Annotated in this window: 47 protein-coding genes, 3 tRNA genes and 3 rRNA genes (2 of these 53 cut by a window edge); 32 read left to right on the forward strand and 21 right to left on the reverse strand. The window is 41.2% G+C overall.

From position 1 onward, the window contains the following. The 3 genes from ubiD to FLM47_RS00585 all read right to left on the reverse strand — a co-directional run. Positions 1–380, reverse strand: the start of a protein-coding gene (ubiD, locus tag FLM47_RS00575; RefSeq protein ID WP_010392659.1) for a 4-hydroxy-3-polyprenylbenzoate decarboxylase. Its footprint begins 1,087 nt before the window's first position; only the first 380 of its 1,467 coding nucleotides appear in the window; the start codon lies at positions 378–380; its stop codon lies off the left edge, out of view. A 71-nt stretch (positions 381–451) separates the two neighbouring features. Next, positions 452–2,482 (reverse strand): methyl-accepting chemotaxis protein, encoded by a 2,031-nt coding sequence (locus FLM47_RS00580; RefSeq protein WP_178954546.1) that lies wholly within the window; start codon positions 2,480–2,482, stop codon positions 452–454. A 67-nt stretch (positions 2,483–2,549) separates the two neighbouring features. Beyond that, complete coding sequence (locus FLM47_RS00585; protein ID WP_138605415.1) at positions 2,550–2,828, reverse strand: MliC family protein; 279 nt, start codon at positions 2,826–2,828, stop codon at positions 2,550–2,552. Between the two features lie 117 nt (positions 2,829–2,945). Between FLM47_RS00585 and FLM47_RS00590 the strand changes: the two genes are divergently transcribed. Continuing rightward, complete coding sequence (locus tag FLM47_RS00590) at positions 2,946–3,848, forward strand: DUF808 domain-containing protein (protein ID WP_178954548.1); 903 nt, start codon at positions 2,946–2,948, stop codon at positions 3,846–3,848. Positions 3,849–3,869: 21 nt separating this feature from the next. Here the strand turns inward: FLM47_RS00590 and FLM47_RS00595 are convergent, their stop codons facing one another. Continuing rightward, entirely contained in the window at positions 3,870–4,811 is a 942-nt protein-coding gene (locus tag FLM47_RS00595; RefSeq protein WP_178954550.1) for a tetratricopeptide repeat protein, read from the reverse strand. Positions 4,812–4,946: 135 nt separating this feature from the next. Beyond that, positions 4,947–7,022 carry a TonB-dependent siderophore receptor gene (locus FLM47_RS00600; RefSeq protein WP_178954552.1) on the reverse strand — a complete coding sequence of 692 codons (2,076 nt, stop codon included), beginning with the start codon at positions 7,020–7,022 and terminating at the stop codon, positions 4,947–4,949. A gap of 193 nt (positions 7,023–7,215) precedes the next feature. Here FLM47_RS00600 and dbpA point away from each other — a divergent pair, with 193 nt between their 5' ends. Continuing rightward, positions 7,216–8,604: an ATP-dependent RNA helicase DbpA gene (dbpA, locus tag FLM47_RS00605; RefSeq protein ID WP_178954554.1), complete on the forward strand. Its 1,389-nt coding sequence runs from the start codon at positions 7,216–7,218 to the stop codon at positions 8,602–8,604. 8 nt (positions 8,605–8,612) lie between these two features. On the opposite strand, the gene FLM47_RS00610 is transcribed toward dbpA, so the two are convergent. After that, positions 8,613–9,194 (reverse strand): DNA-J related domain-containing protein, encoded by a 582-nt coding sequence (locus FLM47_RS00610; RefSeq protein ID WP_138571049.1) that lies wholly within the window; start codon positions 9,192–9,194, stop codon positions 8,613–8,615. Between the two features lie 170 nt (positions 9,195–9,364). Here FLM47_RS00610 and FLM47_RS00615 point away from each other — a divergent pair, with 170 nt between their 5' ends. Beyond that, the gene (locus tag FLM47_RS00615; protein ID WP_178954556.1) at positions 9,365–12,187 is read left to right on the forward strand and encodes a tetratricopeptide repeat protein; all 2,823 of its coding nucleotides are present in this window, start codon (positions 9,365–9,367) and stop codon (positions 12,185–12,187) included. Positions 12,188–12,467: 280 nt separating this feature from the next. On the opposite strand, the gene rho is transcribed toward FLM47_RS00615, so the two are convergent. Together rho and trxA are read right to left on the reverse strand one after the other, a co-directional pair. Then, positions 12,468–13,727 carry a transcription termination factor Rho gene (gene rho, locus FLM47_RS00620; RefSeq protein ID WP_010392671.1) on the reverse strand — a complete coding sequence of 420 codons (1,260 nt, stop codon included), beginning with the start codon at positions 13,725–13,727 and terminating at the stop codon, positions 12,468–12,470. Between the two features lie 188 nt (positions 13,728–13,915). After that, positions 13,916–14,242, reverse strand: a complete 327-nt coding sequence (gene trxA, locus FLM47_RS00625) for a thioredoxin TrxA (protein WP_008109071.1) — start codon at positions 14,240–14,242, stop codon at positions 13,916–13,918. 91 nt (positions 14,243–14,333) lie between these two features. Between trxA and rhlB the strand changes: the two genes are divergently transcribed. From rhlB to rrf, 5 genes are all read left to right on the forward strand, one after another. Further along, complete coding sequence (rhlB, locus tag FLM47_RS00630) at positions 14,334–15,611, forward strand: ATP-dependent RNA helicase RhlB (RefSeq protein WP_138605404.1); 1,278 nt, start codon at positions 14,334–14,336, stop codon at positions 15,609–15,611. 45 nt (positions 15,612–15,656) lie between these two features. Continuing rightward, positions 15,657–17,150, forward strand: a complete 1,494-nt coding sequence (gene gppA, locus FLM47_RS00635; protein WP_178954558.1) for a guanosine-5'-triphosphate,3'-diphosphate diphosphatase — start codon at positions 15,657–15,659, stop codon at positions 17,148–17,150. A gap of 529 nt (positions 17,151–17,679) precedes the next feature. Then, positions 17,680–19,213, forward strand: a 16S ribosomal RNA gene (locus FLM47_RS00640). A 285-nt stretch (positions 19,214–19,498) separates the two neighbouring features. After that, positions 19,499–22,383: ribosomal RNA gene (locus FLM47_RS00645) — 23S ribosomal RNA — on the forward strand. A 138-nt stretch (positions 22,384–22,521) separates the two neighbouring features. Beyond that, positions 22,522–22,636, forward strand: a 5S ribosomal RNA gene (gene rrf, locus FLM47_RS00650). Together the 16S, 23S and 5S rRNA genes form the textbook arrangement of a ribosomal RNA operon. Before the next feature lie 234 nt (positions 22,637–22,870). On the opposite strand, the gene FLM47_RS00655 is transcribed toward rrf, so the two are convergent. The 4 genes from FLM47_RS00655 to uvrD are packed head-to-tail and all read right to left on the reverse strand — an operon-like array spanning position 22,871 to position 29,111. Continuing rightward, on the reverse strand, positions 22,871–23,728 hold the full coding sequence (locus FLM47_RS00655) for a chemotaxis protein (protein WP_178954560.1): 858 nt from the start codon (positions 23,726–23,728) through the stop codon (positions 22,871–22,873). A gap of 56 nt (positions 23,729–23,784) precedes the next feature. Continuing rightward, a complete protein-coding gene (locus FLM47_RS00660) occupies positions 23,785–24,909 on the reverse strand; it encodes an ABC transporter substrate-binding protein (RefSeq protein ID WP_178954562.1) in 1,125 nt (374 codons plus the stop codon). Continuing rightward, positions 24,878–26,968, reverse strand: a complete 2,091-nt coding sequence (locus tag FLM47_RS00665) for a GNAT family N-acetyltransferase (protein ID WP_178954564.1) — start codon at positions 26,966–26,968, stop codon at positions 24,878–24,880. Before FLM47_RS00665 ends, FLM47_RS00660 begins: the two co-directional genes overlap by 32 nt. After that, on the reverse strand, positions 26,946–29,111 hold the full coding sequence (gene uvrD / locus FLM47_RS00670; RefSeq protein WP_008108265.1) for a DNA helicase II: 2,166 nt from the start codon (positions 29,109–29,111) through the stop codon (positions 26,946–26,948). The genes FLM47_RS00665 and uvrD overlap by 23 nt, the downstream gene beginning before the upstream one ends. A 315-nt stretch (positions 29,112–29,426) precedes the next feature. Here uvrD and FLM47_RS00675 point away from each other — a divergent pair, with 315 nt between their 5' ends. The 3 genes from FLM47_RS00675 to FLM47_RS00685 all read left to right on the forward strand — a co-directional run bounded on the left by FLM47_RS00675 (position 29,427) and on the right by FLM47_RS00685 (position 31,010). Further along, positions 29,427–29,651, forward strand: coding sequence for a hypothetical protein (locus FLM47_RS00675; RefSeq protein WP_054202800.1), 225 nt, complete (start codon positions 29,427–29,429; stop codon positions 29,649–29,651). A 311-nt stretch (positions 29,652–29,962) separates the two neighbouring features. Continuing rightward, the gene (locus tag FLM47_RS00680; RefSeq protein WP_008108271.1) at positions 29,963–30,331 is read left to right on the forward strand and encodes a YacL family protein; all 369 of its coding nucleotides are present in this window, start codon (positions 29,963–29,965) and stop codon (positions 30,329–30,331) included. A 52-nt stretch (positions 30,332–30,383) separates the two neighbouring features. Then, complete coding sequence (locus tag FLM47_RS00685; protein ID WP_178954566.1) at positions 30,384–31,010, forward strand: dUTP diphosphatase; 627 nt, start codon at positions 30,384–30,386, stop codon at positions 31,008–31,010. 28 nt (positions 31,011–31,038) lie between these two features. Here FLM47_RS00685 and yrfG read toward each other — a convergent pair whose 3' ends face one another. Further along, positions 31,039–31,686 (reverse strand): GMP/IMP nucleotidase, encoded by a 648-nt coding sequence (yrfG, locus tag FLM47_RS00690; RefSeq protein WP_178954567.1) that lies wholly within the window; start codon positions 31,684–31,686, stop codon positions 31,039–31,041. A gap of 264 nt (positions 31,687–31,950) precedes the next feature. Here yrfG and nudE point away from each other — a divergent pair, with 264 nt between their 5' ends. From nudE to FLM47_RS00725, 7 genes are all read left to right on the forward strand, one after another. After that, positions 31,951–32,523 (forward strand): ADP compounds hydrolase NudE, encoded by a 573-nt coding sequence (gene nudE / locus FLM47_RS00695; protein WP_008108276.1) that lies wholly within the window; start codon positions 31,951–31,953, stop codon positions 32,521–32,523. Beyond that, positions 32,516–33,313, forward strand: coding sequence for a 3'(2'),5'-bisphosphate nucleotidase CysQ (gene cysQ / locus FLM47_RS00700; protein WP_008108277.1), 798 nt, complete (start codon positions 32,516–32,518; stop codon positions 33,311–33,313). Before nudE ends, cysQ begins: the two co-directional genes overlap by 8 nt. Positions 33,314–33,454: 141 nt before the next feature. Continuing rightward, a tRNA-Met gene (locus FLM47_RS00705) sits at positions 33,455–33,531 on the forward strand. An 81-nt stretch (positions 33,532–33,612) separates the two neighbouring features. After that, positions 33,613–33,689 (forward strand) — tRNA-Met (locus FLM47_RS00710). Between the two features lie 67 nt (positions 33,690–33,756). Beyond that, positions 33,757–33,833: transfer RNA gene (locus FLM47_RS00715), tRNA-Met, on the forward strand. A 622-nt stretch (positions 33,834–34,455) separates the two neighbouring features. Next, a complete protein-coding gene (locus FLM47_RS00720; protein WP_008108278.1) occupies positions 34,456–35,070 on the forward strand; it encodes a trimeric intracellular cation channel family protein in 615 nt (204 codons plus the stop codon). 300 nt (positions 35,071–35,370) lie between these two features. Continuing rightward, positions 35,371–36,882 (forward strand): YifB family Mg chelatase-like AAA ATPase, encoded by a 1,512-nt coding sequence (locus FLM47_RS00725; protein ID WP_178954569.1) that lies wholly within the window; start codon positions 35,371–35,373, stop codon positions 36,880–36,882. Between the two features lie 4 nt (positions 36,883–36,886). On the opposite strand, the gene FLM47_RS00730 is transcribed toward FLM47_RS00725, so the two are convergent. Continuing rightward, the gene (locus tag FLM47_RS00730; RefSeq protein ID WP_138605934.1) at positions 36,887–37,591 is read right to left on the reverse strand and encodes a response regulator transcription factor; all 705 of its coding nucleotides are present in this window, start codon (positions 37,589–37,591) and stop codon (positions 36,887–36,889) included. 167 nt (positions 37,592–37,758) lie between these two features. Continuing rightward, entirely contained in the window at positions 37,759–40,251 is a 2,493-nt protein-coding gene (locus FLM47_RS00735) for a S9 family peptidase (protein ID WP_178954571.1), read from the reverse strand. A 97-nt stretch (positions 40,252–40,348) separates the two neighbouring features. Between FLM47_RS00735 and FLM47_RS00740 the strand changes: the two genes are divergently transcribed. Next, the gene (locus FLM47_RS00740; protein WP_138605937.1) at positions 40,349–41,416 is read left to right on the forward strand and encodes a CNNM domain-containing protein; all 1,068 of its coding nucleotides are present in this window, start codon (positions 40,349–40,351) and stop codon (positions 41,414–41,416) included. A gap of 40 nt (positions 41,417–41,456) precedes the next feature. On the opposite strand, the gene FLM47_RS00745 is transcribed toward FLM47_RS00740, so the two are convergent. Continuing rightward, positions 41,457–42,671, reverse strand: a complete 1,215-nt coding sequence (locus tag FLM47_RS00745) for an EAL domain-containing protein (RefSeq protein ID WP_178954573.1) — start codon at positions 42,669–42,671, stop codon at positions 41,457–41,459. Between the two features lie 178 nt (positions 42,672–42,849). Here FLM47_RS00745 and FLM47_RS00750 point away from each other — a divergent pair, with 178 nt between their 5' ends. Next, positions 42,850–43,866 carry a metalloprotease gene (locus tag FLM47_RS00750; protein ID WP_178954574.1) on the forward strand — a complete coding sequence of 339 codons (1,017 nt, stop codon included), beginning with the start codon at positions 42,850–42,852 and terminating at the stop codon, positions 43,864–43,866. Between the two features lie 39 nt (positions 43,867–43,905). On the opposite strand, the gene FLM47_RS00755 is transcribed toward FLM47_RS00750, so the two are convergent. Continuing rightward, a complete protein-coding gene (locus FLM47_RS00755; RefSeq protein ID WP_138605941.1) occupies positions 43,906–45,216 on the reverse strand; it encodes a short-chain fatty acid transporter in 1,311 nt (436 codons plus the stop codon). A 168-nt stretch (positions 45,217–45,384) separates the two neighbouring features. Next, positions 45,385–46,332 (reverse strand): chemotaxis protein CheV, encoded by a 948-nt coding sequence (locus tag FLM47_RS00760; RefSeq protein ID WP_178954576.1) that lies wholly within the window; start codon positions 46,330–46,332, stop codon positions 45,385–45,387. 165 nt (positions 46,333–46,497) lie between these two features. Here FLM47_RS00760 and FLM47_RS00765 point away from each other — a divergent pair, with 165 nt between their 5' ends. Continuing rightward, positions 46,498–47,565 (forward strand): potassium channel family protein, encoded by a 1,068-nt coding sequence (locus FLM47_RS00765; RefSeq protein WP_109875670.1) that lies wholly within the window; start codon positions 46,498–46,500, stop codon positions 47,563–47,565. Continuing rightward, on the forward strand, positions 47,565–47,756 hold the full coding sequence (locus tag FLM47_RS00770) for a hypothetical protein (RefSeq protein WP_178954578.1): 192 nt from the start codon (positions 47,565–47,567) through the stop codon (positions 47,754–47,756). The genes FLM47_RS00765 and FLM47_RS00770 overlap by 1 nt, the downstream gene beginning before the upstream one ends. A gap of 21 nt (positions 47,757–47,777) precedes the next feature. On the opposite strand, the gene FLM47_RS00775 is transcribed toward FLM47_RS00770, so the two are convergent. Together FLM47_RS00775 and FLM47_RS00780 are read right to left on the reverse strand one after the other, a co-directional pair. Then, positions 47,778–48,809 (reverse strand): cytosolic protein, encoded by a 1,032-nt coding sequence (locus FLM47_RS00775; RefSeq protein WP_178954580.1) that lies wholly within the window; start codon positions 48,807–48,809, stop codon positions 47,778–47,780. Positions 48,810–48,932: 123 nt separating this feature from the next. Beyond that, complete coding sequence (locus tag FLM47_RS00780; RefSeq protein ID WP_178954582.1) at positions 48,933–49,391, reverse strand: EVE domain-containing protein; 459 nt, start codon at positions 49,389–49,391, stop codon at positions 48,933–48,935. Positions 49,392–49,474: 83 nt separating this feature from the next. Between FLM47_RS00780 and tesB the strand changes: the two genes are divergently transcribed. Further along, positions 49,475–50,332, forward strand: coding sequence for an acyl-CoA thioesterase II (tesB, locus tag FLM47_RS00785; RefSeq protein ID WP_010391943.1), 858 nt, complete (start codon positions 49,475–49,477; stop codon positions 50,330–50,332). A gap of 47 nt (positions 50,333–50,379) precedes the next feature. On the opposite strand, the gene plsB is transcribed toward tesB, so the two are convergent. Further along, positions 50,380–52,818, reverse strand: coding sequence for a glycerol-3-phosphate 1-O-acyltransferase PlsB (gene plsB / locus FLM47_RS00790; protein WP_178954584.1), 2,439 nt, complete (start codon positions 52,816–52,818; stop codon positions 50,380–50,382). A 427-nt stretch (positions 52,819–53,245) separates the two neighbouring features. Between plsB and rpsJ the strand changes: the two genes are divergently transcribed. The 9 genes in view from rpsJ to rplP are tightly spaced (at most 27 nt apart) and all read left to right on the forward strand, a layout consistent with a single transcriptional unit that may run on beyond the window. Beyond that, the gene (rpsJ, locus tag FLM47_RS00795) at positions 53,246–53,557 is read left to right on the forward strand and encodes a 30S ribosomal protein S10 (protein ID WP_002957900.1); all 312 of its coding nucleotides are present in this window, start codon (positions 53,246–53,248) and stop codon (positions 53,555–53,557) included. Positions 53,558–53,584: 27 nt separating this feature from the next. Beyond that, positions 53,585–54,220 (forward strand): 50S ribosomal protein L3, encoded by a 636-nt coding sequence (gene rplC, locus FLM47_RS00800; protein WP_138605949.1) that lies wholly within the window; start codon positions 53,585–53,587, stop codon positions 54,218–54,220. Between the two features lie 17 nt (positions 54,221–54,237). Further along, positions 54,238–54,843, forward strand: a complete 606-nt coding sequence (gene rplD, locus FLM47_RS00805; RefSeq protein WP_008108340.1) for a 50S ribosomal protein L4 — start codon at positions 54,238–54,240, stop codon at positions 54,841–54,843. Then, positions 54,840–55,142 (forward strand): 50S ribosomal protein L23, encoded by a 303-nt coding sequence (rplW, locus tag FLM47_RS00810; RefSeq protein ID WP_008108343.1) that lies wholly within the window; start codon positions 54,840–54,842, stop codon positions 55,140–55,142. The genes rplD and rplW overlap by 4 nt, the downstream gene beginning before the upstream one ends. Before the next feature lie 17 nt (positions 55,143–55,159). Next, positions 55,160–55,984, forward strand: coding sequence for a 50S ribosomal protein L2 (gene rplB, locus FLM47_RS00815; protein WP_007376192.1), 825 nt, complete (start codon positions 55,160–55,162; stop codon positions 55,982–55,984). Positions 55,985–55,999: 15 nt separating this feature from the next. Then, on the forward strand, positions 56,000–56,278 hold the full coding sequence (gene rpsS, locus FLM47_RS00820; protein ID WP_004588689.1) for a 30S ribosomal protein S19: 279 nt from the start codon (positions 56,000–56,002) through the stop codon (positions 56,276–56,278). A 13-nt stretch (positions 56,279–56,291) separates the two neighbouring features. Further along, the gene (gene rplV, locus FLM47_RS00825; RefSeq protein WP_004588690.1) at positions 56,292–56,624 is read left to right on the forward strand and encodes a 50S ribosomal protein L22; all 333 of its coding nucleotides are present in this window, start codon (positions 56,292–56,294) and stop codon (positions 56,622–56,624) included. Positions 56,625–56,636: 12 nt separating this feature from the next. Further along, the gene (rpsC, locus tag FLM47_RS00830; RefSeq protein WP_008108350.1) at positions 56,637–57,338 is read left to right on the forward strand and encodes a 30S ribosomal protein S3; all 702 of its coding nucleotides are present in this window, start codon (positions 56,637–56,639) and stop codon (positions 57,336–57,338) included. 12 nt (positions 57,339–57,350) lie between these two features. Then, positions 57,351–57,671: the 5' portion of a 50S ribosomal protein L16 gene (gene rplP, locus FLM47_RS00835; RefSeq protein ID WP_008108352.1), read on the forward strand. The gene runs 93 nt beyond the window's last position; only the first 321 of its 414 coding nucleotides appear in the window; it begins with the start codon at positions 57,351–57,353; the stop codon falls past the right edge of the window.

Raw genomic sequence — 57,671 nt, forward strand, 5'->3', positions numbered from 1 at the left:
CAGGGGGCTTTTTTAACTTCTTTAGCCGGCATATTAAGTACTTGCTTGAATACCGGAATTTGTCCGAGCGCTTCTTTAATGCCTTTTGGCGGCTCAGGCTCTTTTAGAAATGCGAGTAATTTTCCAACTTCACGTAATTCACTCACATCTTCTTGGCCCATACCCATAGCTACACGCTTTGGGGTACCAAACAAGTTAGCTAAAACGGGAATGTCGTACCCTTTAGGGTTTTCAAATAATAAAGCAGGGCCTTCGGCACGCAGTGTGCGGTCAGCAATTTCGGTCATCTCAAGATACGGGTCGATTTCTTGGCTGATGCGTTTTAACTCGCCTCGTTTCTCAAGTAAATCGATAAAATCGCGCAGATCTTTGTATTTCATTGTGGGCCGTTACTTAGCAAAAAGTTAAAAGTATTATACCCAGTTCATACAAGCCAAGTCATTAGCTGCGCTTAAAACTTAAAGCGCTCTACTGCACCTTTTAACGAGTGTGCAAGTTGGTTAACGTCTTCACTTTCGCTTGCTAGGGTCGTTGCATTGTTGGCATTTAAGGTAGCCTGCTCGGTTACCTTAGCCATTATTTGTTGAATATCGGTGCTGTTTGCCAGTTGTTCATGTGAGGCACTCGCAATCTCTTTACTCATAGCATTAACCGATACCAGCGTGCTCTTAATACGCTCAACAGCACTATTTAGTTCAGTACTGTTTTCAACGCAATGCTTAGCTTGCTGTTGCCCATCATTTATTTCAGTTTGAGTGGTTTGAGTATGCTGCTGTAGAGTGTTAATCATGGTGGTAATTTCGCTTGTAGAGCTTTGTGTGCGAGCTGCAAGCGAGCGTACTTCATCTGCTACTACGGCAAATCCGCGGCCATGCTCACCAGCACGTGCAGCTTCAATTGCGGCATTAAGTGCCAGTAAATTAGTTTGCTCTGCAATACTGCTAATGGTATCAACAATGGCACCAATTAGTTGCGTATACTGGGCTAGTTCTTCTGTACTGCTTACTGCTTTATCTAAGCGATTTAAAAGTGCTTCAATGCTTTGGCTATTATTATTTGCAATGTCGTTAACGTCATTGGCAAATTGCGAGGCATTAGTAATTTCATTAGAGGTGCTTTGCGCTTGTTCGTATACGGCTTGAGAACTTTGCAACATTTGCTGTGCTAATGAGGTTGCTTGTGCACTACGTTCTAGCTGTTGCTTAGCAACAATAGTCATTTGCTGGCCTTTTTCGCTGGTTTGAATAGCTGAATTATCGAGTTCGTAAGCGTCGTTACTAATGGCTTTTATTAAGTGAGTTAAATCATCACAAAGCTTATTAGTGTTGTGCATCAGCGTACCAAATTCATCTTTACTATGAGGATTGCTACGCTGAGAAAAGTCACCTGAGGCTATGCGAGCAAGTTCTTTATTCACCTTTTTAAGCGGTTTTAGCATGGCGTTAGTAGTAAATACTGAAATAATAATCAGCAAAGTAATTAATACAAACGCAATAATAATCACTAAGCTAGAGCCAGTATTAATTGCTGATTTAGCGCTCTCTTGTAGAAAGTTAAAGCGCGTGTCAGCAAGTTTATTAAGCTCAATCAATTGATTTTCAATACTAATAAAGGCGTTTTGAAAGCTTTCAAAACGCTGATCAACTTTGTCTTTATTATTGAGCACAGTATTTTGCAAGGCATACAACCCATCAGGATTATTTAATAGGCTGCTTAAATCATCAAATGCTGTAATAAGCTCATTTGTGTTGAGTTTATTAGCAATTGGGGTGGCTTGTTGCTCTAAGTAACTAAGATTAGATTTAATATTGTCGAGTAAAAAAGAGGTGTCTTGTTGATGATCGTTTATATTTTCTGAAGTGGTTATTTGCCCAATCCCTTTAACGTTATTATTTAAAGTAAATAATAAATCATCAACACGAGTCGCAGTGCCAAATACCGCATCTAAAAGTGATTGTTGGTTACTCTCCACGTTTATGAGCTCTATATCAAGCAAGCGGTTGCTGAGCTCACGAAGCTGTTCATTGAACGTAATTGTTAGTGCTGCGGCTGAGCTTTGCGCCTTAAAACGTTGCTCTTTTGCTGCAAGCATTTGGTTGCTTATTGTATTTAGCTGGGCAAAGTCTTTGTTAATAGCTTTAAGTAATGTTTGCATGCCTTGCTGCTGGGCAACTTGTGTTTTTAGTGTTTCTAATTTACTAAAAAACTGCGTTTGTTCAGCGTGTGCCTGTTTTTTATTTTGCAGTAGTAAATTAAGTTTAGTTTGGCTATAAGCAATGGCATTAAATTTAGTAATAGAAAGGAGTGATAAACGAAGGTCTTTACTTGCTTGTTGTACAGGCACTGCCAACGTTTCTATACGCGTGTTAGTGGTACTAATTTGATTGAGCGACCAGTAAAAAAATATGCAGCTGGTTAGTATCAACAAGCCAATGGCTGAAAAGGCTAAAATTATTTTGTGTTTTATAGCGAGAGATTGCATAACTTTATCAACAATATTAAGACTTTTGTTAGTGTAGCAAGTTTTTTAATGCGATGTTAGCTATTGGTTAATTGTTGCTGCATTGGTATTTTTTGCCGTTAATTATTAGCATTGCTTGTTCTCCTTTACTCCAAAATAACACCTCTTGATTAATGTATTTACTGCCTGAAGCACTCACCTCATGATTCAATATGTAATCATGGTCATAAAAGCTCAGCTTTGCTTGCTTGTTGCTAATAATATCAAGTTTTGCAGGTGCGTTATCGCAAACATAGTTATTTGTAACTGGCTGCTTATTGCATGCAGTCAAAGCTATTAGAGCAATAATAACGATAGCGTGTTTCATTGGCTGTGCCTTCTTGAGTCCCTTGTTTAATTAAGAGCTTAACAAAGCTAAATTAACCGTTGGTGAAAATATAGCTTTACGTTATGTTTAAGATCTTATTTTTAGTTAGGAAATTTCATGGCTGGCACCAACCTTTTAACATTATTGGATGATATAACGACTTTGCTGGATGATATTGCGACCATGAGTAAAGTTGCGACAAAGAAAACAGCCGGAGTACTTGGTGATGATTTGGCGCTTAATGCTCAGCAAGTTACTGGGGTTACTGCTGATAGGGAGCTGCCCGTTGTATGGGCAGTGGCAAAGGGGTCGTTTTTAAATAAAGCCATATTAGTCCCTGCTGCGTTATTAATTAGTGTGTGGTTGCCTTGGCTAATTACCCCACTTTTAATGATAGGTGGCTTATTTTTATGTTTTGAAGGCGCAGAAAAAATATTTTTATCTCATCATGCAGAAGCAACAGAAGGTGCTGAAAATTTAGATCTGGCAGAGTATGAAAAACAAAAAGTTAAAGGCGCCATTCGTACTGATTTTATTCTTTCCGCTGAAATTATTGTTATTACATTAGGCACGGTCGCAGGGGCGACATTAATCAATCAGGCGCTGGTATTGAGTGTGATTGCCATCATTATGACGATTGGTGTTTATGGACTGGTAGCAGGGATTGTAAAGCTTGATGATGCAGGTTTATATTTACTTAATCAATCCAAACTCTCCGCAAGTAAGTTTAAAGAATTACTCGGTAAAGCCTTATTAGCTGCAGCCCCACGGTTAATGCAGTTTTTAGCCTTTGCGGGCACGGTGGCGATGTTTTTAGTGGGTGGTGGAATTTTAGTACACGCAATTGAGCTTTTGCATCATACCCAAGTGGATGTAACTCATTATGCGCAGTCGGTTGCTGGTAGCACAGGAGAAATACTAGCCCCTTTAGTATTTGACGGACTGTTAGGAATAGGTGCTGGTTTGGTTATTGTGATTGCGCATGTCGCTTATACTAAGTTATTTAAAGCAAATAAGTAGCGGTGGTAACGCTACTTTATTTTATTCGCACTGAGTTGTTTTGCATAGTTGCTCAAGTTCGTATATAGCTTTGCTATTACCTTGAGCAATGGCTTTTTTATACCAATAAATCGCCTGCTGAATGTTCTTTTTTGTACCTTGTCCATCACGATACATCTGAGCAAGATTTAGTTGACCCCATTGTGAGCCTGAGTTTGCTGCTAGGTTAAAGCTTTCAAGCGCTTCGTTATATTGCTTATCTTTATAGTAAATAATCCCTTGCTGATTATTTTCATCAAGTTTTAAGCCTTTATAAAGAGGTTTAGGTTTAGGTGGAAACATCACAAACCCGCCATAAAGTGAATATGCTTGTGGGCGTAGCACGTCAAATATAATGTCATCTTCGTATAAACGTTTTATCTCATTACGAGGCAGGGTAATAGTTTGAGAAGAAAAGTAATCTCTTTGTACCAATAAACTTGCACGCATCGCTGTGGTAATGGCACTAGTGCGCTTATAGCTGTAATTACTCACCTGAAACGTTATAAATTGCTCATCAAAGCTGAGTACTTGCGCAACTTTTAAATTAGTGAGTGTCCATGGTTCGTGAGTGAATTTATCGGCTTTGACTAAATAGGTATCATAAGCTTTTGGGGAGGTTAAATAGCTTTGTTTTAGTGCTTCAGTGTTGAGGTGCTTTTGATAAAAAAATAACGCCCCCCATAGTAATAAAATTAATCCAATACAGTATTTTGGTAGGCTAAGCTTCTCAAACAGAGGTAACGTCTTAATATTGATAGCCTCACTATGTCCGCATTGATAGCACTCGCGTTTATAACTTAACTTTATCGGAAATATAGGAAAAATGGTAAAGCGTAAAAAGCGGCTTTGATTAACTAAGTGATAGCTGTTGCTGTTGCAGCCAGGGCAGCACTGAACGTGTGTAAAATGAGGAAATGACTGACCAGTATTGAAAAGCAACATAATAAGGCTCCTTGTTAATTTACAACTTTAGAGCAAGTGATAAATTAGTAAAGCAGCAAACTGTAAGTAATTATGTCATAAAGGATTGGTTTATAAAGCCCATACTTTTTGATATGGGCTATATAAAGAATGAGCTTAGAAGCTAAATTGTGCGGCTAAACGCACACTTGTGCCTTCACCTACGGTAACGTTATTTAAACCGCCACCGGCTAGGTAGTTTTTATCGAATAAGTTCTCAATGTTTAAACGTAAGTTAATATCTTTGTTACTTAAGTTAAGCTTGTAGGTTGCGCCAATATCAACACGAGTATAACCCTCTTTTGTTACGGTGTTAGCATTATCAGCAAAACGTTCACCCTCATAAAAAGCACCGGCATTCAAAGCAACAGCGTCATTGAGTTCATAACGTGTCCATAAAGAGGCAGACCATTTTGGTGCATCAGTTGGGCGTTTGCCCTCTAATTCTTCATCACGCTCATAGTTAGCATCTAAATACATGGTTGATGCCATAACAAATAAACGGTCAGTTGCAGCACCTTGAGCTGCAAGCTCAAAGCCTTTATGGCGTTGCTCACCTGCCTGCGTGGTGATGCTCGTTATATCACCGATAGGGTTAACCAGCTCTTCGCTCACTAAGGTGCCTGTTTTGCTAATATCAAATAAGGCACCGCTAAGCATTAATCGTTCATCAAACAGTTGCCATTTTACCCCAATTTCCTTTTGCTCAGAGGTAATAGCATCGAGCTTCATACCGTTATTAACATCTTTTTCATTTACTAATGTTTCGTTTTGCGGCTCAAATCCTTCTGAGTAACTTGCATAAACAGTTGCAGAGGCATGAGGGTGGTAAAGTACGCCGACCTTAGGTACGAACGATTCGTTATTGCTGTTTTCTCTACTTTGTTTATCGTAACGACCACCTAGCGATACTTGCCATTCTGGTGAGAATGAAATTAAATCTTGGATATAAATCCCGTAATAGTCGTAAGCAGACGAGCTAATAGTGTCATCTGATTTGTAACTAATATTAGGGCGATTAGGCTCATTTTGACCGGCAGAAAAATTAATCGTATCAGCAGATGTGCGTAATTGGCCGTAGTAATAATCCAGTGAGTTAGCACCTACAAGTAATTGATGATGTACACCCAAGGTTTCAAATTCGCCAATGAAGTCAATAAAAGCAGTTTTAAACTGCCAATCATCATAGCGATCGTAAGGACGTGACTGGTAACTATCACCTTCGATAAAGTCACTTGGCTTACGTGGTGCTGACTCAAAGCGCTGACGTTCAAACGTTTGCTCATTGTAGCCTAAATTAACTTGCCAGTTATCGGTTAAAAATACTTTGAAATCAATACCCATGTTTTCAACAGTAATGTCGGTAAAGGCCCATGACATATCACGAATTGTTTTGTCATCACCAATAATGTTGGCATCATTATCTATCCAAGCGCCAGTATCTAAGCCTGCTTCGTCATCAGTGCGATCATAATGAACACGTACTAGGGCATTATCGCTAATATCGTAATCAACCACTAAGGCACCTAAGAAGCGATCGCGTTCGCGGTTATCACCATTTTGGTATTCTCGCCAGTATTCAACATCTTGTTTTACTAATACACCACGGGCACGTAAATCTTCAGCCTCGGTGAGTGCGCCGCCAGCATCAAGCATAAAGCGAGTTGAACCATGTTGGTCAACATCGGCACTGGCACTAAATAGCGTTTGTGCAGTTGGCTTTTTAGTTACCATGTTAACTAGGCCACCGGGGCCTGATTGCCCATATAAAATACTTGAAGGGCCTTTAATAACTTCTACTTGCTCTAAAATTTCAATGGGTTGTTGGTAATGAGACCAATGCTGGTGGCCATCACGCAGGTAGCCGGTTGATGAGCTTAATTGAAAACCACGTAAGTTAAATACTTCTCTGTTTCGTTGTTTAGACCCTGCAGTTAAACTAGCATCATTGGTCAATACTTCACCAAGAGTGGTTGCTAGTTGCTCATTAACGATTGTGTCAGTGATTACGGTAACTGACTGTGCGGTATCGAGTAATGAGGTTGAGGTTCTCATTGCCCCACTGGCATTATCTACTTTGTAGTCGTTGAAGTAGCTACCTTTAACTTCAATGCGTTCTATATTTGCGGTGTTGGCAAATGCATTTGCAGAGGTGCTGGCTAAAAGTGCAATAAAAAGAGGGTTAAGTTTCATTAGTGGCTTCCGGCTTAGAATTATTAGAGTAGTAAAACGCCGCAGATCTTAATGAAAACAACTATCATTTGCAATATCTTTATTGCAACTTTTAATCGTACGTTGCTAATGGTTGCTAATTGTTAATTCTGCTATTATTAGCCGCATATTAATTGAGACTTTTCTCAAGTTATTTTTTGCTATGGAATTTACTGTGACTGCAACTGCTTTTTCATCGTTGGCCTTACCTTCAGGGTTAGTTGATAATTTATCAACGCTTGGCTACACCCAAATGACGCCTGTACAGGCGCAAAGCCTACCGCCTGTTTTAAGTGGCAAAGATATTATTGCCCAAGCCAAAACAGGCTCAGGTAAAACAGCGGCATTTAGTTTAGGCGTTTTAGCCAAGCTAAATGTAAAACGCTTTCGTATTCAGTCGCTAGTATTATGCCCAACTCGTGAGCTTGCAGAGCAAGTGGCGGTTGAGATGCGTAAACTAGCGCGTGGTATTCATAACATTAAGATTTTAACTTTGTGTGGTGGGGTTTCAATTGGGCCGCAAATTGGTTCACTCGAACATGGTGCGCATATTATTGTAGGTACACCGGGGCGAGTTGACGATCATATTCGTAAAGGTACATTGCGTTTAGATGATGTTGAAACCCTGGTACTTGATGAAGCCGACCAAATGCTTGATATGGGTTTTCAAGACACCCTCGATGCCATAATTGAACGCATTCCAACCAATCGTCAAACGTTGTTATTTAGCGCTACTTTTCCAAAATCAATCGAAGCCATTGCTAAGCGTGTACTTAGTAATCCAGAAATGATTAAAGTAGAAGAGCAGCAAGAAAAAAGCACGATTAAGCAATACTTCTACAAAATGGATAATAATAAACAGCGCTATCCAACCCTTAAGCTACTACTTCTTAAATTTACCCCGCAAAGCTGTGTGGTGTTTTGTAATACCAAGGTAGAAACGCAGCAAGTATGTGATGACTTAGCCGATGAAGGCTTTAGTGCGGTAGCATTGCATGGTGATTTAGAGCAACGTGACCGTGAGCGTACACTGATTCATTTTGCGAATAAGAGTGCGTCTATTTTAGTCGCTACTGATGTAGCTGCACGAGGCTTAGATATTGATGATATGGACATGGTAATTAACTATCACTTAGCTCACGATCCACAAACTCATGTACATCGTGTTGGCCGTACCGGACGAGCAGGTAAAAAAGGGATTGCGTGTTCTATTTATGGTGAGGCAGAGCAATTTAAAGTGGCTCAAATTGGCGACCATTACGAGCGTGACTTTAATCCTGAGCCAATGCCATCTTATAACCTATTAGATAAGCCGCCATACAAACCTGAAATGGTGACGCTGATGATAGATGCAGGCAAAAAGCAAAAAGTGCGCGCGGGTGATATTTTAGGCGCATTAACCGGAAAAGACGGTGTTGCTGGGCGCCAAGTTGGTAAAATCAACGTACTTGATAACGTGGCATTTGTTGCGGTAGAGCGTAACTCATCTAAACCAGCGTTACGCAAATTAACCGAAGGTAATATTAAAGGACGTAAAATTCGTGCTCGTCGGCTAACGCGTTAACTCTCGATCTAATCTGAGCAACTCGCCTTGAGTTGCTCATACTCTATTTTTAGTTGTTTAAACACCTCATTGTCACCTCCTTGTTTATCTGGATGATGCTGCACTGCAAGTTGTCGCCAACGCTTTTGTAATGCTTTTAGTGTGACTGGCGATGTTAATTGCCAACGCACCAGCAGTTGTTGTTGCTGCTCATTACTCAGCGGAATTTCGCGATAAGTAGGCCTACTAAATTGCTGCCAAAAGCTATCTAATAACGCCTTGACTTCATCCGTAGATGTTTCAAAATTTTGCCAGTTTAAATAATAGTCGCGTAGTGGATCGTTAGGATGTAGTTGGTTATAACTGGAACTGTTTACTAGTTCAATATGTAAGCTTTTAACGACTAATTGTTGTTTTGGCATTAATTGCTGTTGTAGCTGATAAAGCGCATTCATAATTAAAAAATTGCGCTTAAATAGGTCGCGCTCAGGCTCGGCAGCTAAAGTATCAAGAAACCCACGTTGTTTTAACTCAGATGCTAAAGTATGAACCATCCACACTTTTTTATTGATTAATAGTTCAAAAATCTCATCTATCAGAGGGTTAAGCATTGTTTACAATCTATTAATTAGTGTATCTTGGATAAATTATCATATACCCAAATAACATTAAACCCCAAGGAGTGGGCGTGAGTGCCTGTTTTGAATTGGTCTAAATTAGATGTTTATACTTGGTTTGGGTGTCGTTTTGTTATGGCTAGCAAGGATTTAAGGATATTTTTATGCTGACTCAGTTAAAGCGCATCTGCTTTATTGGCTTTTTGGCTGTTTTAAGTAGTGCATCAAATGACGCTTTATCAAATGAGCAGCCAAGTTTGTTTGAGCAGTTTAACCTTGAACAAGCATGGCCTGAAAAGCATCGCCTTGCAACCGATATCTTATCGAACCCTGATGTTCCAAATTTACAACGCATTACTATTTATAGCGATTTAGCTGAGCTGGCTTTTGCGCAAAGTGATTTAGCCAATGCACTAAAATATTTTAAATTGCTAGAGACCAGTAGTACGTTAAAAGATCAGCCTAAACTTTTCTTTCGTGCGATTAAAATGCAAGGAGTTGTGCTTTATTATCAAGGGTTAGTGCAACAAGCGGTCGTTGATTATAGCCGCGCGTTAAACATCGCAATTGCGCTTAAAAGTCCGATAAAGCAGGCTAATTTACTTAGTAATATCGGGCTTGCTTATTTTGATATGTATAACATGGAGCTAGCTCTTGATTATTATCAACAAGCCAAAGTAATTTATGAAAAAGAGGGAAGCGCACAAGATAAGGCCGATATATTACATAATATTGCCGGTATTTATATTCGTCTCTCTCGATATGAGTCAGCTCTTGAGATGTACCGTGAGGTTTTAAAAGTTTTTCAAGAACTTGGCGATGAAGACGGTGTTGCCCAAGCATACGGTAATATGGGAGTAGCTTACACAGAATCGAGACAGTACCAATTAGCACTGCATTATAATCAGTTGGCCTTACGTTACTATCAAAGCGTTAATAATGCGTTTCAACTTTCTACTAAGCATACAAATTTAGCCACCATCAACCTTAAGCTAAATAAATTTGATGTTGCCTTTTATCACGCTAATGCGGGCCAACAATTTGCAATAGAGGCAGATAATAAGTCTTTATTGGCGGCAGCGTTACATGTGTTGTCAATTGTTCAATTTGTACAAGGTGATACGCAAAGTGCCAAACAAACCTCAGAGCACTCAATTACCCTTGCCAAAGAGTACAATAATGGCATGCGTATTAAAGATGGCTTAGGAATTGAAGCACTAATAAATGCGAGCTTAGGGGATTATGAAAAAGCGCTAAATTTACACCAACAGTACGTTGATTATCAGCGTAGTGTGAATACCGAAGAAGCCTCAAAAGCGGTCAGTCAATTTCAAATCCAGTTTGAATCGAATCAGCTAAACCAAGAAATTAAACAATTAAAACAACAACAATACTTACAAGAATTGCAAATAGCTAAACGTTCACAGTTAACGTTTTTGTTGGTGATTGTTGCCATATTAATTTTAATTACGGTAATTGCTGTTTATAAGCGCCGAACAGAAAAGCAAGCTAAGTTAAAGTTAAGCGAACAAGTTGAACAGCGTACCAAAGAGCTACAAAGTGTGGCACAGGAGCTGCGTGAAGCAAACGAGGTGAAAAGCCAGTTTTTAGCGAATATAAGCCATGAAATTAGAACACCGTTAACTGCTATTTTGGCACAAACTGATGATCTTATTAATGGTCTATATAAGCCGGAACAGTTACAAGATGAGCTTAGAGTAATACAACGTCAAAGTGAGCATTTAAAAAGCTTGATTAATGATGTGTTGGACTTAAGTAAGATAGAGGCAAACCGGTTAGAACTTAATATTAGTTGTTTTGATGTGGTGCAGCTTATCAACGATATTCACGCTATGTTTTCTCCTCAAACTAAAGCGAAAGACTTATCGTTAGTTTTAGATTGCCAGTTAGAAAAATCCTATTTTACGCGATTAGATTTAATGCGAGTAAAACAAATTCTTATTAATTTATGTGCTAATGCCATTAAGTTTACTCATAAAGGGCAAGTAACTATTGGTGTTAGTAAAACCGAGCAAGGGTTACTCTTTTCGATTAAAGACACTGGGATTGGTATGAGCTCATCTCAACTTAAACTTATTTTTGAGTGCTTTAGCCAAGCCGATAACAGTATTAGTCGACGTTTTGGTGGCACAGGACTAGGTTTGAGCTTGTCGCAGCAATTGGCGGCGATGATGGGTGGCTATATAAGTGTGCAGAGTGAGTTTAAAAAAGGCAGTGAGTTTTCATTTTATTTGCCCTGTATACAAGTTGAAGAGCAAGTTTGCCATGACGATCAGCAAGCAAAGTCTGATGATCGACATAGATTATTATCGGGTAAAGTGGTTCTTGCTGAAGATCACAGTGATAACCGCAAACTGATTAGTCGTTATTTACATTCTCTTGGGCTGGAAGTGATTGCCGTTGAAAACGGTGAGCAAGCAGTAGAACAAAGTTTAAAGCTATACCCAGATTTAGTACTGTTAGATATTCAAATGCCAGTTATGGATGGTATTTCTGCGTTTGAACTACTCAAGCAATGTGGTTATGAACAGCCTATTTTAGCATTAACGGCCAATGCCATGAGCCACGAAATTGACCATTACCTATCACTTGGGTTTAGTGACTATTTAGCAAAGCCAATCGATAAAGAGTCTTTTTATACTGTGCTAGCAAAATACTTAAATGCTGCAAATACAGAGGTATCAACTGAACAGATTCATGTTGATATGAGTGATTTAGTAACGAGCTTTCAACAAAGTTTAGCCGAAGAAAGCGAGCTTATTAAGCGACACTTTAAAGATGCTGATTATCAGGCGCTGCAAAAAGATAGCCATCGAGTGTTAGGGGCGGCACAAATGTTCGAGTTTAAAGACATAGCCTTAGCGGCAAAAGCGCTAGACGATGAATTACTTCAGCCACAAATAAATACGCAAAGGCTAACAACATTAGTGAATAACTTACAGGCACTGTTTAAAAAATACGAATAAATTAACTTAACCTGAACTCCGGATAATAAATCCATCTCAAGCAGCTATTTTCAGCGCTAACTGCGTTGAATTTATTTGCAATAGGCGAGCTATTGACGCGTAATTTCGCCTTGTTTTCACTAAAAATCTCTAGCTAGATAAAAATAAGCACAAATATTTTTTTGATTCAATATGTTAGTAAATCTCTTAACCAGAGTTCAGGTTAATCTACTCTAAAAACAAAAAAGACACCATTTGGTGTCTTTTTTATTTAAAAACGTTGATTTAACTAGAGTTTAGCTTACTTACGTTTCATCGAATCAAAAAACTCATCGTTGGTTTTACTCATCGATAGTTTATCAATTAAAAATTCCATGGCGTCAATTTCTGACATGTCATGTACTATTTTACGTAAAATCCACAGCTTTTGTAGTTCATCTGGCTTAGTGAGTAACTCTTCACGGCGTGTACCAGAGCGATTAAAGTCGATAGCTGGGAATACACGTTTTTCCGCAATTTTACGGTTAAGGTGTAGTTCCATGTTACCTGTACCTTTAAACTCTTCGTAGATAACTTCATCCATTTTAGAGCCGGTATCAATAAGGGCCGTTGCAATAATTGTTAAGCTACCGCCTTCTTCAACATTACGTGCAGCACCAAAGAAACGCTTAGGTTTATGAAGCGCATTAGCATCTACACCACCGGTTAGTACTTTACCTGATGATGGAATAACCGTGTTATATGCACGTGCTAAACGGGTGATTGAATCAAGCAAGATAACCACATCTTTTTTATGCTCAACTAAGCGCTTTGCTTTTTCGATAACCATTTCCGCAACTTGCACGTGGCGAGAAGCTGGCTCATCGAATGTTGATGCAATAACTTCACCTTTTACTAGGCGTTGCATCTCAGTAACTTCTTCCGGGCGCTCATCAATAAGTAAAACCATTAATGTAACGTCAGGGTGGTTATGTGTGATTGATTGCGCAATATTTTGTAGCAACATTGTTTTACCCGCTTTTGGCGGTGCTACTAATAATCCACGTTGGCCGCGGCCAATTGGTGATGCCAAATCAAGAACTCGTGCGGTAATATCTTCTTTACTGCCGTTACCGCGTTCCATACGAAAACGTTCGTTTGCATGAAGTGGGGTTAGGTTTTCAAAAAGGATTTTAGTGCGAGAGTTTTCAGGTTTATCAAAGTTAACTTCATTTACTTTAAGCAAAGCAAAGTAACGCTCACCGTCTTTTGGTGGACGAATAAGACCTGAAATAGAGTCGCCAGTACGCATACTAAAGCGGCGAATTTGACTCGGAGATACATAAATATCATCTGGGCCTGCTAAGTAAGAAGCTTCTGATGATCTTAGAAAGCCAAAACCATCTTGCAAAATTTCTAAAACACCACCACCGAAGATATTCTCTCCGCCTTTGGCGTGTGATTTAAGAATTGCAAAAATGATATCTTGCTTTCTCAAACGGGCTACGTTTTCGAGCCCCATGGACTCAGCTTGGTTTACAAGCTCTTTTATAGACTTGTCTTTTAATTCGCGTAAATGCATATTGGTGGGTTCTTTATTACAGTTGTCATACTCAAAATCGCTTTATTAGATCGTTGAGTGAGGTTCGTTGAATATAACTAAGGATTAGTTGGCTTTATAAACTAGCAGGTCATTACAGCAGCGTCCAGTACTTCTGCAAAATAAATTATAAAAAAAGGGCTGAGAGCCCTTTTTTTAATTAACACTTATTAGATGTTATTTTCTAAAAACTCAACTAATTGTGTTTTTGATAGTGCGCCTACTTTAGTTGCAGCTACTTGACCATCTTTGAAAAGTAGTAGTGTAGGGATACCACGAATACCAAACTTTGGTGGTGTGCCTGCATTTTGGTCAATGTTTAATTTAGTGATAGTTACACGGCCATCAAACTCATCAGCAACTTCGCTTAGAATTGGGGCGATCATCTTACACGGTCCGCACCATTCTGCCCAAAAGTCTACTAGTACAGGTTTGTCTGATTGTAATACGTCAGCTTCAAAGCTATCGTCGGTAATTTGGATTATTTTCTCGCTCATTGCGCTCTCCGGTTTAGTTAGGCGAAATATTTAGTGCGTATTTAAACACTCTTGTTTCTTATTGCAAGTTTAAACGTTATGCTTAAACGCTATGACTAAGACACATTTGACCGATAAAAAGTTTTCAGACTTTGCTATTGCACCGGAAGTGGTTGCCGGGTTAACCGAAAGTGGGTTTGAATATTGCACACCCATTCAAGCTAAATGCCTACCTTTTATTTGTGAAGGGCGCGATATTGCGGGCCAAGCACAAACAGGTACTGGCAAAACGTTGGCATTTTTAACTGCCACGTGCCACCGGTTATTACAATCTAGCAAAGCACCTAGTAAACATCCAAGAGCCCTGATCATGGCCCCAACTCGGGAGCTTGCGATTCAGATACACAAAGATGCAAAAATTTTAGCGCCGCACTGTAATCTTAACTTAGGTTTAGTATATGGTGGCGAAGATTACGAAAAACAACGTGCACAACTAGAAAAAGGCGTTGATATTTTAATTGGCACCACAGGTCGCCTAATCGATTTATATAAGCAAGGCTGTTACACCCTTAATGAAATTGAGGTAGTCGTGCTAGATGAAGCCGATCGTATGTTCGATTTGGGTTTTATTAAAGATATTCGTTATATGTTCCGTCGTATGCCAGATACGTCAGAGCGTTTAAACTTATTATTCTCTGCTACGCTATCGTACCGTGTACAAGAGCTTGCATTTGAACACATGACTAACCCTGAGCATGTGCAAATAGAGCCCGATGTAAAAACAGGTAAACGTATTAAAGAAGAGCTATTTCATCCTTCACAAGAAGATAAAATTAAGCTGTTGTTAACCTTGATTGAAGAAGAATGGCCTGAGAAAGCCATTGTTTTTGCAAATACTAAGCATAGCTGTGAAACCGTATATGCATGGTTAAAAGCAGACGGACATCGCGTGGGCATGCTCACCGGTGATGTAAACCAAAAGAAACGCCAGTCAATACTCGCGCAATTTAGTAAAGGCGAGCTAGACTTTTTAGTGGCTACCGATGTTGCTGCACGTGGTTTACATATTCCAGAAGTAAGTCATGTATTTAACTTTGACTTACCTGACGATTGCGAAGATTACGTTCACCGCATTGGTCGTACAGCTCGAGCAGGCGCTTCAGGTCATGCAATTAGTTTTGCGTGTGAGCAATATGCTTATAACCTTCATGAAATTGAAGAATACATTGAGCACAGCATTCCATTATCACATTACGATAAAAGTGCATTGCTAGATGATTTAACGAAGCCGACTATTCATAGAAAGCGTAATTTTTCTACTGGTCCACGTAATCGTAGTAATAACAACGGACGTCGCCCAAATAATGGTTACCAAAAAGGACGGTCTTAACCGACCGTTAGTTTGATTGTATTTGTAACTAGAGGTTTTTGAACGGTGGGGCAACTTAAACCGCAAAAAAATGTATATGCAGTCATTGATTTAGGCTCAAATAGCTTTCATATGCTTATTGCTAAGTCAATGGCGGGCGGCCTGCAAACTATAGGGCGCGTGAAACGTAAAGTAAGACTCGCAGCTGGGCTTGATGATAATAATTTATTGAGCTTAGAGGCTATGCAACGAGGCTGGGAGTGTTTGGCCTTGTTTGCAGAGCGGTTGCAAGATATTCCCACGCAGAACATCACCATTGTTGCCACTGCAACACTTCGCTTAGCAACCAACGCCGACGACTTTAAACTACGTGCTGAAGAAATATTAGGGCATAAAGTGAATGTTATTAGTGGCGAGCTAGAAGCGCGAACTATTTATAAAGGGGTTGCGCATACCTCTTCATGTACTGGCAAGCAGCTGGTTATTGATATTGGTGGAGCGAGTACTGAGGTTGTTATTGGCCAAGGTTTTGAAGCGCGTCACTATAAAAGCCTTAATATTGGCTGCGTGACTTTTCTCGAACGCTACTTTAAAGATTGCCAATTAAATGAAGCAAACTTTAATGCTGCGATAAAAGCAGCACGAAATGTTATTGATGAAATAGCACCTGAATATAAAACGGCTGGTTGGCAACTTGCCTCTGGTGCGTCAGGTACTGTGCAAGCTATTCAAGAAATTATGGTGGCACAAAATTTAAATGAAATGCTCACCCTTGAAAAGCTATACACCATCAAACAACAATCCATAGCCTATAAAACAATAGCTGAACTCGACTTGCCTGGGTTAAGTGAAGAGCGACGGTTAGTGTTTGTATCTGGGCTGGCTATTTTAATTGCACTATTTGAGTCTCTTGAAATAGAACAAATGGGGTTAGCGGGTGGTGCTCTTCGTGAAGGTGTTTTATATAGCATGCTACCGGAGCTTCATAATACCGACATTCGTCAACGCACTATTGATGGTTTTATGAATCGTTATCATGTTGATCAAAAGCAAGCATCTCGAGTTTCAAGTTTAGCATTACTGCTAGCTAATGAAGTCAGTCAGTACTGGCCGGTTGCAGCGCAAAGTGGATTGCCGCTTTTAAATGCCGTCGCGCAGCTGCATGAAATAGGTTTGTTAATAGAGTATAAGCAGTACCATAAACACACCGCTTATATTTTAGAAAATACCGACATGCCTGGTTTTTCGCAATCAGAGCATAAAGTAATTGTTGCTATAGCACATAGCCATCGCTCAGACCTTCAAAAAGGATGCTTAGATCATTTAGGTGCACATAGTAGTGTTGCTGCGTATATTGTTCGACTATTACGTATTGCTGTTATTTTATCGATGCGCCGACAAGATGACGTGTTGCCAAACTTCAAGATAACAGCTGAGAATGAAGAGTTAGCGATTCAATTTGAAAATAATTGGTTAAAAAAGCATCCGCTGATGGCAAGTGAACTAAATCAAGAGATTAAATATCAGAAAAAATGCGGTTGGAAACTTAAAGTTAGCTAGTTAAACCTACTTTTCCGTAGTTTTTAGTGGTTAAAATGAGCGTTTAGGCTAAATATCCAGCGAACAGTCATTTATTTCAAGTTTTATTCAAAAAAGGGTTGATCTGTTTTCGGATCTCCCTATAATGCGACCCCACTGAGACGGCAGAGCGCAACGCATAGCGAGGCACGAGCTACTCAGTGAGTCGAGTAAAACTTAGTTCTGAAAACTTTCAAGTTTAGCAAAATTAAGTGTTGACAAAAAAATAGGAAAGCGTAATATGCGCAGCCCTAGCGAGATAAAGTTTAACGCTTTAATCGCAACGTTCTTTAACAATATAAAGCAATCATCTGTGTGGGCACTCGTACAGATTGAGTTCTAACAGCCAAGCTACTTAGGTAGTGAGGCAAACAAATTTAGAGTCTCAATTGAAACTGAGTGACCAACAGCAATAACTACTTCGGTAGGAATTGCAGCACAGTCAATTCAATATCGAAAGATATTAAATAAATTCAGAATTCATTGAGCTGTCGAAAGACATAAAACTTTTTAATTGAAGAGTTTGATCATGGCTCAGATTGAACGCTGGCGGCAGGCCTAACACATGCAAGTCGAGCGGTAACAAAAGTAGCTTGCTATTTGCTGACGAGCGGCGGACGGGTGAGTAATGCTTGGGAACATGCCTTGAGGTGGGGGACAACAGTTGGAAACGACTGCTAATACCGCATAATGTCTACGGACCAAAGGGGGCTTCGGCTCTCGCCTTTAGATTGGCCCAAGTGGGATTAGCTAGTTGGTGAGGTAATGGCTCACCAAGGCGACGATCCCTAGCTGGTTTGAGAGGATGATCAGCCACACTGGGACTGAGACACGGCCCAGACTCCTACGGGAGGCAGCAGTGGGGAATATTGCACAATGGGCGCAAGCCTGATGCAGCCATGCCGCGTGTGTGAAGAAGGCCTTCGGGTTGTAAAGCACTTTCAGTCAGGAGGAAAGGTTAGTAGTTAATACCTGCTAGCTGTGACGTTACTGACAGAAGAAGCACCGGCTAACTCCGTGCCAGCAGCCGCGGTAATACGGAGGGTGCGAGCGTTAATCGGAATTACTGGGCGTAAAGCGTACGCAGGCGGTTTGTTAAGCGAGATGTGAAAGCCCCGGGCTCAACCTGGGAACTGCATTTCGAACTGGCAAACTAGAGTGTGATAGAGGGTGGTAGAATTTCAGGTGTAGCGGTGAAATGCGTAGAGATCTGAAGGAATACCGATGGCGAAGGCAGCCACCTGGGTCAACACTGACGCTCATGTACGAAAGCGTGGGGAGCAAACAGGATTAGATACCCTGGTAGTCCACGCCGTAAACGATGTCTACTAGAAGCTCGGAACCTCGGTTCTGTTTTTCAAAGCTAACGCATTAAGTAGACCGCCTGGGGAGTACGGCCGCAAGGTTAAAACTCAAATGAATTGACGGGGGCCCGCACAAGCGGTGGAGCATGTGGTTTAATTCGATGCAACGCGAAGAACCTTACCTACACTTGACATACAGAGAACTTACCAGAGATGGTTTGGTGCCTTCGGGAACTCTGATACAGGTGCTGCATGGCTGTCGTCAGCTCGTGTTGTGAGATGTTGGGTTAAGTCCCGCAACGAGCGCAACCCCTATCCTTAGTTGCTAGCAGGTAATGCTGAGAACTCTAAGGAGACTGCCGGTGATAAACCGGAGGAAGGTGGGGACGACGTCAAGTCATCATGGCCCTTACGTGTAGGGCTACACACGTGCTACAATGGCGCATACAGAGTGCTGCGAACTCGCGAGAGTAAGCGAATCACTTAAAGTGCGTCGTAGTCCGGATTGGAGTCTGCAACTCGACTCCATGAAGTCGGAATCGCTAGTAATCGCGTATCAGAATGACGCGGTGAATACGTTCCCGGGCCTTGTACACACCGCCCGTCACACCATGGGAGTGGGTTGCTCCAGAAGTAGATAGTCTAACCCTCGGGAGGACGTTTACCACGGAGTGATTCATGACTGGGGTGAAGTCGTAACAAGGTAGCCCTAGGGGAACCTGGGGCTGGATCACCTCCTTATACGATTTAGAACTTATTTGTTCGTAGTGTCCACACAGATGATTGTTAGTTAGTTTGCTCTTTGAGTTTACTAATTAATATGCTCTTTAAAAATTTGGAAAAGCTGATAATAAAATTCGTATGAATACATTGTATTTGTACAGAGTTTTCAAAAGTAAAAAAGAATGATAGCAGTATCATTCAGTGCCATTTAATCCTCGGATTAATTGGTATCTACTTTAGTATTCAATATTAACTTCTGGCGAAGTTAAACTGTCACAAAACAAAGACCCGTTTGGGTTGTATGGTTAAGTGACTAAGCGTACACGGTGGATGCCTTGGCAGTTGGAGGCGATGAAGGACGTATTAACTTGCGATAAGCCTAGTCAAGCTAGTAAAAAGCACTTGAGACTAGGATTTCCGAATGGGGAAACCCACCTGCTTGCAGGTATCGTTAACTGAATACATAGGTTAACGAGGCGAACGCGGAGAACTGAAACATCTAAGTACCCGTAGGAAAAGAAATCAACCGAGATTCCGATAGTAGCGGCGAGCGAAATCGGAACAGCCCTTAAGCTTATTATGTGTTAATGGAAGGCTCTGGAAAGTGCCACGATACAGGGTGATAGTCCCGTACATGAAAACGCATTTTAAGTGAAATCGAGTAGGTCGGAGCACGTGAAACTTTGACTGAATATAGGTGGACCATCATCTAAGGCTAAATACTCCCAACTGACCGATAGTGAACCAGTACCGTGAGGGAAAGGCGAAAAGAACCCCTGTGAGGGGAGTGAAATAGAACCTGAAACCGTGTACGTACAAGCAGTAGGAGCCCCTCGAGGGTGACTGCGTACCTTTTGTATAATGGGTCAGCGACTTATATTTTGTAGCGAGGTTAACCGATTAGGGTAGCCGTAGGGAAACCGAGTCTTAACTGGGCGAATAGTTGCAAGGTATAGACCCGAAACCCGGTGATCTAGCCATGGGCAGGTTGAAGATTGAGTAACATCAATTGGAGGACCGAACCCACTAACGTTGAAAAGTTAGGGGATGACCTGTGGTTAGGAGTGAAAGGCTAATCAAACCGGGAGATAGCTGGTTCTCCCCGAAATCTATTTAGGTAGAGCCTCGGACGAATACTTACGGGGGTAGAGCACTGTTAAGGCTAGGGGGTCATCCCGACTTACCAACCCTTTGCAAACTCCGAATACCGTAAAGTAATATCCGGGAGACACACGGCGGGTGCTAACGTCCGTCGTGAAGAGGGAAACAACCCAGACCGCCAGCTAAGGTCCCAAAGTCATAGTTAAGTGGGAAACGATGTGGAAAGGCCCAGACAGCCAGGAGGTTGGCTTAGAAGCAGCCATCCTTTAAAGAAAGCGTAATAGCTCACTGGTCGAGTCGGTCTGCGCGGAAGATGTAACGGGGCTAAACTATGCACCGAAGCTGCGGATTCAGAATTTATTCTGAGTGGTAGGGGAGCGTTCTGTAAGCGGTTGAAGGTGTACCGGGAGGTATGCTGGACGTATCAGAAGTGCGAATGCTGACATGAGTAACGATAATGCGGGTGAAAAACCCGCACGCCGGAAGACCAAGGGTTCCTATCCCATGTTAATCAGGGTAGGGTAAGTCGACCCCTAAGGCGAGGCCGAAAGGCGTAGTCGATGGGAAACGGATTAATATTTCCGTACTTGGTATAATTGCGATGGGGGGACGGAGCAGGCTAAGCAAGCATGGCGATGGTAGTCCATGTGAAAGTGTGTAGGCTAGTGACTTAGGTAAATCCGGGTTGCTGTTAGGCTGAGACACGAGACGAGTCACTACGGTGATGAAGTTGCTGATGCCATACTTCCAGGAAAAGCCTCTAAGCTTCAGATTATACCGAATCGTACCCCAAACCGACACAGGTGGTCAGGTAGAGAATACTAAGGCGCTTGAGAGAACTCGGGTGAAGGAACTAGGCAAAATCGTACCGTAACTTCGGGAGAAGGTACGCTCCGATTGGTGATGAGACTTGCTCTCTAAGCTGATTGGAGCCGCAGTGACCAGGTGGCTGGGACTGTTTATTAAAAACACAGCACTGTGCAAAATCGCAAGATGACGTATACGGTGTGACACCTGCCCGGTGCCGGAAGGTTAATTGATGGGGTTATCTTCGGAGAAGCTCTTGATCGAAGCCCCGGTAAACGGCGGCCGTAACTATAACGGTCCTAAGGTAGCGAAATTCCTTGTCGGGTAAGTTCCGACCTGCACGAATGGTGTAACCATGGCCACGCTGTCTCCACCCGAGACTCAGTGAAATTGAAATCGCAGTGAAGATGCTGTGTACCCGCGGCTAGACGGAAAGACCCCGTGAACCTTTACTACAGCTTGGCACTGAACATTGAACCTACATGTGTAGGATAGGTGGGAGACTTTGAAGCAGAGACGCTAGTTTTTGTGGAGTCGTCCTTGAAATACCACCCTTGTAGTTTTGATGTTCTAACGTTGGCCCCTGAATCGGGGTTACGGACAGTGCCTGGTGGGTAGTTTGACTGGGGCGGTCTCCTCCCAAAGAGTAACGGAGGAGCACGAAGGTTGGCTAAGTACGGTCGGACATCGTACGGTTAGTGTAATGGTAGAAGCCAGCTTAACTGCGAGACAGACACGTCGAGCAGGTACGAAAGTAGGTCATAGTGATCCGGTGGTTCTGAATGGAAGGGCCATCGCTCAACGGATAAAAGGTACTCCGGGGATAACAGGCTGATACCGCCCAAGAGTTCATATCGACGGCGGTGTTTGGCACCTCGATGTCGGCTCATCACATCCTGGGGCTGAAGTCGGTCCCAAGGGTATGGCTGTTCGCCATTTAAAGTGGTACGCGAGCTGGGTTTAGAACGTCGTGAGACAGTTCGGTCCCTATCTGCCGTGGGCGTTTGAGAATTGAGAGGGGTTGCTCCTAGTACGAGAGGACCGGAGTGAACGAACCGCTGGTGTTCGGGTTGTCATGCCAATGGCATTGCCCGGTAGCTACGTTCGGAACTGATAAGCGCTGAAAGCATCTAAGCGCGAAGCAGGCCTCGAGATGAGTTCTCACTAGACTTTTAAAGTCTCTGAAGGGCCGTTGAAGACTACAACGTTGATAGGCAAGATGTGGAAGTGGTGTGAGCCATTAAGCTAACTTGTACTAATTACCCGTGAGGCTTAACCATACAACGCCAAACGCGTTTTATGTGATAGTGAAACAAGCGAAGAAGTTAATAGACTAAAGTAGATTACTGAAAACTTTTATTATCAGAAATTCCAAATTTTAGTTAGTGCGTAGCGATACGGACTGACACCCAAATTTGCTTGGTGACAATAGCGTTTTGGACCCACCTGACCCCATGCCGAACTCAGTAGTGAAACGAAACAGCGCCGATGATAGTGTAGCATTTGTTATGTGAAAGTAGGTCATTACCAGGCTCCAAATAAGAGAAAGCCCGACTCAAAAGAGTCGGGCTTTTTTACGTCTGAAGAAAAGTGAAAATATTATCCGTCAGCCGTCAGCCGTCAGCTATCAGTTGCACTGCGTTAATCAGACAACCGTAGCATGGGTTGAGTATTACGAAACCCATGGGAAAAATAGCGCACCGACTCTAAATACAAGCAAGCCTGATTTAAAAGAGTCGGGCTTTTACGGGTGTAAAGGAAGCATTCTTAAAACAGTCCATAGGCTTCAGTTTCTTGCTCTTGAGCGCTGCTAGATGGTTCAAGCTCTTTGGGCTTAAATATTGCGCTAGGATCAATAAGTACACTATGTTTATCAGCAAGCTTAATTAGACCATACATCATGTTTCTTGTTTGGGGGTCAATATCAAAACCAACTTCAGTGAGCTTATCTAGTGGTTTAATATCCTCTTTTTTATATTCAATATTATCTTCCACTTTATCAACTAACAGGCCTATATGAGGGTTCAACCCATCTTTAGTAGTAAAAACAATAATAGGTTTATAATCTAAAGTGATTTGCTCTATTGCCGAGTCAAATAAACGCTCTAGGTGAATAAGTTCATGCCTTCTTATAATCTCAAGTTGAGTACCGACTTGTTTATTGTTGCCTTGTTTATATGCATCTATCGCACTGGTCAATTTGTTTAGGAGCGATTTAAACGGGTTATCAAAGCGTGACATGGTATTTTTTAATTCATCATTATCCGTTTTAAACTCGGTATAAAACTGTTCAAAATCAGTAAGCTCATACTGATTTGTTTTTAACGAGCTTTGCGAAACGAGTAGTTCTTGCTCTAATTTATTAAACCAAGCGATTAGTTGTTTTTGCCAAGATTTAAGTTGTTTTAAAGCATCTAAGTTACTGTGCTCCGTAGAGACTCCATTTAAAATAATTCCAAGGTCGAATACTGGGGTTGGGATCCCCATATAATCTTTAACGCCCAAAAAGCTTTTATTGTCGTTAGGTAACACCGTGAGGTTATTATTAAATTGTTCCGTCAATAAGATATCAAGAATCTTAAGTGAAATGGTTTTATAACCCACTTTAAAGTTAATTAAGTCCATAGTTTCCTCACATACTTAGTTTGTATATTAAGAATAGAACAATATTTGGAAGGTACTTATTTATTCACATAATAAGAGCGATATACATTACGTTTATTTTTATTTTCAATATCAAGAAAAAGCTTTTTGATTATTTTATCATTTATTAACAGTGAATTAAGCTCATTCATTAGGCACGAGTGTTTAAGTGGTAATTTGCAGCTTGCCGCTGCCTTACTAAATGCCATGGCATTAATATAACCTTCAAAATGAAGACGATTGGGTTTTGTAATCTTGCTTGCTTGCATATCAGCTAAAAACTCATTGCAAAAATCATCGCTACAAGTGAGTGGATTGGGAACAATTTCAGTAACCATAATATGAGAGGGAGAAGTTACTTCATCAAATAAGTCAAAGCTAGGTACAAAAGAGACACTAGTATAGTCTGGGGTAAAGTTCTTCGCATATGCACTATTTATAAACTCACCAAGTGGCGCATAGGTACCAACTAAACAGATAGCTGTCACCCCGCTGGCTTGTAAGGCATTAAGCGCTGAAGCTACATCATGACTATTACGTTGGTAACGCGCGACTTTTATAGGCGAAAGTTGATATTTTGCTAGCTCTTTTCTTAGCCCTGATTCGACGTACAAGCCAAACTCATCTGCTTGAATAAATAGCCCTATCTTTGTATGTTTACGCTCCTCTACTAAGTATTTAATTTGCTCTGCGGCTTCGTCATTATAGCTGGCTCTTAGATTAAATATGTTAGCGCGTGATTTATCATGTAGGAAGCTCGCCCCGCTAAAAGGCATTATGAACGGGGTTTGTGACTGCTCTAGTAAAGGTATAATAGCGTGGCTAGTTGGGGTGCCCATAGCACCAAACAGTGCATCGACTTTGTCGGTATAAATAAAAGTACGGGTATTATTAACGGTTTGCTTTGGTTCGTAGTTATCGTCAGCAACTAGAAGTTGTATCTGAGCACCGTTTATACCACCAGCATTATTAACCTTGTTAAAGTAAATGCTACTGCCTTTATGCAACTGTAGGCCAATATTTTGAGCCGGTCCGCTAAGCGCTGTAGACATACCAAGTTTAATAACTTTGCTATTATCTTGCTCTGCATAGGCTATAGGCTGCCCTAAGGCTAATGCGACAGAGGCAATGCTAAGGTGTATTATTATGCGAAGTGCGCTCATACCAGTTATCTACAGCCTTTTTTAATAATATATTAAATGACTTGGTGCCATTCAAACCTAGCTCAGTTTGGATATTTTTAGGTGTCCAATTTTGTAATACTAGCCTAATAAAAACAGATTGGAAATTATCCTCATCATTTGGCAAGCTAAGAGGAGATGCCCAAAAACTCCTCCATAGTAAAGGTTTAATATTAAAGAGCTGATAGTCACTTGTTAACATAGACTTTAATCTTGATTGATCGGCTATGCTGATGGTATGGGTATTAAAGCGTGAAACAATTTTTGCTACCAGTTTATAATCTAGCTGACTAAAATGGCTGAGCAATTGCAAAGGAAAATCAGCTTCGAACTGGGCTGTTAATTGTTCTAGTAGTTGGTCATTTTTAGTTAAGCTCTTAATAACTAATGCGCTATGTTCACCCGTTGCCTTATCTTTTTGAAAACCCAGCTTTACCAAATTAAAGTCATTATTTTGCCAAAAACTAAGTAATTGCGCATTAGCACCAAAGCTAGCACCAAACCAATCACACTCTTTCTGTAATTGCTGTTCACAGTAATGAAGTAATTGTGTTCCTAGGTGCTTATTGTGCTGCCCTGGGTCAATGGCAATTCGCACCACGCGAGCGCAGTATTGTTTTAATACCTCAGGGTTAAAGCTTAATTGTGCAAGGCTTTGCGCCATTAAGTGCCCTTGAGGACGGCGCTTACCTTGCACTACTTCATTACTCAACGATGTAGTAAAGCCACCTTCTATCGCTACTAAACACACACCAAGAATATTATCACCTTGTTGACAAACAAATAGGCGTTGCCCAGCGGCATCTAGTAAGTGACGTAAGTCATTCACACTGGTTTGATAATGTGCCAGTGTTAGTAAGCCAACAACTTGATGAAGCAGTGGTTCGTCGTTAGTAAGTTGATTTGCTTGCAGATGCTTAAATTGTAGGGGAGCAGTATTCAAACTAGCGCTGTGATGTTCTGCATCCAAAGCTAAGAGTGTACGAAGGTGCAGCTCTAAAGGATCGTGCTTTGCAAAACGGATTGGCTGCTCAAGACTGATGCTACGCATGTTTTTAAAATGCGTTTTGAGGTAACGAGTAAACTTTAAAATATAACCGCGACCATTACCTTCATAGCCAATCATAGTGCTTGAAAAGACCACGCGAGGATAAAGGTGAAGAATTTTTATGAGAATTGGAACAGGGATTGCTGCTGCTTCATCAATTAATAGCAAATCGCACTGCGGTTGTTCGTTCAGTAGTTGATCAGGCGCCACATAGTGCATGTTTGCAATGTGTTTATCGCCAGCTTGATATTCTATATCAAGCGCACTCGCTAAGTGCTTAAAACTACTGTGCAAAGCACGAAATTGCATAGAGCAAATAAGTATGTTTTTATCGCTGAGTTTACTTGCTGCAATACCTAATGCGGCTGATTTTCCTCTTCCCCGATCTGCATTAATTAATAATGGTCGATTTGCTCGTCCGTTTGCTGTTTTTATTATTAATTCAATACACTGTTGTTGCTCGGTAAAGTCAATTTCACCAGTTGATAGATTCGTACCGGTAATACACTGCCAACCATTTTGCTGGCTAAAATGCAGTAAAGTAGTTTTGCTTAGTAAGTGAGCTAAGCGTTGGTTAAAAAAGCTGTAAGGGTGCATTTGCCCAAAAGATTGAAATAAGGGAAGGGCGTCATCACACCAGTGTTCAAGTTCTTTAAGTTCGGGTAGCAATATAATTAAAAAACCACCTGCTTGCACAACGCCACTAAGCGCAGCTAGTTTATCTGGCACCAGTCCACTGTAGCCGTCATAAACAGCATGGGCGCACTCTTGCCCTAAAATTTGGTGGGTATGCTCTGGCCAATGTGCATTAATTAAATGAGTGCTTTTTGACAGTACAAAAGAAGGGTGCTGCAAATGAGCAAGCAGCTGAGTACATTGCTCATAACACCAATTTTTATCGCCTGTAAGCAGCAGTAACTGGCGATGTTTCGCATACGCAAGTTGTTGCTGTACACGCTCTACAACGTGGTTAAACGGCTTGTAATCTTGCATAAGCTGTTACTAACCACTTACTGCCTAAGTCGTCAAAGTTAACTTGTACGCGAGATTGTGCGCCACTGCCTTCGTAGTTGAGTACGGTGCCAATGCCAAACTTTGCATGCAGCACGCGTTGACCTAAGTTAAATCCGCTTTCTTCAAATGCAGCATGGCTAACCGATGCGCTAAAGCGACCGGCTGCAGGCGGGCGAGATACTTGTGTTTTAATGCGAATTTCTTCTACGCAGTCTTCGGGTATTTCACGTAAAAAGCGCGATGGGCTGTGATATTTCTCTTGGCCATATAAACGGCGGCTTTCGGCATGGCTTATATACAGCTTATCCATAGCGCGGGTCATACCCACGTAACAAAGACGGCGCTCTTCTTCTAAACGGCCGGTTTCTTCATTACTTTGCTGAGATGGAAACATACCTTCTTCAACACCGACCATAAACACTAAAGGAAACTCCAAACCTTTAGCTGAGTGAAGCGTCATCATTTGTACGGCGTCTTCATGCTCATCGGCTTGGCCTTCGCCAGATTCAAGTGAGGTATAAGCTAAAAAGCCTTGTAGTGGCGAGCTAAACTCTTCCTCTTCAGGGAGTTCATACTGATCGCAGGCACTAATTAATTCTTCTAAGTTTTCTACTCGAGCGCGGCCTTTTTCGCCTTTTTCAGCCTGATACATAGCCATTAACCCTGAGGTTTGAATCGCGTATTTAGCTTGCTCATGCAACGTTAAGTCACTAATTTTATCTTCAATATGCTCAATAAGTTCGACAAACTTTGCAACAGCTCCTGATGCTCGACCCGATAAATGCTGTTGTTCTACAATGGCTTTAGCAGCATACCAAAGCGGCAAAGATTCAGCGCGAGCGCAGTCACGTATATGGCTTAATGTTTTGTCGCCAATCCCACGGGCTGGGGTATTAATTACACGCTCAAATGCGGCATCATCTTGGCGGTTACCCACTAAGCGTAAGTATGAGAGGGCATCTTTAATTTCTTGACGTTCGAAGAATCGCATACCACCATAAATTCGGTATTTTAAACCTTCTTGTAGCATCGCTTCTTCAAGTACCCGCGATTGCGCATTACTACGATACAAAATAGCCGCATCCTGTAGCGCATTTCCGGCATTTAGCCAGCTGCGTAATTTGCTACTCACAAAGCGCGCTTCATCTAGCTCGTTAAAGGCAGCATAAATAGAAATTGGCTCGCCGTCGTTACCGTCAGTCCACAAGCTTTTACCCATACGCTCGGAGTTATTTTGTATAAGTGCATTAGACGCTTTAAGAATAGTGGCAGTCGAGCGATAGTTTTGCTCAAGGCGAATCGTCTCTGCATCAAAGTCTGTTAAAAAGCGTTTGATATTTTCAATTTTAGCGCCACGCCAACCGTAAATACTTTGGTCATCATCACCTACAATCATAATACTACTAGTGTCGCCCGCAAGTAATTTTAGCCATGCATACTGAATAGTATTGGTATCTTGAAACTCGTCTACTAGCATGTGTGCGAAGCGCTGCTGATAATGACGAAGCAGGGTTGGGTTGTTTTTAAGAACCTCATAACTACGTAGTAATATTTCAGCAAAATCAACTAGGCCCGCTCTATCACAAGCTTCTTGATAGGCTGCGTAAACGCGCAGCATCATTTGCTCGTTAATATCGTATGCCTGAATATCTTTAGGGCGCAGAGCTTCGTCTTTTTTAGCGCTTATGTACCAACCAAACTGTTTGGCTGGCCATTTTTTATCATCAATATTCATCGATTTTAACAAGCGCTTGATCATGCGAAGCTGATCGTCTGAGTCTAAAATTTGAAAGGCTTCAGGTAAATTTGCTTCACGGTGATGTGCCCGTAAAATTCGGTGCGATAAACCATGGAAAGTACCAATCCACATGCCGCCAACAGGGGCTTTTAGAGTTTCTTCAACCCTTGAACGCATCTCTTTAGCGGCTTTATTGGTAAAGGTTACCGCAAAAATACTGTAGGCAGAGGCTTGCTCTACTTGCATTAACCAGGCAATACGATGAACCAATACTCGAGTTTTACCTGAACCTGCTCCTGCTAATACCAGCATGTTTTGTAATGGCGCTGCAACGGCATCGCGTTGTTTATCATTTAAGCCATCGAGTAATTCTGAAACGTCCATCGTTACGCCTTTTTAATCAATAATGAGAGCAGTATAACAGGTGTTTTTGTTAGGCTAAATAAAATACTGTTTTTATAAACAGCTATTTATAAAATAGGTATTTAAGTTGTTGAATAGTGAACAGTATAAACTGAGCAAGTAACTAAAATAGCTATTTAAAATTGCTAATTTGACTTATTTTTGGCAAAAAATACTAAAGCGATAAATTCGTAATAATTTAACTGTATGATTTGTAAGCCTTAATAAATTGGCATAAAGTGTGTAAGTATAAATAATAAGTACAAATACAAAATTAATTAAACTACAGAGGTTAGTATGTCTCAACAAGGTTCTGGCGGAAATGTAATAGCCGCTCTATGTAATATTTTTTTCCCGGGTTTAGGGCAGTTGGTGCAGGGTCGTATTTTATCGGCGCTGGTGTTTGCCATTTTGGTTTTTGGCGGTTACGCGTTATGGTTCTTAGTTGTTCCAGCTATTGTTGGAGCCGTATTCCATTTATGGGCAATTATTGATGCTGCCCGCTATCGCTCAGGCGGTTAGCTATATTGATGATACTAAATAACCTGAACTCTGGATAATAAATCTATCTCTAGCAGCTATTTTGAGCGCTAACTGCGTTGAATTTACTTGCAATAGACTAGCTATTGACGCGTAATTTCGCCTTGTTTTCACTGAAAATTTCTGGCTAGAGAAAATAAACATAAATATCATTTTATTCAATATGTTAGTAAATCTCTTAACCAGAGTTCAGGTTAAGTAGCGCCTTGCGGCGCTATTTTTGTATCTGGCTTGCGTTATTCATAACTGACTAGGTTATAATCTATTGTAATTAGCAGTACTGGAATAAAGTTATGGAATACCAATTTATTCGCGACCCTATTAGTGGGTTAAGAATTAAAATAAGCAGCGAGCATGCGATTATAGGCCGTTGGTTAAATGAAGAAATAGGCAAAGACAAAGTGGCTATGGTGCTGGCGCTTATTAGCTCGGTGAGTTCAAGCTTTGAACCGTTAACACTTAAAGGCCAAGAAATTGACCTGATCCTTTCTAAAGATGAAGCGTTATTTGAAGCGCATGCGCTGCATCAAGATAACGAAGATATATTAGCCTACCAAGATGACGAATTAATGCTTGAAGAGAATGATTTAAGCAGCGGTTGTGGTTTTGAAGACTTTGTTGACCTGATCAACTCATGGCATGAGTTTTCGGCTGGTCGTTAAGTTATATTATCTGTATTATTACCCTAATTATAAATCCAACAGTGGAACCAATATGTCTGCGAATTTAAACAAGCTAGTTGTTATGCTAGAAATGCAAAATGCCATGAATACTAAAGTACATGAGCAATGGTTTAGCCAAGGCTTTGAATGGTACCGAGCTATTTGGGTTGAATGTGCAGAAATGTTAGACCATTACGGTTGGAAATGGTGGAAAAAACAAACACCAGATACTGAACAGGTGATTTTAGAGCTGGTTGATATTTTTCACTTTGGCTTATCGTTGCGTATTGACGGTGAGACTAGCTACGAGCAAATAGCAACAAAACTACAAGCCGAAATGAGTGCACCACAACAAGGTGATGACTTTAAACAAACACTTGAATTATTAGCAGCCAGTGCTGTTGCCAATAAAGCGTTTAATGCAGCCGCTTTTGCTGGTTGTATGGCGCAAATAGGCATGGATATTGATGATTTATACCGTGGTTATGTAGGTAAAAATACGCTTAACTTTTTCCGCCAAGATCATGGCTACAAAGATGGCAGCTACATTAAAGTATGGCATGGTCAAGAAGATAACGAACACTTAGTAGAAGTAGTTAAAAGCCTTGATACTGAACATGCAGATTTTGCAAAACAGGTATATCAAGGCTTAGTAGCGCGTTACCCTCAGGGCGAATGAGCTAAATAAGCTAAATAAGCTAAATAAGCTAAATAAGCTTACGGTAATCGGTGACGCTTATGTAGTCGGTTATATCGTTATGTGGTTGTTGACTATTAGGGTTAGCAACCGCAAGTAAATGCTCAATGCCGTATTTTCGTGCGGCATTTAATACCGGTAAACTGTCATCTACAAATAAAGTGCGGCGTTTATCAAACCCTAAGTCCCCTTGCACTTTATGCCACAAGCTTTGTTGCTCTTTACTTACTCCATATTCATGAGTCGATACCACCCCGTCTAAATAGTTATCAATAGCGGTATGTTCAAATTTAAGCATGACGCATTCAGGATGGGCATTAGTCAGCAAAATGAGCTCTTTACCTGCTCGTCTAAGTTCAGTTAAAAAATGCGGAACGTCTTCACGAATTTTGATTAAGTGGGCAGACTGGCGCTTTAGTTCGAGAATAGGTAAGTTTAGCTGTGCCTCCCAATAGTCAGAGCAGTACCACTGAATTTTGCCACTCACAGCCTGATAGCGTTTTAAGATATCTGCGCGGGCTTCCTCAAAACTGATATTTTGAGCCAGAGCATGTTGTTGGGGTACAACATTGAGCCAAAAGTCAGTGTCATAATGTAAATCAAGTAAAGTTCCATCCATGTCGAGTAATACAGTATCGATTTTTGACCAGTTGAGCATGATGTATCCTTGTGAAAACTACTTTTTGAAATGAATAAGTTGCGATGAAGTAGATTAATGAACTTTGTAAATTGAGTTATTAAGGTATAAATCCGACAATATTATATTAAGAGCGTATTCGTAGCCTAAAATAAAGAATTAACCTTAGCTAAACCCGAGAATTATTTGCTCAATTAAATTGCTTTTAATTCAAACTGAAACTCGCATCTTATACTCATTTGGGTATATGATTAGTATAACTGCAATGATAGCAAATTGATGCCCATGACACAGAAAAAGCACCCAACACCACCACAAATTCTCAGTAATAATGTTGTCGCTAAAAGTCGCTTATTTACTGTGGAGTCTTTAGAGCTTAAGTTTTCAAATAACGAAGAGCGTCAGTATGAGCGAATTCGCGGCGGTGGTCGTGGAGCCGTTATGATTGTACCTATGACCACTGAAAATGAGTTATTACTGGTTCGTGAGTATTGTGCAGGCACCAATGACTATCAGTTAGGGTTTCCCAAAGGGCTCATTGACCCAGGTGAAACGCCTGAACAGGCTGCAAACAGAGAGCTCAAAGAAGAAATTGGCTTTGGCGCTGAATACTTTAAACCGCTTAAAACGGTCACTATGGCACCGAGCTATTTTAACGCAACCATGCATATTTTGTTTGCTAAAAATTTATATCCTGAAACCTTACTAGGCGATGAGCCTGAGCCCTTAGTGGTTGTGAAATGGCCACTTTCACAATGGCAGTCGTTATTAGAGCAACCTGACTTTACTGAAGCACGTAGTGTTGCGGCTCTGCTATTATTAGATAAGTATTTAGCCTCAGGAGACATTAATGAATAAACTTCTAGAGCCATGTATTGAGCTTGCGCAAAGTGCAGGGGATGCCATTATGTCTTTGTATAAAAAAGACGATATTGGTCAGCAAGAAAAATCAGATAATACGCCAGTAACTAAAGCAGATTTAGCTGCAAATGATGTGCTCGTGGCGGGTTTAAATGCGCTTGCTCCTGACATTCCTATTATGTCAGAAGAAACCCCCATTCCAGCGTTGCAAGATAGACAGCACTGGCAACGTTATTGGTTGCTTGACCCAATGGATGGCACCGGTGAATTTATACTCGAAAGTGGTGACTTTGCCGTTAATATTGCATTGATAGAAAATAACCACCCAGTGTTGGGGGTTATTCATTGGCCAGCAAAGGGCGTGACCTATTATGCAACGGCTAAAAATGGGGCATTTAAGCGTGAAGGTGAGCACGATAAACAAATATTTGTTGCACCGCCCGAGAGTTTAACTTTGGCTGTAAGCCGCCGCCAAAAAATAGAAGCAGTTAGCCAGTATCTAAATGCGCAATTTGCAACTGTGGCTTTAGGTTCGTGTTCACTTAAGGCGTGTATTGTTGCTGAGGGTAAAGCAGATTGTTTTTTAAGAATAGGTCCTACAGGTGAGTGGGATACGGGGGCATCGCAAGTTATTGTTGAAGAAGCGGGCGGCTGTATTACCGACGCTGAATTTAATCCTTTAACGTATAACCAAAGAGAAAGCACAGAAAATCCTGACTTTATTGTTATGGGTCATCCCGACTGGGAGTGGCAAAAAATGATAAATCCACATCAACGATTACTGTAAACACCACTGTTTGATGGGTTTTTGTTCACTTAAACGCTTTTAATTAGTAAAACCTTGCATTATAGGTTTATTCCTATATTATAGCGCTCTCTTCGAAACAGGCTTGTGAATAACACAAAACTGTTACTAAGAAATTACAGGCGCGGGATGGAGCAGCCTGGTAGCTCGTCGGGCTCATAACCCGAAGGTCGTCGGTTCAAATCCGGCTCCCGCAACCAATTCTCTTCGTTAGATTTGGTGCTGTAAAACTCTAACTTAAGAGATTAAATTAAGTAGTCGATAGACTTTAAATATACAGGCGCGGGATGGAGCAGCCTGGTAGCTCGTCGGGCTCATAACCCGAAGGTCGTCGGTTCAAATCCGGCTCCCGCAACCAATTTTCTTTAGAGGATTGGAAGCCAAGTTGTAATGTAAGCAACTATAAATAAATCTGCAATTTCAGGCGCGGGATGGAGCAGTCTGGTAGCTCGTCGGGCTCATAACCCGAAGGTCGTCGGTTCAAATCCGGCTCCCGCAACCACTGAAATAAATTGTAAGAATGAATCGACACTCTATACGAGTGTTTTTTTATGCCTAAAATTCAGTGAAATGGATAGCTCGTCGGTCTCAGCTCTCCATTAGCCAGCAAAGGTCGTCTATTAAATTCCGGCTTCCGCAACCACTGAAATAACATGTTTTATTAAATCGACACGCTAAAGCGTGTTTTTTTATACCTGAAATTCAGTGAAGTAAATAGCTCGTCGGTCTCAACTCTCCATTAGCCAGCAAAGGTCGTCTATTAAATTCCGGCTCCCACAACCACTGAAATAATATGTTTTATTAAATCGACACGCTAAAGCGTGTTTTTTTATGCCTGAAATTCAGTGAAGTAAATAGCTCGTCGGTCTCAGCTCTTCATTAGCCAGCAAAGGTCGTCGGTTCGCTCCTTACAAACTCTGGCTCCCGCAACCACTGAAATAAACAGTTATAGTAAAGCAACACGCCTAAAGCGTGTTTTTTTATGCCTAAAATTCATATTCCCTCACGCTATTTTTAACACGTATACCTGCTGTTCTTTTCTAATTCTACTTTTTGAAAGTGTTATTGCTGAATATTTAGTATGCTATGCACTAAACTCTTTAAAACTTTTTGTAATCAAAATTATGACTGAACTTTATCACTGGTTTGATTTAATAGGTGTGGCGGTATTTGCTATCTCAGGCACCTTGGTAGCCTATGAAAAGAAAATGGATGGCTTTGGTGTAGTTGTACTTGCAACTGTTACGGCTATTGGCGGCGGTACCGTTCGCGATGTGATACTCGACCAGCCCGTATTTTGGTTACACGACCAAAGCTACTTCTACGCTATTTTGGTGGCGGTTCTGGTTACTACACGACTGATCAATAAGCAAAAATCCATTCCATACTATGTATTGCAAACTGCTGACGCGTTTGGCTTAGCCTTTTTTGCGGTCATGGGAGCGCAAAAAGCGCAATTGGCTGGTATGCCAGATATGACGGTTGTGATTATGGCTGTAATAACCCCCTGTTTTGGTGGGCTTATTCGCGACGTGCTTGCCCGCGATATTCCAATGCTGCTTAAAGGTGAGCTGTATGCTATTACCTGTATTGCTGGTGGCATTGTCTATACATTAAGTATCAACCTATCGTTAACGGTGGAAGTGGCAATGATTCTGAGTATGCTAATGACCTTATTGCTACGTTTTTCGGCGATTAAATGGAAGATTATATTACATGTTTTTAAATATCCTGACTAAACTGTGTAAATACAGCTGTTAACTAGGGCCTGTTGACCTTTGCGGATTAAAGTTTGTTCAAACTAGGGGCGATTTAATCGCAGCGCGAGGTTTGTAACCTAGTGGGCTAAGTAAAAACCGAGCAACAAAGAGTTAATTGTCCCTAGGCAGAACCCTTCGGGCAGCGCCTGTTTGGCATTGATGCTGCGTTATCGCCTATTTATGGGGAGTAACCACACGACATAGGCTCTGCCTTGCCTAAATACCAAACAGACTGCTGCAAATTTAACCTTGAAAGGTCAGCAGACCCTAGGATAAGGAATGTCGTTAGCCCGTATATTTTCTCGCGCGCAGGTGGGGATCAACGCCCCTGAGGTGATGGTTGAAGTGCATTTAGGGAATGGTTTACCCGCCTTTCATATCGTCGGCTTACCTGAGGCGTCGGTTAAAGAGGCCAAGGATAGAGTACGTAGTGCTCTAGAAAACTCGCAATTTGGATTTCCCGATCAACGTATTACCGTTAATTTAGCGCCTGCCGATCTTCCTAAAGATGGTGGGCGATTTGACCTTGCGATTGCGGTAGGTATTTTGGTCGCATCGGGGCAAATAGTCTGCCCTGATATTCATAAGTATGAATTTTACGGTGAGCTTGCACTTAATGGTGAAATACGTGCTGTAAATGCCATTTTGCCTTCAGTGCTTGGTGCTAAAGAGCAAAATCGTTGCTGTTTTCTGCCTCTTGAAAACGACAGTTTGGCCAGCCTTGTCAGTGGTGTAAAACGAAAAGCCGTCAGTTCTATTCAAGAGGTATGGGGAGACTTGCTCAATCAACAACCTTTACCGCTTAACATTGCCTACCCTGATTGCACCCAAGCGCCAGATTTTTTACTCGATTTAAGCGATGTAAAAGGCCAACCTGGTGCTAAACGTGTATTAGAAATTGCCGCTGCTGGTGGGCATAATTTACTATTTTTAGGTCCACCAGGGACCGGAAAATCAATGCTTGCACAACGAATGGCCACAATAATGCCAACCATGTCTGATGATGAAGCCATTGATACTGCTGCTTTATATTCAATTATTGGCCACTCAATTGATTTAACCAATTGGCGTCAGCGACCGTTTCGCAATCCGCATCATACCTGTTCTGCAGTAGCGCTAGTGGGTGGTTCGTCTAACCCTAAACCCGGTGAAATATCGCTAGCGCATAATGGTGTTTTGTTTTTAGATGAGCTCCCTGAATTTGAGCGTAAAGTGCTAGACTCGCTACGCGAGCCAATGGAAACCGGAACAGTGACGATTTCGCGCGCGGCCAGACAAATGGAATTTCCAGCGCAGTTTCAGCTTATTGCAGCACTTAATCCCAGTCCGACAGGGTGTCATCATGATAAACGGGCGACACCCGATCAGGTGATGCGCTATTTATCGCGAGTATCGGGGCCGTTTATTGACAGAATTGATTTGCAAATTGAACTACCAAGGTTGAGCAGCGTGGAGCTACAAAGTACAACTACAGAAGAAACCAGTGCTGAGGTGAGGGCGCGAGTAGAAGCAGCTTATGCAGTTCAGCTTAAACGCCAAGGTAAAGTAAATGCGCGGTTAAATAACAAAGAGATGAGCTTGCACTGTGAGTTACCACCTGCAGAACTGCAGTTTTTAGCCAGAGCCAGTGAAAAGCTGGCGCTATCACCGCGCTCTTATCATAGAGTAATTAAAGTGGCGCGAACTATTAGTGATTTAAAAGGTGCGCCACAAATCAGTTTAATTGAGCTTAAAGAAGCGCTTAATTATCGGGCATTTGAGCGTTTATTATCGCAGTTAACCCAACACTAAGGCTTTAAATTGAAAGCATATAGCCTTTACCGCGAACAGTGACGATACGTTTTTGATCTTTTTCATCGTTCAGCTTTTTACGTAAACGACCCACTAACACGTCTACTGTGCGATCGTTGGGGCTCCAATCGGGCTGGCCAATTTCTTCTGATATTTTTTCACGGGAAGTCGCTTTACCAGCATTACCAATCAAACAAATAAGCACCTTGTGTTCAGCTTCAGTCAGTCGTGATTCAATCCCACTGGCGGTAATAAGGGTGCGATTGTCTGGATGAAGTTTAAAATCGGCATATTCAATAAACTCTTCACTGTCATCGTCGCTGTGATTATTGGCAACACGTTTGTATAGGGCGCGCATTCTTAGCTCAAGCTCAAGTAAATCTACAGGCTTGCAAATATAGTCATCAGCACCTTGGGCAAGGCCTGCAATTCGATCGGCTTGTGAGTCACGACTCGATAATAAGATAACGCCAATATCGGTGAGCGTATTTAGTTCTTTGGCAAGTTGTAAACCGTCGCGCTTTGGTAGCACAATATCAATTATTGCCAAGGAAATAGTATTGCGCTGATTTACGCGGCTTTTAACAACGTTTAACGCATCGGCCCCGGTGGGGTCAACGTCAATAGAAAACTCGGTATTTATAAAATGATTTTGGATGCGCTTTACGAGTAATTCGTCATCCTCAACCAATAAAACATTAATTGCCATAGTCTGTTATTTTTTTAGTTTCAGCTTTGCATATTAGCATCATTGATGGCCTGTATAACACAGAGAACATTGTTTTTCGGTAACATTATATTCCGAATAGGTCTAATAATATTGCATTTTGTAATGCGCACTTTTTTACTTCATCGACAAAGTGCGCATTATGGTTACTAATCTTTATACATTGAATCCCACCATTGTGGTTCATTTTTTAACTTTTTGTCAAAGTAAGCCAACATAGTGTTCCACCAATTAAATCGTTTATCGCGCGCAAATATTTGGTGATCTGCTCCTTTGTATTCTATCATTTCAACGTCTTTATTAAGCAGTTTTAGTGCGGTGTACATAGTTAAGCTTTCGCCCACAGGTACATTGGTATCACTGTCACCGTGAATAAGCAGTAATGGCGTGGTTACTTTATCGGCATGAAATACAGGGCTATGCTGGCTGTAAAGTTGAGGGTTATTCCACGGAAAGCTATTTTTTGAGGCTTCGCCTGAGTATAAATAACCCCACCATCCTTCACCCCAGTATGACGTTAAGTTTGAAATACCGGCATGAGCAATAGACGCGCTAAACATATCGGTTTTGGTGGCAAGCAGCATAGTCATAAAGCCACCATAAGATGCACCAAGGTTACCTACTTTACCACTGTCTACAAAATTATATTTAGCTAAAAATGCCTCTGTACCCTCCATAATGTCATCGGCGGTATAGTCGCCCCAAGCATTTACATGTTGTGCTGAAAAAGCTTGCCCAAAACCCGTTGCGCCGGTTGGTTGTACAACATAAACCACGTATCCGTTTGCTGCCCATAAGTTAAAAGGGTAACGCCCAGTAAACCCGCGTGTTACTGGTGAGGTGCCTCCATAATAATAAACAAGAGCAGGGTATTTCTTGGCTTTATCAAGATTGTTTGGCAGATAAACACGGCCAGAGATTTCTACGCCACGCTTATTGGTAAAGTTAAATTCTTCAAGCGCAGGAATAGCCGTATTGGCATAAGCAATCGGGTTTGAATCCCAAATGAGCTCTACCTTGTTTTTACTTACGTCTAAGCGCTTGAGTTGTTGAGCGCTCGACGCATTGCTGCCACTAATTAATAACTGGGCATTGCGCGTATTTGAAAAGCTAAATTGCTGCACAATATCAAAGCCTGTATTTAACTTTTTAAAGCGCTGTTTACTCAGGTCAAATAAATACAGTGGTTGGGTATCTTTCTCTGTCACTTTGATTAGCGCATCACCATTGCTTAGTACTTCTAATGTGCCAATTGCGGGGTCAAACTGTTTGCTTAACGCCGTTACTTTTTTTGCGTTATCAGCTAGTAAGTAAAGCTGGCCATCGTAATTATTAGCCAGCATGTTCTTTGGTATTGTTCTGCCTGCACCATTTTTAAAATCAGGGCCTGCAACAACATAAATATTGTTTGCGGCATATTTAGCTTGATTAAAGTTTTTAAACTTACCTAATGATTTTATGCTGTTGGATTTTAATGTAAGTTCAACCAGCTCAGTCTCTGGGTGAGTTGAGGCTTGCATCGCCATTATTGGGCGACTTATTAATAGCTTTCCACGGTTGCTGTTAGCATCTTCAAGTTGATGGCTCAATACGCCTTCGGTCAGAGCTTTGGTTAAACCACTGTTGGTATCGAGTAAATATAATTGGCTAACCGTACGGGCATAAGACCAACGGTCTTGTAAGCCTTTATGATGTTTAGTGAGGCTATTGGTTTCTTCAGATGATTTAGACCAGCTAAAAAGAATACTATTATCGTTGTAATAGCTAAAGTTGCTTGTCCCCTCAAGGCCTGAGGCTAAGGTTTTTATAGCGAAAGTTTTACGGTTTAACTGCTTTAATTCACCGTTGAGTAAATAAACTAAAAATTGGTTATCAGGACTCCAAGTAAATTGGCTAGGCTGCACTTCTTCAAATCGGTATACCGTTTGGTTATTAGTATTTTTAAGCTCGGTTGTGGTAATGGCGTTGTTGCCTGTTTTATCGCTGAAGCGCTTTGTTGTACTTAAGTAATACTTAGCATCAGGCGACAAAGACAAACCGCTAATAGTCGGGGCGTCAAACAATTGTTTAGCCGATAAGCGCTTGGTTTTATTTGTCGTTAGGGTCACGACGTCAGTTTCTGCTTTTGGCACAAACTCTAAGGTGACATCATTCCAATTAGCAACCTGTTGAGCGATGACAACCACGGTATGTGAGCCGTTATTTAAAGCAAGCTGATAGCGTTGGTTTTCACCAGTTTGCTTCTCACCATTGATAAAAATCTGGCCTTGCTCTATTCCTTCAATGTTTAAGGAGCCTTGAGTAAACCGGTCTGTTTCAATATGAAATTTAAGTGCTTGTAAACCGCCTAAAGTAAGCGCGTTAATTTTATCAAGTGGTTGCCACTTATGCTTTTTACCAAACACAACAAAGCTTTCTGCACTTGATTCAAGTTGTGCAAGCAGATTATTAATAATCACGTCGCCATGGGGGGTCTGAAATGGCTTTGCTTGCATATCTTCTGCAAGTGGGCCGATAAACTGAATTTTTGATTGATCGAGTGGGGCAGCTAATGCCGTTAAACTCAAACTACTTAATGTGAGTAGGGTTGCCAAGCGAGTAAAACGTCTTGTGTAACGATACCAAGGTGCGCTTAAATTCATTGCTATGCCTATTGTTATTGGAGATTTGGCCAAATATAACATGTATTGTTATGATGGCTATTATCATCGGGTATTTATCCAACTTATCGGAGAGAAAGTGACACTATTAATCGTTTACATGGTTACAGCGATTGTGATTTCGTTTTTGTGTTCAATCATGGAGGCCGTACTATTAAGTATTTCACCTAGTTATGTTGCATTGTTGCGCAAAGAGCGGCCGGTGCTGGCTAAACAACTTGAAATACTAAAAAGTAATATTGATCAACCATTAGCAGCTATTTTAACGCTTAATACTGTTGCCCATACTGCTGGTGCCGCAGGAGTAGGTGCACAAGCCGCCGTGGTGTTTTCAGATGCAGCAGTGGGGATTGCATCTGCTATTATGACTTTATTGGTATTGGTGTTATCTGAAATTATTCCAAAAACCTTGGGTGCCAACTATTGGCGTGCTTTAACACCAAGTGTGACTTATGGTTTACGTATTTTGGTGTTAGTGCTTAAGCCATTTGTATGGGCTGCACAAAAGCTAACCAATTTGATGGGACAAAAGCATAATGAGGCCTATTATATTCGCCAAGAAATAGAAGCGATGGCCGATATTGGCAGTGAGTCAGGGGCACTTCATGCTGATGAGTCAGAGATCATTCGAAACTTACTGCATTTTAGGCACGCAAAACTAACCGACTTAATGACCCCGCGCACGGTTATTTTTAAAATTCATAAAGATCTTACTGTAAATCAGTACTTAAGCGAACATGGCTCTTCGTCATTCTCTCGAGTGCTAATTTACGACAAAGATGCTGACGATATAATAGGGTTTGTTCATAAAAACGACATTATGTTGGCATACCACCGCTTAGGTACAGACTACAAGATTAGTAAGTTGGTTAAGCCTATTTATACAGTACCGAGTACGCAAAACGTATCGTCGTTATTACAAATATTACTTACCAAGCGTACCCATATTTGTTTAGTGATTGATGAATACGGTGATGTGCAAGGAATAGTGACCCTAGAAGATATGATAGAGGCGCTAATGGGTTTAGAAATTGTTGATGAGCGAGATCAATCTACCAACATGCGTGCCGTGGCTAAGCAACGTTGGCATCAACGTTTAGCGGATAGTGAGCATATCGTCAGCGCCGAGGATAATGAATCTCGTTAGGGGTATTTAGTAAATATCAACCGGCAAAGGTCAGCAGACCTTAGTTATTATTTGTTTTAGCAGCTGTTTTTATCCAGTGTTGTGCCCACGAGATAAATTCAGCTTTTGCTTTTGGGCAACTAAACAAAAATCCTTGTATAGCTAAATTTGTTTGATAGTGCTTTAGATAGGCAAGTTCTTCCGGACGTTCAACACCCTCAGCAACAAGTTGCAGTTGCTCTTGGCTAGTCATATCAATCAATGAGTTGACCACAACTTGCGAAAACTTATCTGTTTCAATGTGGCTTATAAAAGAGCGGTCTATTTTTACTTCTGTAAATGGCAGCTGTTTCAGTTGGTTAATATTAGTAAAGCCAGTACCAAAATCATCCAGTGAGATACCAAAACCAAATATTCTTAATCTGTTTAAGGTTTCAAGTTGGGTATAGCTTGAAAGGGCATGTTGCTCGGTTATTTCAACAACCACATCACTGGGAAGCACGCCGTGCTTTTGTAATAACTGTAATAATTTATTAGGGCAGTTCAAATCATTTAACTGGCATGGCGACATATTAAATGACAACTTTAAGTTTTCCCCTAATTGTTCTTTCAGCTGCTTTAAGTCACTGCAGGCTTTTTCAAACAGCGTAAAAGTAATGTCATTGATTAAGTCGCATTGCTCAGCAAGGCTAATAAAACGGCTTGGTAAAATCACGCGTTCGTTTTTATTTGAAACAATACGAGCCAATACTTCAACACTTTGTATAAAGTTGGTGTTTATATTTATCTTAGGCTGGTAAAACGGTGTTATTTCATTATTTTTTAATGCGCTAACAAGTTTAGCTTTAGTAATTGGGCGCTCTTTTACAAGCGTATGGCTGTTTAACTGCGCTATTTTGGCAAGTAACATATTTACCTGATTTAATTGTACTGGCTTGGTAAGGTTACCAATTAAATGCACATTATGCTGCTTGGCTAGATCAGCTGCTAGGCTGATTATTTTAGGATCCATTTCAGAAATAATAACAATCGCACCGCAATAGCCTATTTCACCTAAGTTACGAATTAACTCCATACCATCCATTTCTGGCATATTCAGATCGGTAAATATGGCGTCATAAAAGTTTATATCAGGCTTTACTCTCTCTAGTGCTGTAACTGCGCTTAAGCAAGTGGTAACTTCTGGCATTTCGAGCTCATTAAAAATCGCTTTCATAACAATTAAAATGGCTTTTGAGTCATCAACAACGAGTATATTTGGCAATTGAGTTTGCATTGGTGTCCTTAGTAGTTGAAGCTTACTTCCTGTAATATTAAAAATAGTCGCTTGAATTGTTTTTGTCAGTATTTCAGGCATTTTTAGCTTACATTATCGCTAATAAAATGATGCTAGCTCACTCGTGTTTTTTTGGTGGGAAGGTATACTAGCGGCATAATTTATAATGGTTAGAATAATGATAAAAGTCGAACTTTCTCTGGCAGAGCAACCGTTTACGCTGATGATAGCAGAGCAGCAAGTTGTAAAAATATTTCATGATCAGCAAGCGATTGCATTTGAAAACCCACGTGAAAATTATGTCGAGTTTATGCTTGATGAGCAGTTAATTGGTATTGATAGCAACGAGGTCAGCCAGCAAAGCTTGGCGCTATATGTAAATAATCAGTTTGCAACTCAGTTAGCTTTACCTGTAGCAGCACAGGGCGCACCTAAAAAGGGGTTTTTAGGGCTCGCGGCGCTTGGCTTTAAATTATTTAAAAGTACTAAAGTTGTTAAAGTGGCGCTAGCGAGCGCATCGGTGGCCGGTTATGCTTGGCTGTTTACCATTGAGTTTGCGTTAATGCTGATTGCTTGCTTGGTGGTACACGAATATGGCCACGTACGAGCTATGAAGTATTTTGGCATTAAAACTAAAGGCATTTATTTAATTCCTTTTGTAGGCGGGTTAGCCGTTAGCGACGATAAAATAACTACGCGCTGGCAAGATGTGGTTATATCACTTATGGGGCCTGCCTTTGGTTTATTTACTTCTGTGCTTGGTGTAGTGCTTTATTACGCTACGGAAATGGAAATATTTGCAGGTGTTGCAGTGCTTAGTGCACTGCTTAATTTATTCAATTTACTGCCTATTTTACCGCTTGATGGCGGGCATGTACTAAAAAGCATAAGCTTCTCAATGCGCTCATGGCTTGGTTTAAGTGTGTGCTTACTTGGCGTGTTATTTGGTTTATGGCTTAGCTATACGTTTGGCTTAATGCTTTTAGTGTTCTTTTTGTTTGTTGGGGCGCTGGAAATTGTGTTTGAATGGCGCGGTCGCCATTACTCACATTTACTACCATTAGATAAATACGGCCAAGGCTTCTCGGCAGTAATGTATGCGCTGGTAGTTGTAGGCCATGTAGCAGTGATGATGCATTTTGCAGATTCAGAAAACGCGATATTAAGCTTACCGATGAAGATTTTATCAAGCTAAGTAAGCACGGGCTGTAATACAAGTTACAGCCCAGTTAGATTAATAAAAGCTCAATACCAGCGATATAAACACCCCAGTAATAATCAGCTGTACCACGCAAAACCCCATAATATCTTTAGCTTTTAACCCTGCAATGGCTAATACCGGTAATGCCCAAAAGGGTTGAATTAAATTGGTCCAAGCATCTCCCCATGCTACAGCCATAGCAACCCTTGCCATATCTGCACCAAGCTCTTGTGCTGCAGGGATAACAATAGGTGCTTGTACAGCCCATTGGCCGCCACCGGATGGCACAAACATATTAACTAACCCTGCACTAATAAAACTGTAAAATGGCAAGCTATCGGCATCCGCTATGGCAATAAAGCCCTGCGATATTTGTTGTGCTAACCCTGTATCGACCATAACGGCCATAATACCGGCATAAAAAGGGAACTGAATTACAATTCCCGCGCCACTCGGAATCGCTTGTTGTAGGCTATTTAGTAAATTGTGGGGGGTCTGATGTAGTGTGATAGCTAAAAATAAGAAAAGCGCTATCACGCTGTTGAGATTTAAGCCGCCACCTGCGATAAAAAAGTAATAACCTAAGTAGGCAAGTCCGAGTAAGCCAATGCCCATGCCTAGCAGTTTGCTTTGTTCTAAATGTTGCGCAGGGCGTGTTATTGTTACTCTATCGAGTAGAGTGTTCTTAAGCAGTGATGGGTCAATATAAACACTGTCTTTTTCACTTGGTAGCATGTAGCGGTTAACCAACGGCATAATAATAAATAAGCCAATCAGAATCGCAATGTTAAAACCTGCGAACAAGGTTTGCTCGGTGCCAATAATCCCCATTGTTGCCTGTGAAAAATGCCCTTCGCTGGCAATGGTTAGTGGTACGGAGCCTGCCAATCCGCCGTGCCATACTACAAAACCTGAGTAAGCACTTGCTACTAAGAGTCGATAATCTACTCGAGTCTGCTTAGCAATAGCCTTAGCAAATAAAGCCCCAATCACTAATCCAAACCCCCAATTAAGCCAGCTTGCTAAAAGCGAGATAAATGTCACTAAAATAATGGCTTTTGGGGCCGTATTAGCAAGCGTTGCTAATTTTGTTAGTAACTTACTTATTAAAGAGGTACTGGCGAGCATATAGCCTGTTACTAGCACCAACAGCATTTGCATGGCAAAGCTAAGTAAGTTCCAAAACCCGCTTCCCCATGATGTTATTACCTCAAGTGTGGTTGCAGGAGTCGCTAAATTCGCAATGCTCAAGGTAATAATAGTGAGCAAAATGACAAATATAAATGGGTCGGGTAAGTAGCGCTCGACGAGCTTAGTAAACGGGCTGGCAACTTTATTGAGCATAATTAATAACGAGTTAGTGAAAACTTATTTACTAATTAATCATGAAACCTTAGGATTAGCAAACACCGCTTTGAATAACCACTCAGTAAGGCAGGTTTTTAAAGGTTGCTGATGAGGAGAGTGTTACTAGCAAATATTTACCCAAGCAGATATTTGCTAGTTTTGTAATTAGGTGCTGCTTAACACATGTTTTAGACGGTTTTGTACTTCTTGCACTAGTAAGTCAGGCTGAAATTTTGATAAAAATGCATCACAGCCAACCTTTTCTACCATGGCTTGGTTAAAGCTGCCGCTTAGGGAGGTGTTAAGTACTACATGTAAGTTTTTTAAGCGGCTGTCGTTACGTATTTCATAGGTTAAGCGATAACCATCCATTGAGGGCATTTCGGCATCGGTAATCACCATAAGTAATTCTTTTTCAACATCGCGGCCTTCATCGGCCCAACCTTTAAGCATATTGAGTGCTTCCAAGCCATTACTGGCAGGAACAATTTCGATACCAAGCTGCGATAATGTATCGCTTACTTGCTTGCGTGCTGTTGGCGAATCATCAGCGTGTAGTATTTTTCGCCCAGAGAATTCGTTAACTATAGTTTGGTCTAACACTCCATCTGAAATATTAACCTCGTACTCAACTATTTCAGCCAGTACTTTTTCTACATCTATAATTTCTACCAAGTGCTCCACGTCGTCGCGCTGTACTTTAGTAAGTGCAGTAATGTAATGATTTTTACCGACTGAGCTGGGTGGTGGCATAATATCAGACCAGGTCATGTTCATTATTTGATCAACCTTACCAATTAAAAAACCTTGAGTGGTACGGTTATATTCAGTCACTACCAAATTACAATCTTCACCATGTTCTTTGTGTGACATAGAAATGGCTTGGCGTAAATCAATCACCGGAATAGATTCACCCCTAATATTGGCAACACCCGTCACCTTAGGGTGAGAGTGCGGTATTTTGCTTAAACGGGGAAGCTTCACCACTTCTTTAATTTTAAATACATTGAGTGCAAATAAATGGCGGCTATGTAAATAAAACAGTAGCAACTCTAAACGGTTCTCACCTACAAGCTGAGTACGCTGATCAACTGACGCTAAAACACCTGACATAATAGATCCATTCTTTCCTCATAACTTAATAACTATAGTTTACTCTTATTTTTATTCATAACGAACCGTGAATATTTCGATTACAGTAAAACGTTGCTTAAGTGTTATGATGTGCAGTATCGTGTTACCAAATGATTCAAATAATCAATCGATTAACAAACAATTATGCATCATATTTTTAAACGTATTGTTGTGCTGTTGCGCAGCCATATTGATCAGGTGAGCTGGCAGTCTGTTGTAATAGCAACGTCTTTACACATGCTACTTACTTGGTGCTTATTATTTATGGCTAATGAGCAAGCACTACTTTCGCCAGGGACCTTTTTTTACTACTACACGGTAACCACTTCAACAGTAGGGTATGGAGATTTAAGTCCATCATCTGACTTGGGCCGTTGGATTGTCGCATTAATACAAATACCCTTTGGTTTGGCTTTATTTGGTGTCTTGTTAGGTAAAACAGGGCAAACAGTAACTTACTTAATTAGGCGCGCTATGACTGGTGATAAAAACTTTGCTCACAGTAGCAATCACATTATTATTTTTGGTTGGCATAATGCTCGAACAAAAAAAATGATCGACTATATTTTGGCTGATACTAAACGTACAGACCGCCGTATTCTATTGGCGGTTACTGAACAAATAGAGCATCCATTTTTAAGTAATGAGAATGTTGATTTTGCTCGTTTGACTAGTTTTACCGATTTGGATGAATTAGAACGCGTTGCCATTCGCCATGCCGATAAAGTGATTATTGATGGCCAAGATGATGACCAAACATTTACTACTGCACTGCGTATTAGCCGTTTAGTCAAAGAAGATTGTCACATTAGTGCACACTTTTTTGATGAAACGAAAGTGGAAATGTTATTAGAGCATTGCCATAATGTAGAGTGTAGTAGCACTAAGTCAGCAGAGATTTTGGTGCGCTCAATGCAAGACCCAGGCTCAAGCCGTGTTCAAGAAGAGCTATTATCTACTTTGCATGGTGATACGCAATTTAGCCTACAAATACCTAGTGATATAAAAACCATGGAATTTGGTAAATTATTTCATCATTTTAAGTACGATCATAATGCAATATTGTTAGGTGTAGCTCATAATTTAAGTGCAAAGAATATGGATTTAAACCCACCTCTAGATTATGCAGTGAATGCGGGTGATATTCTGCATTACATCGCACAAGAGCGGGTGTTAAGTGGTGAAGTTGATTGGCTTAGCTTGGAAAAATAATGACTGAAGTTGCTTTTTTAATTATTGTTTTATGTGCTTACATTTTTCCTATCATGATAATTCTTAACAGTAAGCGTAGCCACGGCCATGAAAAAAATGGCTGGCTAGTCGGCGCTATCTTCTTTTCGTGGATAGCGCTGATTCTTTACTTTTCGATTGTGCCCAAGCAAGGGCACGCCAAGAAAAAGTAAAGCATGAGTACCTTTTGTTACTTATTCTAATTGTCTCAGTTTATGCTCAACAAGTGGGTCGTCAGGCACGAGTTGTTGAGCAACTTCTAATAGCTTAATGGCATCATTTGGGCTTTCGTCTTGATGCTTAATAGCTACCTCTATTAAGGGCTGAATATCAATTTTTTCTTGGTGCTCTTTAACATGCGCTGCTTTTTCGTCGATTAAAATAGTGTGAGCGGTACTTAATAACGCTTGGCGGTGTGCCGATTTAGCGTTGGCTTTATTAAGTTTTTTATAATAATCCTCTTTTAAACGCAGTGTTTTTGTTTGCAGCCTAAATTGCGCAATGTCGATTTGCTGATCACGAATAAAATCAACCGCTACTTGTTTATAAAAGCCAAACTTATTCAAGTAAGTAGCGTGAGTGCCGTGCCCCATACCAAACACGCGTAAGTGAGTGAGCTGTTTGTAGCGTTTAGCATGTTGGCGGTCAATACGATTGGTTGGGTCGTAAATAATGTAACCCTTGGCATCCCCTAAGTCTAAATCATGGTAGTCACCTTGCCAGTCATATTGCTGAGCAATTTCAGTACTTGAGCGGTCATCCCAAGGGGCGATAAGTTTGTTTTTGGTGCTAACAGGATGGAAAAGCAGTACTTTATCGAGTTTGAGTAACTTAGCAAATGCACCCACAGCAAAGCCGCCACGGCTAAGCCCATAGCCTAACTTAGTTTTAAAAGGAGAGAGTAAAGTTGATAGCTGCTCAATAAAAAAGATTAAATTGCGGTTACGAAACCAATTGCTTTTACCTAAATGCTGAAACGCAATAATATTAACATCTTGCTTTTGCGCTAGATGATAGCCCCAAGGGGCAAAGTCTTCATTTAGATCGCGTTCTTGTATATCAGTACCCGCAGGAGAAAAAGTAAAAAGCAGGGGTTTAGTGAGGTCAACAAAGTGATACTTTACATACACATCACCGAGTAAATCTCCACCAGAGGCTGGTAGTTTTGCTTGCCTCTCATCATCGCTGAGAGTTAACCATTCATCCAACCAATACAGTAATTTCATTTTTCCTCCAGTAAACGCAAGCCGCAGATTATAACAAATTTGGCTCCATAAGAAAATCGAGCGGTGACATGCTGCGCTGGTGGAGTACTATTTTAATGAAGAAAATGTAGTTATTTTAGTGGCTTATTTCACCATATTTAAAATTTCATGCCAATCATTTTCGGTCACTGGCATGACCGATAAACGCCCGCCTTTTTTAAGTGCTATATCAGTTATAGCAGTATTTGCTTTGATCGCTTGCAGGCTTACTAAACTACTCAAATGCGCCTGATAAGTTATTTCTACCACAAACCAGCGAGGGTTTTCAGTGGTTGCCTTAGCATCGTAATAGTCGCTACTTAAATCAAATTGCGTTGGATCAGGGTAAGCAGCCTTAGTAACCACACCAAGCCCTGCAACGCCAACTTGTTTACAGCTAGAATGATAAATCATCACTAAATCACCTTGCTTTACATCATCGCGAATAAAATTACGCGCTTGGTAGTTGCGTACACCTTCCCATAGCGTTGTTTGCTGTGGCGCTTGCTTTAAGTCATCAATTGAAAAGGCGTCGGGTTCGGTTTTAAAAAGCCAAAATGCCATATTAGATTTCCTCAATCAGTGAGTTAGTATTTTTTAACTATTGTATAGTATCATTTATAAATTAGGGGATTGAGGAAGAAATAATGAGCCAAGTATTAGATGATTTATTATCGTTGTTGTCACTTGAAGAAATTGAGCAAGGTTTATATCGAGGACAAAGCCAAGATTTAGGTTTTAGAGCGGTGTTTGGTGGTCAAGTTATGGGACAAGCGCTTTCAGCAGCTAAAGAAACACTGCCTGCGGGGCGTATTGTTCATTCCTTACATTCTTATTTTTTACGCCCAGGCGACGCTGCAAAACCGATTGTGTACGATGTAGAAACTATACGTGATGGTAAAAGTTTTAGCACTCGACGTGTCAGTGCGATTCAGTACGGTAAACCTATTTTTTACATGACAGCGTCGTTTCAAGGTGAAGAGCAGGGGTTATCGCATCAAGCCACTATGCCTGATGTTCCAGCTCCTGAAGAACTGCGTTCTTCGTTAGAGTTTTATCAAGAAAATGCACAGCATATTCCTGAAGCAATCCGTAATAAGTTTATTCGTGAAATGCCGATTGAAATGCGTCCGGTGAACTTTCATAACCCCTTTAAACCTGAAGCCCTAGAACCGGTAAAACATATTTGGTTTAAAGCCAATGGCGATATGCCGGACGATCAACGTATTCATAATTACTTATTGGCGTATGCGTCTGACTTTGAGTTTTTACCAACCGCACTGCAGCCACATGGTGTGTCGTTTATGCAGCCGAATATGCAAGTTGCGACCATAGATCATGCTATGTGGTTTCATCGTCCATTTAGAATGGATGATTGGATGTTATATACCATTGATAGCCCAAGCGCGAGTTCAGGAAGAGGGCTGGTACGTGGTCAGTTTTTTGACCGCCAAGGCAATTTAGTTGCCTCGACGATTCAAGAAGGGGTAATGCGCCAGCGTTAACTCTTTGCTACCTACTATATTGGGTTAATTCAATATAGTGAAGTACGTTACTGACATTGAGCGTGGACAATGTCAGTAATTGATTGCCAAATACGTGCCGGCAAGAGTGTTTGCAGTTGCTTGTAGGTCTCGCACAGCTCTTGGCTGCCTTGTAAGCCGCTATCAGATTCACTAATTAGTTTTTGTTCGCGAAGGTTGGAAATAAAACTACTAAGTACCTTCTTATCAAAAAACTCCGGCGTTTTAATGCCATGTAACGTACCCAAGCGTTGTGCCAACACATAGCTTTCACGTTCCAGTTCAGCTTTTGCAATACCTTGGCTGGTTTGAATAAAGCCAATCACAATCGCATAACGTTGCAGAGTAAAGCTCAATGCACGACCAAGCATTTCGAGTTTGGCAAAGCTATCGTTACTTTGAGTTACTTTGATATTATCACCATCAAGCTCAATTAAGCCTTGATCGCTAAAGTTAGTTAAAATGCGGGCCACATAGTTGTCATCAAGCTCTTGTAAGTACCACTCTTTGGCGAATAACGGATAAAATGATTTTACCAATTGATGGCAGTGAGTAACGGTACTTTGATGCTGCTTAAATAAATGTAGAGCTACTAAGCTAGGTACTGCAAAAATATGCAAAATGTTATTACGGTAATAGTTAAATAAGGTTTTTTCTTTATCGTTTATCGCAATAATTTCACCAAACTCGTCACTGATCACATCAAACTTATTCAACTTTAAAGCGTGTTCTAGCAGTTGCTCTGGCGTTTCATCGGGTGCGGTTATTTTATTGCTGTAGCTAGCTTCACGTTGTAATCGCAAATAAAACTCAAGCTGAGCTAGCAATTTAGGTTTACTCAATGCGTGCTTATCGTTTACTAGCAGTATCATCGCCAGTAAGTTAACTGAGTTAAGTGCGGCGGCATTGTTAATTTTAACCATAACCTGATCAGCAAGATTAGCCACCTGCGGCCCTAGCCATTGTGGTTTTTGCACGTCGGTAGCATGAATTGATTCGCGCCAGTCGGGTTGGTTGTCATTCAGGTATTGGTTAATAGAAATTGGGTCACCAAAATTTAAATACCCGCGACCATAGTTTTTCAAATTTTTAATTGCTTTAAAAATACCTAATATCGACTCGCCTTTTTTATCATTACCCGCGAGCTCTTTTAAGTAGGTGTTTATTTCCATTACGTGTTCGTAACCAATATACACCGGTACAATTGATACAGGGCGGTCTATACCACGAAGCATAGCTTGCATCGTCATGGCGAGCATACCCGTTTTTGGGGGGAGTAAGCGTCCGGTTCTACTGCGGCCACCTTCGGTATAAAACTTAACCGAGTAACCCTTTATAAATAACTGGCTTAAGTATTCTTTAAATACCGCTGAGTAGAGTTTGTTACCAGCAAATGAGCGACGAATAAAAAATGCACCACTGCGGCGGAATATGCCACCTGCAGGGAAAAAGTTAAGGTTAATCCCTGCAGCAATATGCGGTGGTACAAGGCCTTGATGATAAATAGAGTAGGTTAGTAGCAAGTAATCCATATGGCTACGATGACAAGGCATGTAGATTATTTCATGGCCTTTATTGGTTAGGTCATGAATTTGCTCGGTGTACTTTATGTCAATGCCATTATAAAGCTTATTCCAAAGCCACGTTAATATGCGATCAGCAACGCGAATTGTGGCATCGCTGTAATTAGCGGCGATTTCATCAAGTAGCTTTAAGGCGTTTTGTCGCGCCTGAGCTTGGCTGATGTTTTTTTCAGAAGCCTCGGTTTGAATTGCTTTTTTAATTGTGGGTGATGCCAGTAGTGAGCTAAATAACTGATCACGAGATGGGATTTTAGGCCCTGTTGCAGCCAGCTTTTGACGTTTAAAGTGAACTAGAGCTACACGCAACAGCTTATGAGGAAGTTCATTAACGTCGGCTTTTTCATTAACCAATAAAGATAAGTCGAGTGGTTGGCTAAATCGAATAAAGTTATCTCTACCTGAAAAAAGCACCACAAAAATTTTTCTAAACCAGCTGGGCGTTAGTGAGTGCGAAAGTAAAGTGCTTAGTCCGGGTTTTTCTTTACCTGGCGATCGGCCCCATAAAATAGTCACGGGCACCACTTGCACATTTTTTTGGCCACTATTTAATAAGTGCTCAACAATGTGTTTGCCTTGCGCTAATGCATTGGTAGACTTTTCTTTATCACCAAATAGCGGGGGAGGGTTTTTAATGCCGATAAAGCGATCTAACGTCTTGTCACCTAATATTTGCTGCTCGGTTGGGTCCGGTAAACCATTTCGTTTACAAACACGGGCCAGTGCCGCTAGATCAAAGCGTGAGTTTAAACGCACTATATAGAATGTCGGGTTTTTAGGGTTTAACTCAAATTGCTCTAAAGGCTTTTCAGGCAGTACTTTGCTTTTAACAAACAAGCGGCTGATACCACCAGAGATAAGATTTAAACCATAATTTAAAATACGCATTGACTCACCATAAGAGAGTAGTTACCCAAACTAATATGGGTATATAACAGCAAAATTAGCGCATAGGATAACATAATATCTAAAAAATCCCCTGCAGATTAATCGACAAGCTATGACATTATAAAGACATCATCACTTCCATTGCGTTCACTATTAATAAACTTAGCTATTTTTTAAACGACAATAACAAAGTAATTATGTCTAAATAGTTGTTGCATTTATCACCAGTATCATTATAATACGCAGGCTTTCAAAATTCCCTCGGGAACAAGAAAGAATAAATTAAGCTTGGATTTCAAGCTAATAAACAGGAGTTCCGATTTGGAACTCAACGTAGATATAATCAAACAACCGGCATCTTAATTATTAAGATTGTTTCGGTCGTTTTTTTATGCTCTTTAAATGCTCTTTATATTGAGGTTTAAGAATGTCAAATCAACGCATTCGTATTCGCCTAAAAGCTTTTGACCACCGTTTGATTGACCAATCAACGGCGGAAATCGTGGAAACTGCGAAACGCACTGGCGCACAAGTACGTGGTCCAATTCCACTACCTACACGCTTTGAACGTTTTACTGTACTTACATCACCGCACGTTAATAAAGACGCGCGTGATCAGTACGAGATCCGCACCCATAAACGTCTGATCGACATCGTAGAACCAACAGACAAGACTGTAGACGCACTTATGCGTTTAGACCTTGCTGCTGGTGTTGATGTTCAAATCAGCCTGGGTTAATCGGAAGATTAGAGAGGTTTTAGGAAAATGGCATTAGGTCTAGTCGGTCGTAAAGTGGGTATGACACGTATCTTCACTGAAGATGGTGTATCTATCCCTGTGACAGTTATTGAAGCGACTCCTAACCGCATTGCTCAGATCAAATCTGACGCAACAGACGGTTATAACGCGCTTCAAGTAACCGCAGGCACTAAAAAAGCAAGCCGTGTAAACAAAGCAACAGCGGGTCACTTCGCTAAAGCTGGTGTTGAAGCGGGTCGCGGTCTGTGGGAATTCCGCCTAAATGGTGGTGAAGGCGATTTTGAAGTAGGCTCTGAGCTTACTGTTGAATTATTCAACGAAATCAACAAAGTTGACGTAACCGGTACTTCTAAAGGTAAAGGTTTCCAAGGTGGTGTTAAGCGCTGGAATTTCAGCATGCAAGACGCTACACATGGTAACTCTCTATCTCACCGTGCTCCTGGTTCAATCGGTCAAAACCAATCACCTGGTAAGGTGTTTAAAGGTAAGAAAATGGCCGGTCAAATGGGTAATGAGCAAGTAACAACTCAGAACCTTGAACTAGTTCGCGTTGACGCTGAGCGTAACCTGCTTTTAGTTAAAGGTGCAGTACCTGGCGCTATCGGCGGTGACGTTATCGTTAAACCAGCTGTTAAAGCATAAGTCCTGGAGATTTAGTGATGGAATTAGCAATTAAAGACGCTTCTGGCGCTCTTGAAGTTTCTGAAGCTACTTTTGGACGTGAGTTTAACGAAGCATTAGTACACCAAGTAGTTGTTGCATACGCAGCAGGTGCTCGTCAAGGTACTCGTGCTCAGAAGACACGTTCTGAAGTAAGCGGTGGTGGTAAAAAACCATGGGCTCAAAAAGGTACTGGCCGTGCACGTGCTGGTACAATCCGTAGTCCAATTTGGCGTTCAGGTGGCGTTAGCTTCGCAGCTAAACCACAAGACCACAGCCAAAAAGTAAACCGTAAAATGTACCGTGGTGCGATCAAAAGCATCTTATCTGAATTAGTTCGTCAAGAGCGTTTAATCGTTGTTGAGAGTTTTGGTCTTGAAGCACCAAAAACTAAAGAACTAGTTGCTAAGCTTAAAGAACTTGAGCTTAAAGATGTTCTTATCGTGACTGAAGAAGTAGATGAAAATCTTTTCTTATCGGCACGTAACCTGTACAAGGTTGACACACGTGATGTAGCTGGTATCGATCCTGTAAGCTTAATTGCTTTCGATAAGGTACTAATTACAGCTGCTGCTGTTAAGCAACTTGAGGAGGCGCTAGCATGATCCGTGAAGAACGTCTTTTAAAAGTGATCCTTGCTCCACACATCTCTGAAAAAAGCACAATCGCTGCTGAAGAAAACAATACTATTGTTTTTAAAGTAGCAAATGACGCAACTAAAGCTGAAGTTAAAGCGGCAGTTGAGAAGCTTTTTGAAGTAGAAGTAACTGGTGTTCGCACACTTAACGTTAAGGGTAAAACAAAACGTACTGGCATGCGTTTCGGTCGTCGTAGCGACTGGAAGAAAGCTTACGTTACTCTTAAAGAAGGTAGCGAGCTGGACTTTGTCGGCGGCGCCGAGTAATAAGGGGAGTTAGAATTATGGCACTTCAAAAGTGTAAGCCAACTTCTGCGGGTCGTCGTCACCTAGTTAAAGTGGTTAACCCAGATTTACATAAGGGTAAACCTTACGCACCACTATTAGAGAAAAACTCTAAATCAGGTGGTCGTAATAACAATGGTCGTATTACGGTTCGTCATATCGGTGGTGGTCATAAGCAGCATTACCGTTTAATCGATTTTAAACGTACTAAAGATGGCATTCCAGCCACAGTTGAGCGTTTAGAATATGATCCAAATCGTAGCGCAAACATCGCTCTTGTATTATATGCAGACGGTGAGCGTCGTTACATTATCGCACCTAAAGGCTTAAAAGCTGGCGATGCAATCCAGTCTGGTGTTGATGCACCAATCAAACCTGGTAATGCATTACCAATGCGTAATATGCCTGTAGGTTCGACTGTTCACAACGTAGAATTAAAACCAGGTAAAGGTGCTCAAATCGCACGTTCTGCTGGTGCATACGTTCAAATCCTTGCTCGTGATGGTCAATATGTAACATTACGTCTTCGTTCAGGCGAAGTTCGTAAAGTTGAGTCTGATTGTCGTGCTACGCTAGGTGAAGTAGGCAATGCTGAGCATATGCTTCGTTCACTTGGTAAAGCAGGTGCAAATCGCTGGCGTGGTATTCGTCCGACAGTTCGTGGTGTTGCCATGAACCCGGTTGATCACCCACACGGTGGTGGTGAAGGTCGTACATCTGGTGGTCGTCATCCTGTGTCTCCATGGGGTAAACCGACTAAAGGTGCTAAGACGCGTAAGAACAAGCGTACGGATAAATTTATAGTACGTCGTCGTACTAAGTAATATTGAGGAATAGCCATGCCACGCTCTCTCAAGAAGGGTCCTTTTATAGACCTACACTTGCTGAAGAAGGTAGAGAAAGCTTTGGAAAGCGGTGAAAAGAAGCCAATTAAAACTTGGAGCCGTCGTTCAATGATCATACCTAACATGATCGGATTGACCATTGCTGTCCATAATGGTCGCCAGCATGTACCAGTTTTCGTTTCTGACGAAATGATCGGTCACAAACTAGGTGAATTTGCACCAACTCGCACTTACCGTGGCCATGCTGCGGATAAGAAAGCGAAGAAACGTTAAGAGGGGAAGATAAATGCAAGCATTAGCTAAACATAAATTCGCCTCTGGTTCGGCGCAAAAAGCACGTCTAGTTGCAGATCAGATCCGCGGGTTACCTGTCGATCGCGCACTAGAAATCCTGGCGTACAGCCCGAAAAAAGCGGCTGTATTAGTTAAGAAAGTACTTGAGTCTGCTATTGCTAACGCAGAGCATAACGAAGGTGCTGACATTGATGAGCTACGTGTAACAACGATCTTTGTGGACGATGGTCCAACAATGAAACGTATTATGCCACGTGCTAAAGGACGCGCAGACCGCATCCTTAAGCGTACAAGCCACATCACTGTTGTGGTTTCAGATAGCTAGGAGATATAAGTAATGGGACAAAAAGTTCATCCTACTGGTATTCGCCTAGGTATATCTAAACCTTGGGTTTCTACCTGGTACGCGAATTCAAAAGATTTCTCTGCACAGCTTTTTGGCGATCACAAAGTACGTACATTCCTTACTAAGGAATTGAAAGCGGCTTCTGTGTCTAAAATCGTTATTGAGCGTCCAGCAAAATCTATCCGAGTAACTATTCACACGGCTCGTCCGGGTGTTGTTATCGGTAAAAAAGGCGAAGACGTAGAAAAATTACGTCAAGCGGTAACTAAAATCGCTGGTGTACCTGCTCAGATTAATATTTCTGAAGTACGTAAACCAGAACTAGATGCACAACTAGTAGCAGACGGCATTGCCTCTCAGCTAGAGCGTCGTGTTATGTTCCGTCGCGCTATGAAGCGTTCGGTACAAAATGCAATGCGCATCGGTTCTAAAGGGATTAAAGTTGAAGTTAGCGGTCGTCTTGGCGGCGCAGAAATCGCACGTTCAGAATGGTATCGTGAAGGTCGTGTACCTCTACATACTCTTCGTGCTGATATCGACTACGCAACTTCTGAAGCCTTAACCACTTACGGTATCATTGGTGTTAAAGTTTGGATCTTCAAAGGCGAAGTTATTGGTGGTTTACCACTAGTACAAGAGCAAGAGAAACCAGCTAAACGCGCACCAAAGAAAGCCAAAAAAAGTGCTAAGTAGAGGTAGCGAGTAATGTTACAGCCAAAACGTACAAAATTCCGTAAAATGCATAAAGGCCGCAACCGTGGTCTAGCGCAAAACGGTAACAAAGTAAGCTTCGGTACTTTCGGTTTGAAAGCTACTGGTCGTGGCCGCATGACTGCTCGTCAAATCGAAGCAGCTCGTCGTGCTATGACACGTCACGTGAAACGTCAAGGTAAAATCTGGATCCGTGTCTTCCCTGACAAGCCGATCACAGAAAAGCCTCTTGAAGTTCGTATGGGTAAAGGTAAAGGTTCTGTTGAATATTGGGTTGCTGAAATTCAGCCTGGTAAAGTACTTTACGAAATGGAA

The sequence above is a fragment of the Pseudoalteromonas sp. Scap06 genome (genome assembly GCF_013394165.1).
Classification (GTDB): domain Bacteria; phylum Pseudomonadota; class Gammaproteobacteria; order Enterobacterales; family Alteromonadaceae; genus Pseudoalteromonas.

What these genes read in the sequence shown, in the direction of transcription:
- FLM47_RS00580 (WP_178954546.1), bottom strand. Translation starts at nt 2,482, where the DNA reads ATGCAATCTCTCGCTATAAAACACAAAATAATTTTAGCCTTTTCAGCC.
- FLM47_RS00585 (WP_138605415.1), bottom strand. Translation starts at nt 2,828, where the DNA reads ATGAAACACGCTATCGTTATTATTGCTCTAATAGCTTTGACTGCATGC.
- FLM47_RS00590 (WP_178954548.1), top strand. Translation starts at nt 2,946, where the DNA reads ATGGCTGGCACCAACCTTTTAACATTATTGGATGATATAACGACTTTG.
- FLM47_RS00595 (WP_178954550.1), bottom strand. Translation starts at nt 4,811, where the DNA reads ATGTTGCTTTTCAATACTGGTCAGTCATTTCCTCATTTTACACACGTT.
- FLM47_RS00600 (WP_178954552.1), bottom strand. Translation starts at nt 7,022, where the DNA reads ATGAAACTTAACCCTCTTTTTATTGCACTTTTAGCCAGCACCTCTGCA.
- FLM47_RS00610 (WP_138571049.1), bottom strand. Translation starts at nt 9,194, where the DNA reads ATGCTTAACCCTCTGATAGATGAGATTTTTGAACTATTAATCAATAAA.
- FLM47_RS00615 (WP_178954556.1), top strand. Translation starts at nt 9,365, where the DNA reads ATGCTGACTCAGTTAAAGCGCATCTGCTTTATTGGCTTTTTGGCTGTT.
- rho (WP_010392671.1), bottom strand. Translation starts at nt 13,727, where the DNA reads ATGCATTTACGCGAATTAAAAGACAAGTCTATAAAAGAGCTTGTAAAC.
- trxA (WP_008109071.1), bottom strand. Translation starts at nt 14,242, where the DNA reads ATGAGCGAGAAAATAATCCAAATTACCGACGATAGCTTTGAAGCTGAC.
- rhlB (WP_138605404.1), top strand. Translation starts at nt 14,334, where the DNA reads ATGACTAAGACACATTTGACCGATAAAAAGTTTTCAGACTTTGCTATT.
- FLM47_RS00655 (WP_178954560.1), bottom strand. Translation starts at nt 23,728, where the DNA reads ATGGACTTAATTAACTTTAAAGTGGGTTATAAAACCATTTCACTTAAG.
- FLM47_RS00660 (WP_178954562.1), bottom strand. Translation starts at nt 24,909, where the DNA reads ATGAGCGCACTTCGCATAATAATACACCTTAGCATTGCCTCTGTCGCA.
- FLM47_RS00665 (WP_178954564.1), bottom strand. Translation starts at nt 26,968, where the DNA reads ATGCAAGATTACAAGCCGTTTAACCACGTTGTAGAGCGTGTACAGCAA.
- uvrD (WP_008108265.1), bottom strand. Translation starts at nt 29,111, where the DNA reads ATGGACGTTTCAGAATTACTCGATGGCTTAAATGATAAACAACGCGAT.
- FLM47_RS00675 (WP_054202800.1), top strand. Translation starts at nt 29,427, where the DNA reads ATGTCTCAACAAGGTTCTGGCGGAAATGTAATAGCCGCTCTATGTAAT.
- FLM47_RS00680 (WP_008108271.1), top strand. Translation starts at nt 29,963, where the DNA reads ATGGAATACCAATTTATTCGCGACCCTATTAGTGGGTTAAGAATTAAA.
- FLM47_RS00685 (WP_178954566.1), top strand. Translation starts at nt 30,384, where the DNA reads ATGTCTGCGAATTTAAACAAGCTAGTTGTTATGCTAGAAATGCAAAAT.
- yrfG (WP_178954567.1), bottom strand. Translation starts at nt 31,686, where the DNA reads ATGCTCAACTGGTCAAAAATCGATACTGTATTACTCGACATGGATGGA.
- nudE (WP_008108276.1), top strand. Translation starts at nt 31,951, where the DNA reads ATGACACAGAAAAAGCACCCAACACCACCACAAATTCTCAGTAATAAT.
- cysQ (WP_008108277.1), top strand. Translation starts at nt 32,516, where the DNA reads ATGAATAAACTTCTAGAGCCATGTATTGAGCTTGCGCAAAGTGCAGGG.
- FLM47_RS00720 (WP_008108278.1), top strand. Translation starts at nt 34,456, where the DNA reads ATGACTGAACTTTATCACTGGTTTGATTTAATAGGTGTGGCGGTATTT.
- FLM47_RS00725 (WP_178954569.1), top strand. Translation starts at nt 35,371, where the DNA reads ATGTCGTTAGCCCGTATATTTTCTCGCGCGCAGGTGGGGATCAACGCC.
- FLM47_RS00730 (WP_138605934.1), bottom strand. Translation starts at nt 37,591, where the DNA reads ATGGCAATTAATGTTTTATTGGTTGAGGATGACGAATTACTCGTAAAG.
- FLM47_RS00735 (WP_178954571.1), bottom strand. Translation starts at nt 40,251, where the DNA reads ATGAATTTAAGCGCACCTTGGTATCGTTACACAAGACGTTTTACTCGC.
- FLM47_RS00745 (WP_178954573.1), bottom strand. Translation starts at nt 42,671, where the DNA reads ATGCAAACTCAATTGCCAAATATACTCGTTGTTGATGACTCAAAAGCC.
- FLM47_RS00750 (WP_178954574.1), top strand. Translation starts at nt 42,850, where the DNA reads ATGATAAAAGTCGAACTTTCTCTGGCAGAGCAACCGTTTACGCTGATG.
- FLM47_RS00755 (WP_138605941.1), bottom strand. Translation starts at nt 45,216, where the DNA reads ATGCTCAATAAAGTTGCCAGCCCGTTTACTAAGCTCGTCGAGCGCTAC.
- FLM47_RS00760 (WP_178954576.1), bottom strand. Translation starts at nt 46,332, where the DNA reads ATGTCAGGTGTTTTAGCGTCAGTTGATCAGCGTACTCAGCTTGTAGGT.
- FLM47_RS00765 (WP_109875670.1), top strand. Translation starts at nt 46,498, where the DNA reads ATGCATCATATTTTTAAACGTATTGTTGTGCTGTTGCGCAGCCATATT.
- FLM47_RS00770 (WP_178954578.1), top strand. Translation starts at nt 47,565, where the DNA reads ATGACTGAAGTTGCTTTTTTAATTATTGTTTTATGTGCTTACATTTTT.
- FLM47_RS00775 (WP_178954580.1), bottom strand. Translation starts at nt 48,809, where the DNA reads ATGAAATTACTGTATTGGTTGGATGAATGGTTAACTCTCAGCGATGAT.
- FLM47_RS00780 (WP_178954582.1), bottom strand. Translation starts at nt 49,391, where the DNA reads ATGGCATTTTGGCTTTTTAAAACCGAACCCGACGCCTTTTCAATTGAT.
- tesB (WP_010391943.1), top strand. Translation starts at nt 49,475, where the DNA reads ATGAGCCAAGTATTAGATGATTTATTATCGTTGTTGTCACTTGAAGAA.
- plsB (WP_178954584.1), bottom strand. Translation starts at nt 52,818, where the DNA reads ATGCGTATTTTAAATTATGGTTTAAATCTTATCTCTGGTGGTATCAGC.
- rpsJ (WP_002957900.1), top strand. Translation starts at nt 53,246, where the DNA reads ATGTCAAATCAACGCATTCGTATTCGCCTAAAAGCTTTTGACCACCGT.
- rplC (WP_138605949.1), top strand. Translation starts at nt 53,585, where the DNA reads ATGGCATTAGGTCTAGTCGGTCGTAAAGTGGGTATGACACGTATCTTC.
- rplD (WP_008108340.1), top strand. Translation starts at nt 54,238, where the DNA reads ATGGAATTAGCAATTAAAGACGCTTCTGGCGCTCTTGAAGTTTCTGAA.
- rplW (WP_008108343.1), top strand. Translation starts at nt 54,840, where the DNA reads ATGATCCGTGAAGAACGTCTTTTAAAAGTGATCCTTGCTCCACACATC.
- rplB (WP_007376192.1), top strand. Translation starts at nt 55,160, where the DNA reads ATGGCACTTCAAAAGTGTAAGCCAACTTCTGCGGGTCGTCGTCACCTA.
- rpsS (WP_004588689.1), top strand. Translation starts at nt 56,000, where the DNA reads ATGCCACGCTCTCTCAAGAAGGGTCCTTTTATAGACCTACACTTGCTG.
- rplV (WP_004588690.1), top strand. Translation starts at nt 56,292, where the DNA reads ATGCAAGCATTAGCTAAACATAAATTCGCCTCTGGTTCGGCGCAAAAA.
- rpsC (WP_008108350.1), top strand. Translation starts at nt 56,637, where the DNA reads ATGGGACAAAAAGTTCATCCTACTGGTATTCGCCTAGGTATATCTAAA.